The sequence below is a fragment of the Streptomyces sp. NPDC002104 genome (genome assembly GCF_053593795.1).
In genome coordinates this window covers 1-55,167 of record NZ_JBSFDF010000023.1, presented here as the reverse complement: position 1 = coordinate 55,167, position 55,167 = coordinate 1, and the positions used below count along the sequence as shown (strand labels likewise).

Below are 55,167 nucleotides of genomic sequence, written 5' to 3'. Positions count from 1 at the left end.
TCCTTCCACGTCGCGGGCTGGACCAGCTGCCACAGCGGGAAGTGCGGCAGCAGGAGCAGGGTGACCGCCGCGCAGCCCGCCAGGTAGCGGTACAGGCTGCGCCCGCGCGCGCCCCGGAGCCGCAGGGCATCGGCGAAGGCCACGAAGACGACCGGCATGAGCAGCAGCGAGTAGTGGTAGCGGGTGCCCCAGTGGTCCGGGTAGTCCGAGGCGAGGCGCCAGAGCACCGAGGGCACGGCGACCAGCACGAGCGGGGAGCGCAGGGCCAGGAACAGCGTGGGGGCCAGCACGAGGATGAGGGTGGTGACCTTCTCCTGCGGGGTGATGAGACCGAGCGTGTACTGGTGGAGCAGCTCCGCCGCGCCGCCTCCCGACCCCTTCCCCGCCCCGTCGGCCGCGCCTCCTCCGGGGTTGTGGGAGAGGAAGTAGCCGTCGAACCCGCCCGGGTGGAAGGAGCTCAGCACCAGCAGGGCGAGCGCGCTCCCGGTCACGCCGGCCAGGGCGGTGAAGAGCCCCGTCCTGCGGCCGCCCGGCCCGCCCCGCCGGGCGATGAGCAGGCCGATCGCGGCCACGGTGAGTCCGAGGTCCTCCTTCACCAGCAGCAGCGGAAGCGCCCAGTACGCGGCGGCGCGCAGCCGGCCACTGGCGAGGGCCGTCAGCGAGAGCGTGAGCAGCGGGAGGGCGAAGGCCCATTCGTGGAAGTCGGAGGAGACCCCGCTCGCGATGCCCCACGCGAGGCCGTAGCAGGTGCCGATGACCGCGGCGGCCGCGGAGCCCAGCGTCCGGCGGGCCCAGAAGGCCAGTGGCAGCACGCTCCCGGCGATCAGCGCGGCCTGCGCCACGAGCAGCACCTTCACCGACGGCCACAGCCAGTACAGGGGCGCGAGCAGGGCCAGCACGGGCGAGAAGTGGTCCCCGAGGACCGGGAAGTCCGGCCCCTTGACCTCGGAGACGGGCAGGTGCCCGGACGCGTAGGAACGCACGACCTGTACGAAGATCCCCAGATCGAAGCTGCGGGACTGCAGGCGCTCGTGGATCCGCAGGGACAGGAGCATGTAGGCGAAGAACAGGGCCCCCGCCATGGCCCAGATCCACCCGTCGGACGCGGGGCGGCCGTGCGCGGACGGTTTCGGCGCCGTCCGCTCCTCGGTGCCCGACTGCTCCTCGGTGCCCGACTGCTGGGGTGGGAGTACGGCGGCGTTGCCGGTGGGTGCTCGCATGAACCTTCAAGATGCCAGCAACATCGCGGGCCGGCCCCGGGGCCGTCTCCGGGGTGGGCAGGTTCCTTCGAATGGCAGACATTCCGGGCGGCGGTGGCCCTCCCTCGCCGCTATACATCGAGCGTATACACCGCGTGTATAGTCCTCGGCATGTCCATCAGTCACGCACTCCTCGGCCTCCTGGAGGCCGGCCCCCGGCACGGCTACGACCTCAAGCGGGCCTTCGACGAGAGATTCGGCCACGACCGCCCCCTCGCCTACGGGCAGGTCTACTCGACCATGTCCCGGCTGCTGAAGAACGGTCTCGTCGAGGTCGACGGGGTGGAGAGCGGGGGCGGACCCGAGCGCAAGCGGTACGCGATCACCGACGCCGGCGTCACCGACGTCGAGCACTGGCTCACGCAGCCCGAGAAGCCCGAGCCGTACCTGCAGAGCACCCTCTACACCAAGGTCGTGCTCGCCCTCCTGACCGGCCGCAGCGCCCAGGAGCTGCTGGACACCCAGCGCGCCGAGCACCTGCGCCTGATGCGCATCCTCACCCAGCGCAAGCGCAAGGGGGACCTCGCCGACCAGCTGGTCTGCGACCACGCCCTGTTCCACCTCGAAGCGGACCTGCGGTGGCTCGAACTCACCGCCGCCCGCCTCGACCAGCTCGCCCAGGAGATACGCCGATGACCCCCGCCGGCACGCTGCTCAGCGCCACGGACCTCCGTAAGACCTACGGCACCACGCACGCGCTCGACGGCGCCGAATTCTCCATCCACGCGGGCGAGGTCGTCGCCATCATGGGGCCCTCCGGCTCCGGCAAGTCGACCCTGCTGCACTGCCTCGCCGGGATCGTCACCCCCGACTCCGGCACCATCACCTACGCCGGCCGCGAGCTCTCCGCCATGAACGACGCCGAGCGCAGCGCCCTGCGCCGCGGCGAGTTCGGCTTCGTCTTCCAGTTCGGCCAGCTCGTCCCCGAGCTGACCTGCGTGGAGAACGTCGCCCTGCCGCTGCGCCTGACCGGCGTCAAGCGCAAGGCCGCCGAGCGCACCGCGCTGGAGTGGATGGAGCGGCTCCAGGTCGACGACCTGGGCGGCAAGCGCCCCGGCGAGGTCTCCGGCGGCCAGGGCCAGCGCGTCGCCGTCGCCCGCTCCCTCGTCACCAACCCGCGGCTGATCTTCGCCGACGAACCCACCGGCGCCCTCGACTCCCTCAACGGCGAGCTGGTGATGCAGCTCCTCACCGAGGCCGCCCGCTCCACGAACGCCGCCGTCGTCCTCGTCACGCACGAGACCCGCGTGGCCGCGTACTCCGACCGCGAGATCGTCGTACGGGACGGCAAGTCCCGCGACATGGAGCGCGCGGTATGAGTCACGGGAACCACAGCAAACACAACGGTCCCGGCGCGCAGGGCGGGCAGGGCGTGCTCGCCGTCTGGCTCCGCGATCTCCGCCTCGGTGTCCGCTTCGCCTTCGGCGGCGGCCTCCAGGGCTGGACCCGCACCCTCCTCACCGGCCTGGGCGTCGGCCTCGGCGTCGCCCTGCTGCTCGTCACCAGCGCGGTCCCCAGCGCCCTGGCCGCCCGCGACGCGCGCGCCGCCTCCCGCCAGACCTTCACCTCGCCGAGCGCCGAAAAGCCCGGCCGCGACACGCTGCTGATCACCGACGTGAACCAGACGTACCGCGCCTACGGGGTCGACGGACGGCTCGTGCAGCCCGAGGGGCCGGACGCCCCGCTGCCCCCGGGCGTGAAGAAGTACCCCGGCGCCGGCGAACTGGTCGTCTCCCCCGCCCTCGACAGGCTGATGAAGACGGACGAGGGCAAGCTGCTGCGCGAGCGCCTCGACGGGAAGATCGTCGGCACCATCGGTGAAGCGGGCCTGGTGGGCCCCGGCGACCTCTACTTCTACGCGGGCAGCGACCGGCTCCCCGCGCTCCAGAAGGAGGCGCCCAACTACATCCAGCGGATCACCGCCTTCGAGAACACGCACGAGAAGGAGGGCCTCGACCCCGTCCTGACCCTCCTCGTGGTGCTCACCTTCGTCGCCCTGCTGATGCCGGTCGCCGTGTTCATCGGCGCCGCCGTCCGCTTCGGCGGCGACCGCCGCGACCGCCGGCTCGCCGCCCTGCGCCTGGTCGGCGCCGACGCCCGGATGGTCCGCCGGATCGCCGCGGGCGAGGCCGCCGCCGGATCGCTGATCGGCCTGGTCCTGGGTACCGGCTTCTTCCTGGCCGCCCGGCAACTGGCCCCGGCCATGGACCTCTACCAGCGCAGCGTCTTCCCCTCCGACCTCAACCCGGCGCCCTGGCTGGCCGCGCTCATCGCGATCGCCGTGCCCGCCGCGGCCGTCGCCGTAACCCTGTTCGCCCTGCGCGGCGTGGTCATCGAGCCGCTCGGCGTGGTCCGCACCGCGACCCCGGGCAAGCGCCGGATCTGGTGGCGGCTGCTGCTGCCGCTGGCCGGGCTCGGCCTGCTGGCCCCGCTCATCGGCAAGGGCAACGACAGCGGGCAGTTCAACCAGTGGCAGGTCTCCGGCGGCGTGGTGCTGCTCCTCGTCGGCATCACCGTCCTGCTCCCCTGGGTGCTGGAACGGGTCGTCGGCCGGATCGGCGGCGCGGGCCCGGTCTCCTGGCAGCTGGCCGCCCGCCGGCTCCAGCTCACCAGCGGCAGTTCCGCCCGGCTGGTCAACGGCATCGCCGTGGCGGTCGCCGGAGCCATCGCCCTGCAGATGCTCTTCGCCTCCACCGAGAGCTCGTACACCCAGGACACCGGCCACGACCCCTCCCGGGCCTCGATCTCCGTCATGCAGCGCACCCGCGGCGGCGGCGAGGCCGTCGCCCAGGTCCTCACCGGCACCAAGGGTGTCACCCAGGCCGTCGCGCAGTCCTCGACCAATGCCGGGCGCAGCCCGGACATGAGCTACTCGGACACGACGGTCTCGGTGACGACCGGCACGTGTGCCGCTCTCAAGGAGCTCGCGGTGCTGCCCTCCTGCAAGGACGGCGACGCCTTCGTCATCGGCGGCCCCGCCAAGCACGAGGGCATGAGCGGCGACACCGCCAAGCCGGGCGAGAAGCTGTTCGCCGGGAACATCTTCAAGGAGAGCGACGACGCGGCGACCAAGCCGGTCGCCTGGACCGTGCCCGCCGGCGCCCGGACCGTGCAGCCCCGCAAGGGCCCCATGGGCGACATGCTGAGCGGACTGCTGGTCACCCCGGCCGCCGCCCCGAAGGGCATGGGCAACTACCAGTCCTCCCAGGTGTACGTGAAGCTGGACCCGAACGTGCCCGACGCGATGGAGCTGGCCCGCAACGCCGTCTACAAGGCCGACCCGCTGTCCGTCGCCATGACGGTCCAGTCCACCGAGGTCAACGACCGCTTCGCCTCCATCCGGACCGGCCTGTTCGTGGGCGCCGCCCTCGTGCTGATGCTGATCGGCGCCAGCCTGCTCGTCTCCCAGCTGGAGCAGTTGCGCGAACGCAAGCAGCTGCTGTCGGCGCTGGTCGCCTTCGGCACCAAGCGCTCCACGCTCAGCCTCTCGGTGCTCTGGCAGACCGCCATCCCGATCGCGCTGGGCCTGGCCCTGGCCACGGTGGTCGGGCTCGCGCTCGGCACGGTGCTGTTGCAGATGACGGCTTCCCCGATCACCGTCGACGCGACCGCGGTCCTGGGGATGGTCGGCATCGGCGCGGGCGTGGCCGTCCTGGTCACCCTGCTCAGTTTGCCGCCGCTGGTGCGCCTGATGCGTCCGGACGGGCTCCGCACGGAGTAGCCACCGCACCCGCGCAGCCCCCGTACGCCCGCTCCCTAGTCCGTCAGCCAGACGGGGAGCGGGCGTACGGCTTCGCGCAGCGCGTCGGCGACGGCGCGGAACTCCTCCTCGCGGGCCGTGCCCGTCCGCATGGCCAGCGCGATCCGCCGCGAGGGTGCCGGTTCGGCGAAGTACCCGGTGGCCAGGTGCTCGTTGCGGGCGGTCTCCAGGCGCAGCGCGGTGCGCGGCAGCAGCGTCACCCCGAGCCCTCCGGCGACCAGTTGCACGAGGGTGGACAGCCCGGCGGCGGTCGTGGTGACGTCGGCTCCGGCGACGCGTCCCGCGTCGTGGCAGATGTCGAGGGCCTGGTCGCGCAGGCAGTGTCCCTCGTCGAGGAGGAGCAGGCGCAGCCCGCGCAGTTCCTCGCGGGGGATGTCCTTGCGGCCGGCGAGCGGGTGATCGCGCGGTGCGAGCAGGACGAAGTCCTCGTCGAAGAGAGGCAGTTCGGTGACTCCGGGCACCCCGAGCGGTACGGCGAGCAGCAGCAGGTCGAGCCGCCCGCCGGCCAGCCCCTCCAGCAGCGAGGCGGTCTGCTCCTCGTGGACCTGGAGGTCGAGGCGGGGGTAGCGGCGGTGGAAGAGCCCGAGCACGGTCGGCAGCAGGTACGGGGCCACGGTGGGGATCACCCCGAACCGCAGGGCCCCGGTGAAGGGGGCCCGTACCGCCTCGGCCTCCTCCAGCAGTCCGCCCATGGCGTCGAGCACGGCCCGCGCACGGCCGGCGATCCGCTCCCCGGCGGGGGTGAGCAGCACCTTGCGGGTGGTCCGCTCCAGCAGCCGGACTCCGAGCGCCTCCTCCAGCGCGGCCACGGCCCCGGAGAGCGCGGGCTGGCTCATCCCGATCGCGGCGGCCGCGTCCCGGAAGTGCAGGTGCTCGGCGACGGCGGCGAAGGCCCTCAGCTGGGCCAGCGTCGCTTGTTTCGCCCCTCTGTGGCCCAGTCCCGGGCCGTTCCCGTTTCCCGGCATTGATAGGTACCTCCGATCACTCGGTACCAGGTTAGCTATTTCTGCAATCAATGCCTCTGTGTCAGCATGTGAGATACGTCCAACCCCCCGGAAAGCCCCCAAAAGGGTCACTTTCCTTTGCGCAAGGAGAGCACGTGCTCACTGTCGGCGACCAGTTCCCCACCTACGACCTGACCGCCTGCGTCTCGCTGGAGGCCGGAGCCGAGTTCGCGCAGATCGACCACAAGACCTACGAGGGCAAGTGGAAGATCATGTTCTCCTGGCCGCTCGACTTCACCTTCGTGTGCCCGACGGAGATCGCCGCCTTCGGCAAGCTGAACGAGGAGTTCGCCGACCGCGACGCCCAGATCCTCGGCTTCTCGCTCGACTCCGAGTACGTGCACCACGCCTGGCGCAAGGACCACGCCGACCTGCGCGACCTGCCCTTCCCGATGATGTCCGACATCAAGCGCGAGCTCTGCGCCGACCTCGGCATCCTCGGCACCGACGGTCTGCCGATGCGCGCCGTCTTCATCGTGGACCCGAACAACGAGATCCAGTTCTCCATGGTGACCGCCGGTTCCGTCGGCCGGAACCCCAAGGAGGTCCTGCGGGTCCTCGACGCCCTGCAGACCGACGAGCTGTGCCCCTGCAACTGGACCAAGGGCGACAGCACCATCGACGCCGGCGCCCTGCTGGCCGGTGAGTGACGGATGTCCCTCGACTCCCTCAAGTCCGCGATCCCGGACTTCGCCAAGGACCTGAAGCTGAACCTCGGTTCGGTCATCGGCAACCAGGACACCCTGACGCAGCAGCAGCTGTGGGGCACCGTGCTGTCCTGCGCCATCGCCGCCCGTTCCCCGCGCGTCCTGCGCGAGCTGGAGCCGGAGGCCAAGGCGGCCCTGTCGCCGGAGGCGTACACCGCCGCCAAGTCCGCGGCCGCGATCATGGCGATGAACAACGTCTTCTACCGCACCCGCCACCTGCTCTCCGACCCGGAGTACGGCACGCTGCGCGCGGGCCTGCGGATGAACGTCATCGGCAACCCCGGTGTGGAGAAGGTCGACTTCGAGCTGTGGTCGCTCGCCGTCTCCGCCGTCAACGGCTGCGGCCAGTGCCTGGACTCGCACGAGCAGGTCCTGCGCAAGGCCGGCATGGACCGCGAGACGGTCCAGGAGGCCTTCAAGATCGCCTCGGTGATCCAGGCCGTCGCGGTCACCCTCGACTCCGAGGCCGTGCTCGCGGGCGAGTGACCCGGGCGGCAGACACCGCGCCCTGCGCGTCCCAGGGGCCCCGCGACCGTGGTCGCGGGGCCCCTGGGCGCGTGCGGGACTACCGCTTGAGCTTCGCCATCAGCGCCCGCATGTCCTCGACCATCGCCGCCTCCATCGCGTCCTCGTCGACGTCGGCGATCTTGTTCCCGTCGTCGTTCACGCGCGTCCACTGCACGGTGAGGGTGAAGACCGCCCCGCCGTCGAGCACCATGAGCCGCGCTCCGTCGTGGTCGTAGTACCGGTCGAGGACGGCCCGGTCGCCGAGGCCCGCGCCCACCAGCCCGGAGCGCCCGGCGAGATCCAGCCGGGTCCCCGGGTCGGTCCCGGGGCCGCTGGCGAACTCCCCCGCCGGATCGTCCTTCTTGTGCAGCTCGACCAGCGCCTGGGCCCCGTAGAGGAAGGTCCCCTCCCGGTACGGGGTGGAGACCGTGCAGTACGACCAGTCCTGCGCGGGGGACTCCCCCGCGCCGCTCCGGCGTCCCTCGAACTCCCGGCCGGCGGCCTGGCCGACCGTCTTGAGCTCGAACTCCTTGCACACATCGGCCGAGTGCCGGTAGCCCAGGCGGGGCACGTCCGGGAGGAAGCGTTCCTGCACGGCCGGCGCGCCCGCCCACACCGCCGAGGCCGCCACCACGCCGCCCAGCGCCCACAGCCACGGCCTGCGCGTGCCCCGTACGCGCTCCGGCTCCCGCCCGCCCCCGCCCGCGAGTGCCTCCGCGGTCGCGTCGGGCCCGCTCGCCGTGCGCCAGTCCCCGTCGATCTCGGGCTCGCCGATCATCCCCGTGTCCCCCGTCCCCCGCGCTTCCGCGCCCCCGCGGCTACCTGTGCAGCGCCGTCATCAGGCCGTGCATGTCGTCGATCATCGCAGCCTGGATCGCGTCGGAGTCGGGCTTCGGCGGATCGTGCGGGGGCGCGGAGCCGACCGGATTCCCGTCGCTGTCGACCGCCTCCGGGCCCATCGTCCACACGGTCACGTCCAGGGTGAACACGGCGCCCCCGTCCAGGACGGCGAGCCGCCACGCCTGCTCGTACTCGATCTCCCAGATCAGCGCCCGCTCCCCGAGCCCCGGCACCGAACGCGGCTCCGCGCGGTTCATCCCGATCCAGCCCGCGGGGGCCGGATCGGCGCCGAACTCCGCGGCGGGGTCGTTGCGTTTGTGCAGGGACATCGAGGTCTGGATCTCGTACGCGAGCCGGAGCTCCTCCGAGGGGTTCCTCGAGGTGCTCAGCCGGCAGTAAGCCTGGTCCACTCCCGGGTGTTCGAACAGTTTCGGGGTGGGGTCCCACTGGGGCACCTCGGCCAGCCGGGCCAGCGTGGGCAGCTTCGCCGCGTCGCACAGACTCGCGGGCAGCGCGTACCGCAGCGGCGGGCGGTCGTCCTGCGGGGTCACGGACCACCAGGCGCCCGCCCACAGCAGGGAGGCCGTCAGGGCTCCGCCGAGCGCCCAGCGCCAGGGGCGGCGGCCGCCGGGCACCGGGGACCCCGCGTGGCGCTCCTGCCCCGGGCCCCGCCCCTCCCCCGGCCCCTCCTGCCCTCCGGGCCCGTGCGGCCCCGGTATGCCGGACGAGCCGCCGTCGAACTCAGGCTCCGTTATCACCCGTACGTGTCTCCTCCGCGTCGAATGCCGTCTGGCCCACGGCCGTGGCCCCGTGCGGCCCGGGGCCGACCGGGGAGATCCCGTGGTGGAGCTGTTCTCGCGAGTAGGCCCTGAGATAACCGACCACGGTGTTGGTGACGGCGACCAGCGGGACGGCGACCACCGCTCCGCCGATGCCGGCGATCAGCCCGCCGGCCGCCACCGAGAGCACCACCGCCAGCGGGTGGACCCGTACCGCCCGGCCCAGGATGAAGGGCTGGAGCACGTGGCCTTCGATCTGCTGCACGGCCAGCACCACCAGCAGCACCATCAGCGCGGTGAACGGCCCCTGGGTCACCAGGGCCACGACCACGGCGAGGGCGCCGCTTATCACCGCGCCGACGAGCGGGATGAAGGCGAAGAGGAAGATGAAGACGGCGAGCGGCACGGCCATCGTCACGTCGAGGAAGTAGAGGCCGAGGCCGATGAACACGGCGTCGATGAGGGCCACCAGGACCGTGCCGCGCACGTACGCGGTCAGGGTGCGCCAGGCGCGCGGACCGGCGCCGGCCACACCGGGGCGGGCGGCGGCCGGGAGCAGGCCCGTGGACCAGGTCCAGATGCGCTTGCCGTCGTAGAGCAGGAAGAGCGTGGAGAACATCGCGAGCAGCATGCCCGTCAGCACTTCGACGAGGACCGTGACGCCCTGCAGGCCGGCGGAGGTGATCTGCTCGGTGTTGGTGCCGATGGTCTCGCTGAGGTTCTTGGCGATCTCGTTGATCTGCTTCTCGGTCACGTGGAACGGACTGTCCAGCGCGGCGAGTTTGAGGTCGTTGATGCCCTCGCGCAGCCGGGCGGAGAGGTCGTCGAGGTTGTCCATGACCTGCCAGACCACGAACCAGCCGACCAGCCCGATCACCACGAACCCGAGGATCGCGGTGAGGGCCGTGGCCAGTCCCCGGGGCATCCCGAGCCGGCGCAGCCGGACCACGAAGGGCTGGAGCAGCGCGGTCACCAGGAGGGCGGCGGCGAAGGCGAGGACGACCAGGCGGACTTCGCTGATCACCCGCATCAGGACCCAGAGCATCCCGGCGAGCAGCAGCAGCCGCCAGCTCGCCTCGGCGGCGACGCGCACGCCCCACGGGATGACGGAGACGGGGTCGGGGCGCAGAGGGGCGGCGTAGCCCGCGTGTCCGGCGCCCGGGGAGGCGGGGGCCGGGACGGAGGGCGCCGGGGAGGCGGGGACCCGGGAGGCGGGGGCCGGGGTACTCGCCGGGGACGCGGCGGGGCCGTGCCCGGGGACCCGCAGGTCGCCGGAGGTCTCGGCCTCGACCTCGGCGCGCCGTTCCGCGAGCCGGGCCTCCACGTCGCTCAGGCTCTTGCCGAGCCGGCCGAGCCAGCCTGTCTTCGCCATGTCGTTCCCTTCCCCCGCCCTGGACCGCGCGTCCGCGCGCCGGGGTACGCCTCGAAAGACCGTACACGCGAGGAGCCCCGCACCGTAGGACGGTGCGGGGCTCTTCGGGGTTGAGGGGCGCGGACGCGCACCCGTACCGGCGTACGGCCGCGGGCTAGTACCAGCCGTTGGCCTGGTGGAAGCTCCAGGCTCCGCACGGGCCGCCGTACCGCTTGGTCATGTAGTTCAGGCCCCACTCGATCTGCGTCGCGGGGTTGGTGCGCCAGTCGGCGCCCGCGGAGGCCATCTTCGAGCCGGGCAGCGCCTGGACGAGGCCGTAGGCGCCCGAGGACGAGTTCACGGCCTGGTAGTTCCAGGTTGATTCCTGGTTGATGATCCTGGAGAAGCACTGGAACTGCCCCGCCGGGACCATCTGCTGCGCGATCGCCTTGACCTGGGCGACCGTGTAGTGGGACTGGGGGGCGAAGGAGGATCCGTCGCGGGAGGCGGACCGGCTGGCGGCCTGCTCCTTCTCCTCGCGCTCCTTCTTCGCCTTCTCGTCCGCGGCCTTCTGCGCTTCGGCCTTCTTCGACTTGGCGTCCTGGGCGGCCTGGATACGGGCCGCTTCCTCCGCCGAGCGCTTGGCGTCCGCGTCGGCGGCGTGGGCGATGGAGTCGGCCTGCTGCGTCAGGGACGCGTTCTGGACCTCCGCCTGCTGGCCGACCGGGATGTCAGTGAGGAGGGTCATCCCGGACGCGGTCGTCTCGAGATCGTTCGAGGCGGGGTCGCCAGTGGCAACACCCACGACAGCGCCGACGGTGGTGACGGCGGTGGCCGAAGCCACCGCGAATCCCCGAACCGAGATCCGGCTCACACGGTTTCCTTCCAGCAGCGTCCGCAGTGACTGCGCGGGCGCAATAGTGCCCTTGACGCTGGCCTCCATGGTGGTGCGGTCACTGGAGGCGCGGGCCCGTGGGCAACTCCCTTGCGGGAGTGCCGCGTGATGCTCCGGGCGGCATACGGCCATCGATTGTGGAGTTAGCGGTGATGCGCGTATCTCACGGGAGATACAGGTGTGCCGTATGCGGGGCCTGACGGAGAACAGACTCTGCCGGACCCCGACGCCGCAGGGCAATTCTCCGTTGCGTGGGAAAGGTCACACCTGGCATGTCGCCGCTTGTTCCGGCAAACCCCTGTGCGTGGCGGCGCCGCCCGGCTAGGCTCTCTGGCCTTTGCCGGGCGGCGCCAACTCACCTTCCCGCTATGGGTGTTTTAGCTGTTTTGCGGCCCGCGCGGGCCGCCCGGCCGGCCCTATAGGTTCTCCAGCATCTCGGTGACCAGCGCGGCGATCGGGGAGCGCTCGGACCGCGTCAGCGTGATGTGCGCGAAGAGCGGATGCCCCTTCAGCTTCTCGACCACGGCGACGACTCCGTCGTACCGGCCGACCCGCAGGTTGTCCCGCTGGGCCACGTCGTGCGTGAGCACCACCCGCGAGTTGGCCCCGATACGGGACAGAACGGTCAGCAGGACGTTGCGCTCCAGCGACTGTGCCTCGTCCACGATCACGAACGCGTCGTGCAGCGAGCGGCCGCGGATGTGCGTGAGCGGCAGGACCTCCAGCATCCCGCGGTTGAGCACCTCCTCGATGACCGCGCGCCCGGCGACCGCCGAGAGGGTGTCGAACACCGCCTGGGCCCAGGGGCTCATCTTCTCGTTGGCATCCCCGGGGAGGTAGCCGAGGTCCTGGCCGCCGACCGCGTACAACGGCCTGAAGACCATCACCTTCTGGTGCTGCCTCCGCTCCAGTACGGCCTCCAGCCCCGCGCACAGCGCCAGCGCCGACTTTCCGGTGCCGGCCCGCCCGCCCATCGAGATGATCCCGATCTCGGGGTCGAGCAGGAGGTCGAGGGCGATCCGCTGCTCGGCGCTGCGGCCGTGCAGCCCGAAGGCCTCGCGGTCGCCCCGTACGAGCTTCACGTTGCCGTCGGCCGTGACCCGGCCGAGCGCCTTGCCGCGCTCGGACTGGAGGACCAGACCGGTGTGCACGGGAAGTTCCGCGGCCTCCGGCACGTAGAGCCGCTCCTCGGAGAAGAGCAGGTCCACCTGCTCCCCGGAGAGCGCGAGCTCGGTCATGCCGGTCCAGCCGGCATCGGTGATCGCGAGCTCCGCGCGGTACTCCTCGGCCATCAGCCCCACGGAGGAGGCCTTGATGCGCAGCGGGAGATCCTTCGAGACGACCGTGACGTCGTAGCCCTCGGCCTGGAGATTGCGGGCGACCGCGAGGATCCGCGAATCGTTGTCCCCCAGCCGGAAGCCCGCGGGCAGGACGCTCTGATCGGAGTGGTTGAGCTCGACGCGCAGGGTGCCGCCCAGATCGCCCAGCGGGATGGGTGCGTCGAGGCGTCCGTGGAGAACCCGGAACTCGTCGAGCAGGCGCAGGGCCTGACGGGCGAAATAGCCGAGTTCGGGATGATGCCTCTTTGCCTCCAGCTCGGTGATCACCACGATCGGGAGCACGACCTCGTGCTCGTCGAACCGCGAGATCGCGTTGGGGTCTGCCAGCAGGACGCTGGTGTCGAGGACGTAGGTCCGCCTGTCGGGCAGGCGGCTCTTTGTGCTGGTCACCACGGAAGGACGTACCCCCTCGGAAGAGGTCGGGCCATGAAGACCGGACCGGTCATCGGCACCCCTGCGCGGGCCGACTCCCGGCCCTCCACTCCGTCCGTGCGAACCGCACGTGCGTCCTGGTGCAAAGGGCCTCCCGGGCGGACGACCCCATGCCGTCCGCTGAGACTCGACACCCGTGGATCGGGCGTCGACCTGCAAGGGATATTCCCCGAATGGGTCCAGCCATGCCATGGCATATGACGGACGCTCGGTGAATCCCTGGTGAAGGCCGCGCGCGGAGGGTCCCGGGGGGCGCCCAGGGCGTACGGGAACACGCGTGCGGCGCGCCACGAAGGAGTCGGGGCGCGCCGCACGGTGCGGAGGAGGTGTCGGACAACCGCAGGTCAGACGCCGTAAGGGGGCCTGCCGGGCGGAGTCAGCTGCCGTAGCGCCGGTGGCGGGCGGCGTAGTCGCGCAGGGCGCGCAGGAAGTCGACCTTGCGGAAGGCCGGCCAGAAGACCTCGCAGAAGTAGTACTCCGAGTGCGCGCTCTGCCACAGCATGAATCCGGACAGCCGCTGCTCCCCGCTGGTGCGGATCACCAGGTCCGGGTCGGGCTGGCCGCGCGTGTAGAGGTGCTCCGCGATGTGCTCGATGTCGAGGATCTCGGCGAGCTCCTCGAAGGAGGTGCCCTTCGAGGCGTGCTCCAGCAGGAGCGAGCGGACCGCGTCGGCGATCTCCTGGCGGCCTCCGTAGCCGACGGCGACGTTGACGAGTATCCCGTCGACGGTGCGGGTGGCCTCCTCGGCCTCCTTCAGGACGCTCTGGGTCCCCGCGGGCAGGATGTCGAGGTTGCCGACGTGGTGGACGCGCCAGCGGCCGTCGGCGGCCAGGCCCCGGACGGTGTTCTCGATGATGTTGAGCAGCGGGCGGAGCTCGACCTCGGGCCGGTCCAGGTTGTCCGTGGAGAGCATCCACAGGGTGACGACCTCGACGTCCGTCTCGGTGCACCAGCCCAGCATTTCGGAGATCTTGTCGGCGCCGGCCTGATGGCCCTGCACCGTGGTGCCTCCGGACGCCTTGGCCCAGCGCCGGTTCCCGTCCAGGATCACGCCGATGTGCTTGGGCGTCTCGTCATGGTCGATGCGGCCTTCCACCCGGCGTGCGTAGAGCCTGTACACAGGACGGCGTACCAGGTCGCGCAGCTTCACGATCTTCCAGCCCCTCCGAGCGATACCCCCGTGCGGAATGCGGTGGTCCCCCCCAAGTCCACAGACCGCCACATTACTGCGCGACGGGATCCGGCATCCAACTCGGTCCTGTCACAAGTCCGTGATAGGGAGGACAACGTGACTGAAAACAATCCCTATCGGGCAGAGCCCTCGCGCTACGACTCCATGGAGTACCGGCGCACCGGCCGCAGCGGCCTCAAGCTCCCCGCCATCTCCCTCGGCCTCTGGCACAACTTCGGCGACGACAAGTCCCTCGGATCCCAGCGGGCGATCCTGCGCCGGGCCTTCGACCTGGGCGTCACCCACTTCGACCTGGCCAACAACTACGGCCCGCCCCCCGGCTCGGCCGAGCTGAACTTCGGCAAGATCTTCGCGCAGGACTTCGCGTCCCACCGCGAGGAGCTGGTCCTCTCCACCAAGGCCGGCTACCTCATGCACGAGGGGCCGTACGGGGAGTGGGGCAGCCGCAAGTACCTCCTCGGGTCCCTGGACGCCTCGCTGAAGCGGATGGGCGTCGACTACGTCGACATCTTCTACTCGCACCGCTTCGATCCGGACACCCCGCTGGAGGAGACCATGGGCGCGCTGGCGTCCGCGGTCCAGCAGGGCAAGGCGCTCTACGTCGGCGTGTCCTCGTACACCGCCGAGCAGACGGCCGAGGCGGCCCGGCTGCTGCGGGAGATGGGCGTGCGCCCCCTCATCCACCAGCCCTCGTACTCCATGATCAACCGCTGGACGGAGGACGACGGCCTGCTGGACACCCTGGAGGAGGCCGGCATGGGCTGCATCTCCTTCGTGCCGCTCGCGCAGGGCCTGCTGACCGGCAAGTACCTCGGGGGCAACCTGCCGGAGGGCTCGCGCGCCACCCAGGGCAAGTCCCTCAACCCGGACCTGCTGTCGGACGAGGTCGTGCGCCGGCTCAACGGGCTGAACGACATCGCCGCGCGGCGCGGGCAGACGCTGGCCCAGCTCGCGCTGAACTGGGTGCTGCGGGACGAGCGGATGACGTCGGCGCTGATCGGCGCGTCGAGCGTGAAGCAGCTGGAGGAGAACGTGGCTTCCCTGGCCGGCGCACCGCTGTCGGAGCAGGAGTTGAAGGAGATCGACTCCTTCGCGGTGTCCACCCCCGGCGCCAACATCTGGGCCCAGCGGGGCTGACCTGCGCCTTTGTCCGGCGCTGTGGCGACAGCGCCCCGGCGCCGCGCTCAAACGAAAAACGGGCCGGTCCGTGGGGGGGATACGGACCGGCCCGAGGGGGGGGTTCCACCATAACCCTTCGTAAAGCCTGCTGCGCGCATCAGCGCGCCACGACTACGCTCCGCAGCCGCCCGGCAGCACTCCGCAGAGCCGCAGCGGCCCCCACAGCCCTTGCGGGGCCCCGGCGGGAGCCCGTACGGACCAACCCGCGGCCGTCCCTCCCCCGGGGGACCCCGCCCGGTGCGCCGGCTTGACGCGGAAGCCCCGATCCGGGGGCGGCACACCCCCTAGGGTGGCCCGCATGGGGAACAGGGAGCGGTGGCACGACGGCCCGGGGACGCTCTGCGTGGAGCGGGGGCGGGCGGGGCCGCCGGAGGGCCTGGAAGTGCCCCCGGAGGCACCCTTCGAAGCGGCCCTGGCGGTGCCCCTGGAGGTGCCCCTGGAAGTGCCCCTGGAGGTGGCCGCCTCCTACCGGGCCCGTACGCGCGGTCTGCTCGGGCGGGACGGGATCGACGGGGCGATGCTCCTCACCCCGGCCTCCAGCGTGCACACCTTCCGGATGCGCTTCGCCATCGACGTGGCCCACCTCGACCGCCGGCTCACCGTCATCGCACTGACCACCATGCCGCCCGGCCGGCTCGGCCTCCCCCGGCTGCGCGCCCGCCACGTCCTGGAGGCCGAGGCCGGGGCCATGGCCGCCTGGGGCCTGCGCGTGGGCTCCTCGCTGCGCGTCCGTCTCACCGTCAGCTAGGCGCCACCCCGCACCGGCGGTAGGTTGGGGCGGTTGAGCTGGGGTGGCAGGGGAGCGGCATGACCGAGAACGCGCGCATCAAAGCGCTGGAGCAGATCATGCCGGCGACCCACGGAGCCGACGAGGACATCGACTGGCAGGCGGCCGAGGCCGTCTGGGGCAGCCGGTTCCCCGCCGACTACGTGGCTTTCATGGGCCGCTTCGGCGCGGGCTCGATCAACGGCGAGGCCAGCGTGCTGCTTCCGCTGCCCAAGCCCGGACTCCAGTGGGACCCGGCGCAGATGACCGAGGAGACGGCCAACGCCCGCCAGGTCTGGGAGGCGGAGGGCGGCCGGGCCGCCTTCGACGTGGACCCGGAGTCGATCCTCGCCTGGGGCGTCACCGGCGGCTCCGACATCCTCTGCTGGCTGACGACCGACCCCGACCCCGACCGCTGGCCCGTTCTGGTGGTCGGCCGGCACACCGCCGATTCCTTCGCGGTGTACCCGTACGGCATGGCCGAGTTCCTCTACCTGCTGTGCAACGACGAGTTCGACGTGAGCCCGGTCAGCATCACCTTCTGGGACGGCGGGCACCTCAGCTTCGTGCACTGGCAGAAGGCCCAGCGCCGCTGGCAGGAGGGGCGCAACCCCGAAACGGGCGAGCCCGATCCGTACGCGGGCGACTTCGCGGACTGAGTCCCGCCCGCCCCCCCTTCCGACCGTTCCGCCCGTTCCGCCCGTTCCGCCGCGCTCCATGGCCGGAAACGGGCGTTTCGGCATGTCTACGCGCGTCCGAATTGTTGATCACATATCGGAAAACACCATTCTGAAATGCCGCAGTTGGAGCATTGAACACAAGTGCCGACCCAATGGAACCAACCGCCCTCCCTCAGGAGAGAATTCCGGCCAACGGGCCATGGAGGGACACCAAGCCCGGAGCAACTCATAAGTAATAACGCGACTCAAAAGAAAATCAGGGGAACCCACCCGTGCGACGAAGAATCTTCAGCGCGGCCGCCACCACGGTCGTGCTCGGTCTGCTGATACCGCTGGCCGGCTGCGGCAGCTCCGGCGGAAGCGCTGATGACGGCGGCACCCTCCGCCTCGTCGCCGCCGAATACGGTGACACCTCGGCCAACAGTTCCAAGGATTTCTGGGACAAGGTGACGAAGGACTTCACCGCCTCGAACCCCGGCATCACGGTCCAGGTGGAGATCCTGCCGTGGGCCGACATCGACCGTGAAGTCTCCCGCATGGTCAAGGACGGCAACGCCCCGGACATGGCCCTCATGGGCGGCTACTCGGACTTCGCGGCGCAGGGGAAGCTCTATTCCGCGCCCGAGCTCCTCTCGGTCACCGCCGAGGCGAACTTCCTCCAGCCCCTCTCCGACGCCGGCTCCGTCCGCAACACCCTCTACGGCCTGCCCTTCGTGGCGAGCAGCCGCCTCCTCTTCTACAACGAGAAGCTGTTCACCGAGGCCGGGATCATCCCGAAGGACTCCAAGAACGGCTGGCAGCCCAAGACCTGGCAGGACCTGAAGGCCGCGGCCGTGGCGCTCAAGGCCGAGGGGGTGAAGACCCCCTTCGCCATGCCCCTGGGCCCGGAGGAGGCGCACGCCGAGGCGATGATCTGGGAGCTCAGCAACGGCGGCGGCTACGCCGACAGCAGCGGCAACTACAGCCTGGCCTCCGAGCAGAACATCATGGCCTTCAAGTGGATCAAGCAGAACCTGGTCACCCCCGGTCTGCTCGGCCCCACTCCCCCGTCGCAGCTCAACCGCGCCGACGCCTTCGCCTCCTTCGTGAACGGCGAGGTCGGCATGCTCAACGGCTACCCCCAGCTCGCCCACGAGGCGCGCAACAAGGGGATCAAGGTCGGCGCCGTCGCCATGCCCGTCTCGGACACGCTGAACACCGGACAGGTCCCGCCGAACGTGGGCGTGGCCGACTGGATGATGGCCTTCAAGCAGAACGGCCACCGCGAGGAGATCGGCAAGTTCCTGGACTTCGTCTACCGGGACAAGAACCTGTCGGACTTCGCCAGCCGCTACCACCTGCTGCCGTCCACGGTCTCGGCCTCCCGCACCATGGCCGGCTCCTCGGGCATGGACGAGAACGACCAGCAGTTCCTGAACGCCCTGCGCGGTGCGCAGCTCTACCCGGTCAACGACCCGTCCTGGGTGGTCATCAGCGACACCATCAAGCGCAACATCGGCCGTGCCGTGGACCCCGCCGGCGACCCGAAGGCCGTCCTGGAGGAGATCGCCGCCAAGGCGAACGAGGCCAAGAAGGCGGCGCGCTGACCCGGCGCGCCACCGACGGGGCACGGCTGCGCGCCGACCCGTCCACCCGGAAGAACCACCGAAGGCCCCGGTCGAAAGGGACCTTCGCCCCCTGCCGCACCTCACCCCGGGCGGCAAGATGGCTGGTACGGCTTTGATCCAAGGCCGAGGCCCAGTCGCCCGCGAGCGCCCACAAGGCGCGCGGGGCGGCCGGCCCACTTCCCTCTTCCTGCGCCCGCCCCGGCCCGGTCGGCCCGGCCCGGTCGCCCCGGCCCGGCTAGCTCGCGCCCTGGTTGCGCGGAGTGAAGGCCGTGCGGTACTGCTCGCAGCTGGAGTCCCACGGCAGTGACCCCTTGAGGGTGCCGTAGCCGGTGCGGGTGACCGACCACTCCACCGTGTAGGTCCCGGTGTCGCACGCGATGCGCTTGCCGCCCGGCACCTTCGTACGGCCCGTCGCGGGCCGGTTCTTGAGCTCCTGGTGCACCTGGGCCACCTCGGCGCGGCGGGCATCGCGCAGCACCGCGTGCAGGACGAGCACCTGCTTGCCGTCCTTCGTCGTCAGGATCTTCTTCACGCCCTGCGAATCCGCCACCGACCACGCGAACTCGTACCCGGGCTCCCAGGCCAGGGTCGTGGGGTCGGGGACCTTGCGCTCGTACTCCTCGGCGCCCTTGGGGCCGCGGCGGGTCACCGTCTTGTACTGGATCGAGGGATGGAAGCGGAACTGCGCCTCCACCTTGTGCATGTCGTCCTTGGTCCACATCGATTTCATCGCCTTCTCCCCGCCGCTCGGGTCCTGGAGGTACGCCGTACCGTCCGCGGCGGTGGCCGCGCCCGAGAGGGCCGGTGCGAGGGCCGCGGCTACGGCGGCGAGGACGAGGGCGGCGGTGCGGGTGCGGTTCATGCCCGGCCCAACGGGACCCTCCGGCGGGCCGGAACGACACCGGGCGCCCTTTCACCCGTACGGGATCGGACGGCGCGTCAGGCGCTGGGGCCGGTGACCACCGGGAAGCCGGTGGGGCGGCCCTGGTCCTTCAGCCAGGCCAGGACCTGGTCGAGGGCCGCGACGCTCTGGGTGCGGTCTCCGCCGCCGTCGTGGAAGAGGACCGTCGGGCCGTTGCCGATCTCGGACTTGACCGTGCCCACGATCGCGGCCACGCCCGGCTTGCTGAAGTCCTTGGTGTCGATGTTCCAGCCGAGCGGGCGCATGCCGACGGCGGCGGCCAGGGCCCGGCTCTCGGGGGTGAACGCGCCGCCGGGGGCCCGGTAGTACTCCACCTTGGCCCCGCCCGCGGCGTCCTCGATCTGCTTCTTCGCGTCGAGGATCTGCTGACGCTGGTAGGGAAGGGGCTTCTTGTCCATCCCGGTGTTGTGGTCCATGGTGTGGTCGCAGAGCCGGTGCCCGCCGGCGACGACCTTCTTGACCACGTCGGGGTGGTCCTTGGCCTGCGGTCCGATCATGCAGAAGACCGCCTTCACCTCGTACTTCTTCAGCACTTCCAGCATCTTCGGGGTCCACACGGGGTCGGGTCCGTCGTCGATGGTGATGTTGACCGCGTTGCCGCCGCTCTCCGACGCGTGGGCTATGCCGTCCGGGACCTGCCCGCCGGGCTTCCCGGGGGCCTGGGGTTCGCCGTCGCCGCCCTTGGCGGGGTCGTCGGTGCGCCGGGAGACGTTCTGGTGGTTGGTGTCGAGACCCGGGTCGACGAGCGCCGTCACCCCCCACGCGGTCGCGGCCACCGCCGCCACCGCTCCGGCGACGGCGATCCGTGCCTTCGTCCCCTGCATCCGCGTGCGCGTCATGAACCCCATGTGCTCTCTCAACTCCCCGAATCGACGTCCCCGTGTGAGCTCGCACTGGTCAGGACGCCTGCCGCGGATGCGGGGTTCCAGCCGAATGGCCCATAAATTACGGGTTGCAGGACTTTGGTCCTCCATCGTCCCGAATTCCGTCCCGCCTGAAACCGAGGGCGAGCGCACCGGCCTCATACCGGACATCCCGGTCCCAAGACCCGGGCCCGAGCCGGAGGTTCACCTACCCATGCGCAAGGCAGTGACAATCCACCCGTACGCACTTCCGCCCCTGCTCACCGCGCTGCTCGCGCTGTCGGTGACCGCGTGCGGGGCCGGCGGGGGCGCGGATGCCGCGCAGTCCGCGCGGCCCGCGGCCGAGTTGAGCCTCGTACCGGCCGACGGGGCGAAAGGCGTCGAGCCGGACGCCCCGCTCACGGCGCGGGTGAACCACGGCACGCTGACGGCGCTGACCGTGACCGGCCCCGACGGGAAGCAGGCCGAGGGCACGCTCGCTGACGGGGTGTTCACCCCGAAGGACGCACTGGCGGTGGACGCCGACTACCGGGTGCGGGCGACGGCCGCCGCACAGGACGGCGGCGGGGAGACCGTGTCCGAGTCCACCTTCCACACCCTCGCACCGTCCAAGGAGCAGACGGAGACGGTGACCGTGCTGCCCGCGGGCGGCACGACGGTCGGCGTCGGCCAGCCCCTCTCCCTGACTTTCGACCACAAGGTGAAGGACAGGGCCGCGGTCGAGCGGCGGCTGAAGGTGACCACGAACAACGACACCGAGGGCTCGTGGGGCTGGCTGACGGAAACCCTCACGGGCAGGGACCGCGTGGACTGGCGCCCGAAGGAGTACTGGAAGCCGGGCACCCGGGTGACCCTGGAGGCCCCGCTGTCGGGCGTGGCCACGGAGAGCGGCCGCTACCTGACGAAGTCGTACACGACCTCCGTCACCATCGGCCACAGCCAGCTGGCCAAGGTCGACATCACGGCCCACAGGCTGACGCTGGAGCGCGACGGACAGGTGGTGAAGTCGATCCCGGTCACGGCGGGCGATCCGGCGAAGACGCCGACGTGGAGCGGGAAGATGCCCTTGATGGCCAAGGAGGGCCGGATCAACATGAGGGCCGACTCGGTCGGCCTGACCGGATACGACCAGTGGGTCGACAAATCGATGCGGCTGACGGTCTCGGGCACGTTCGCGCACCAGGCGGAATGGGCGGAGAGCTACATCGGCTCGGCCAACAGGAGCCACGGCTGCATCGGCATGAAGACGGCGGACGCCGCGTGGTTCTACGCCCAGGCCCAGATCGGCGACGTCTTCGACGTCACGGGCGGCAAGGAAACGGTGGCCCCCGGCAACGGCTTCGGCGAGTGGAACCTGTCCTGGCCGGACTGGCAGAAGAAGTCGTCCCTGAGCTAGCCCGCCCCGCCTGACCGTCACCCGAGCCACCCCCTAGGGCACTTGGGGCGCGAGGACCCGGGGGTGCGGGGGCCGGGGGCCCGCCCCCCGCAGGGGGTCCGGGGCGGAGCCCCGCAGGGGGCTCGGGGGCGGAGCCCCGCACGGGGCCCGGGGCGGAGCCCCGCACGGGGCCCGGGGCGAAGCCCCGGTTTCGGGAAGGGGCGGGGTGGGGGAGGCCCCGCGCAGCGGCCCGGATTCCGGCTGCGGCCGGCCGGCCCGCAGGGCGACGCCCCGCCCGGGGAACGCAAAGGGGCCCCCACCGGAGCGAGAGCAACTCAGTGCACGACAACCGCCTCCGGCGCAGCCGCGGACTTCTCCGCGCCACCGCCGGCCGCACCGGCCGGCCCCGCGCCCCGCAGCGGGACCTCCTTGACGAACCAGGCGGCCGCGAAGCCCAGTACGGCGATCCCCGCACCCAGCAGGAACGCCGAGTGCGTACCGGCGGCCACCGCGTGCTGGTAGGCGTCCCGGACGGCCTCCGGAAGCTTCGCCAGGCTCGCCGCGTCCAGCTGGGCGGAGCCCGCCTTGACCGCGGCCTCGGGGCCGAGCCGGTCGGTCATGGTGCTGGTGACCTGGCTGGTGAACAGGGAGCCCATCAGCGCCACGCCGAAGGAGCCGCCGAGCGTACGGAACAGGGTCGCCGAGGAGGACGCGACGCCCATGTCCTTCATGTCGACGCTGTTCTGCGCGACCAGCATCGTGATCTGCATCAGGAAGCCGAGGCCGGCGCCGAGCACCGCCATGTACACACCGGACATCAGGCGGCTCGTCCCGGTGTCCATGGTGGCGAGCAGGAAGAGCCCGACGACCATGAGCCCGCCGCCGACGATCGGGAAGATCTTGTACTTGCCGCTGCTGGTGGTGATCCGGCCCGCGATCAGCGAGACGACCATCATCGAGAGCAGCATCGGCAGGAGCAGCAGGCCGGAGTTGGTGGCCGAGGCACCCTGGACGGACTGCTGGAAGAGCGGCAGGTACAGCACGCCGCCGAACATCGCGAAGCCGACCAGGAAGCCGATCACGGACATCAGGGTGAAGTTGCGGCTGCGGAAGATGTGCAGCGGCATGACCGGGTCGGCGGCCTTGGTCTCAGCGTAGAGGAAGCCGGCGATGGAGGCGATGCCGACGGCGATCAGGCCGATGATCTCGGTGGAGCCCCAGGCGTACTCGGTGCCGCCCCAGGTGGTGACCAGGACCGTGGAGGTGATGGCGACGGTCAGCAGGGCCGCGCCGAGGTAGTCGATCTTGGGCCGCTCCGCCCCGCTCTTCTTCGGGAGGTGCAGCACCGCGGTGACCATGGCCAGGGCCACGGCGCCGAGCGGCAGGTTGATGTAGAAGGACCAGCGCCAGCCCATGTGGTCGGTGATGGTGCCGCCGACCAGCGGTCCGCCGATCATGGCGAGGGCCATCACGCCGGCCATCATGCCCTGGTACTTGCCGCGCTCGCGGGGCGGGATCAGGTCGCCGATGATCGCCATGACGCCGACCATCAGACCGCCGGCGCCGAGGCCCTGGATCGCGCGGAAGCCGATGAGCTGGCCCATGTCCTGGGCCATGCCGCTGAGCGCGGAGCCGATCAGGAAGATGACGATCGAGGTGAGGAAGGAGCCCTTCCGCCCGTACATGTCGCCGATCTTGCCCCAGATGGGAGTGGAGGCGGCGGTGGCCAGCGTGTAGGCGGTGACGACCCAGGAGAGGTGCTCCAGGCCGCCGAGCTCGCCGACGATGGTGGGCATGGCGGTGCCGATGATCATGTTGTCGAGCATCGCCAGCAGCATCGCGATCATGAGTGCCATCAGGACGACACGCACGCTGCGCGGCTTCACCTCCTCCGAGGTGTCCGCGTTCTTCTTGTTCTCCACCATGTTCCACTCCCCTGGTGCATACGCACCGGCCCTGGGACTTACTTGCCGACCGGCTAGTTGACTACACTGTGGAAGGTAGACCCGTAACTAGCCGGGCGTCAAGTAAGTAGTCAGGGGAGAGTCATGTCCAGCAGCAGTCCGCAGCAGCGCCGTGGCGATACGCGGCAGCGCATCCAGGACGTCGCACTGGAACTCTTCGCCGGGCAGGGGTACGAGAAGACGTCGCTGCGGGAGATCGCGGAGGCGCTGGGGGTCACGAAGGCGGCGCTGTACTACCACTTCAAGACCAAGGAAGACATCATCATCAGCCTGTTCGAGGACCTGACCAGGCCCATCGACGAGCTGATCGAGTGGGCCGAGGAGCAGCCGCGCACGCTGGAGACGAAGCGGGAGGTCCTGCGCCGCTACAGCGAGGCGATGGCGGGCGGCGCGTCGCTGTACCGCTTCATGCAGGAGAACCAGGCCTCACTGCGGGAGCTGACCATCGGCGACCGGGTCAAGAAGCGGCTCTTCGCCCTGGTGGAGCTGCTCCGGACCGGCCAGGAGGACGCCCCGCTGGCCGACCAGGTCCGGTGCGTGAGCGCCCTGTTCACCCTGCACGCGGGAATGATGTTCCTCCAGCACGTGGACGGGGACCCGGAGGAGACCCGCCAGGCCGCCCTGGAAGTCGCGACGGACCTGATCACCCAGGCCCACGGCCAGGCATAGCCGCACCCCTCCCTGCTCCGTTCACTCGATCGAACGAACAAAACCCCGGATAATTACTCTGCGTAGTCATCTCGGCTACTTTTGGTGAGGTGCGTCGCGGAGAGGCCGCGGCGCCGTCCGATCCGAAGGCACCGCCGTCATGATGCGTCTCGCCCTGACCACCACCGCCGCCGCAGCGGCTCTCCTCACCACCGTTCTGGCGCCGCAGGCGCCGGCCGGCCCCCTCTCCTACGTCGCCCTCGGGGACTCCTACAGCGCCGCCTCCTTCGTGCGCCCGTGGAACACCGACGGATGCGGCCGCTCCGAGCAGGACTATCCCCACCAGGCCGCGCGGCGGCTGAAGTTGAGGCTCACCGATGTCACCTGCTCCGCCGCGGAGGTGCGGGCGGGGTTGCTGGGTCCGCAGTCCGAGCTGAAGGGGCCACCGTCCGTGCCCCCACCGGGCGGATGGACCGCAAAACCGGCGCAGATCAGGGCCGTTACGGCCGCAGCCGATCTCGTCACGGTCGGCGCCGGCGGGAACTCCGTGGGCTTCTCCGAGATCGTCGAGACCTGCGTGAAGCGCGGACTGGCCTCTTTCGGTACGGGGACACCGTGCACCGATCACTACGTGCGGGGTGGTGGCGCCGCCGGGCTCGACGCCCGGTTCACCGCGCTGGAGAGCGACTTCGCGGCCCTGCTGAAGGAGATCCGCACGCGCGCCCCGCGCGCCGCGGTGGCGGTCGTCGGCTATCCGGCCGTCGTGGACCAGCCCGCGGGCTGCGGCTGGGGGTCCTGGCACCAGCTCGGAACCGTCGCCAAGGGCGACATGCCCTGGCTCGACAGCCTGGAGCGCCGGGTCAACACCCTCCTGCGCGAACAGGCCCGCCGCGGCGGCGCGACGTACGTGGACACCTACGCCTCCAGTACCGGGCACGGGGTGTGCGCGAGCCCCGAGCTGCGCTGGATGTACGGGATCAAGGACAGCCTGACCGGCCCGGGCGAGCAGAGCGACCCGCCCTCCGAGCTCTGCCGCTCCATCCCGGCCCGGGGCGAGGCCTGCACCGTCCTCCACCCGAACCTCCGCGGCGCCACCCACCAGGCGGACCGCGTCACCGAGGCCCTGGCAGGACTGGGGGCGGGCAGACGCTGACCCTCAGACGGCCGGCCCGCCCGGACCCGGGACCGGACCCGGGGTGCGCTTCAGGCGCGCGCGGACGCCCGGTGGGTGGCGAGCTCCGCCTCGTGCAGCCAGTCCAGGTACCAGCGGGCGAAGGTGACCGGCTGCCCGGCCTGGTCGAGGAGCGGGGCGAGGTCGGCGTCGTCCGCCCGGCAGTCGGACCAGACGGTGCCGCGGTGGGTGCCGCTGACGATCAGCCACTCCCGCTGGGCACAGCCGAGGTGGGAGATGACGAGGGCCCCGGCGGTGCGTTCGGGGGCGAACAGGAGGGCTCCCCACCGCTCGTCCCATGCCTCGATGGCGTCGTCGAAGTCCTCGATCTCCTCGAAGTCCTCTTCTTCGGGGCGCACGGCGAGGAGGGCGCCGAGGGCTTCGGGATCGGGGCCGTGGTCGGGGAACGGCCGGGCGAGCATGGACAGATCGGCCAGGTCGGCGCCGTCCCCTTCCCAGCGCCAGCGGCCGTGCACGCGACGCACGGGGAAGAGCCCGTACGCGGGACCCGCGCCGCCGGCGCCCACCGAGGTGAGGAAGCTCCGGTAGTCCTCCGGCAACCGCACACCCGCCTGCGCCTCGAGCTCGGCGAGCCCGGCCGCGGACAGGGGATCCTCCAGGGCCCACCCGTGTCCGTGCGAGCCGAAGACCTTGCCGCTCCCGGGCCGGGCCCCCAGCGCGACCACGCGCCCGCGTACACCGTTCCACTGCTGATCAGCCATGCGCAGACGGTACGGGGAGCCAGTGACAGCACAGCGCCTAGCGGGACTCCCGGGACTCCCGGGACTCACGGCCCTCGCGCCAGCGGGTGAGTTCGGCTTCCACGTCGAACTCCTTGACGTTCAGCGGGGGGCCGGGCGGGGGCCTGCGCAGGGCCGTGCGGATCTTGTCGTTGATCTCCGCGAGGAGGGCGCGGACCTGGCGTTCGGTGCGGGCGGCCTCGACCGCCTCCCGGGCGTCCTCGACCTCCTTGCGCAGCGCGAGCGCGGGCGGGAGGACCGCGAAGCCCTCGCGGTGCAGTTTGCCCTTGATCCACCACAGCTCGTCGTACGGGGCGTCGAGCGAGGCCAGCGGCTTGCCGAAGCCGGGCAGTTCCGCGAAGTCCCCGCGTTCCCCGGCCTGTCTGATCTGGCGGTCCACAAAGGATTCGAAGCTGACACCAGGCGGTTTGCGCTCGGTCACGTTGCCTCCCCAGGGGTTGCCGCCAGCATAACTCCGGCCTGGATCCGGCCTCAGAGGCGTCGGTCCGACTCCTCGATCGGGATGTCGTTGATGCTCGCTTCCCGGCGGCGCATCAGGCCCGCGGCGTCGAACTCCCACTGCTCGTTGCCGTGGCTGCGCCACCACTGGCCGCTCGCGTCGTGCCACTCGTACTCGAAGCGCACCGAGATGCGGTTGTCGGTGTACGCCCACAGCTCCTTGCGCAGCCGGTACTCCAGCTCGCGCTCCCACTTGTCCGCGAGGAAGCCGCGGATCTCGGCGCGGCCGGTCAGGAAGCGGTCGCGGTTCCGCCAGGCGGAGTCCTCGGTGTAGGCGAGGGCGACGCGTTCGGGGTCGCGGCTGTTCCAGGCGTCCTCGGCGGCCTGCACCTTGGCGCGCGCGGACTCCTCGGTGAAGGGCGGCAGGGGCGGTCGTACGGAAGCAGTGGCGCTGGTACCGGTGCTGCTGGAGCTGGCAGTCATGACGGGACGCCTCTCGGCTCTGCGGGGCAGGAGGGAGAACGGTCGTTCTCGCCGCTGCCCCAAGAGTAGAGAACGAGCGTTCTCCCTGCAAGCGTTTCTGGTCTACGCTGCTTTCATGCCCACCGCCCCCGCCCCCATGACCGACGAAGAGGCCCGCACGCGGCTGCTGGACGCCGCGGAGGCGCTGTTCTACGCCGAGGGCATCCAGGCCGTGGGCATGGACCGCATCCGCGCGGAGTCGGGCATCCCGCTCAAGCGGCTCTACCGCCTCTACCCGGCCAAGGAATCCCTGGTCACCGCCTATCTGGAGCGCCGAGACCGCCGCTGGATGACGAGCCTGAGCGCAGCCGTCGCGGGGCAGGGCGACCCCGTCGGGGCCGTCTTCGAGTGGCTCGCGGGGTGGTTCTCGGAGCCGGGCTTCCGCGGCTGCGCGTTCCTGAACGCCTACGGGGAACTGGGCGCGGGCCCCGCCGGGGTGCTGGACGTCGTACGCCGGCACAAGGCCGAGCTACGGACGCTGCTGGCCGGCATCGCCGGTCCCGGCCGGGAGGGCCTGGCGGAGCAGTTGCTGCTGCTGGTCGAGGGGGCGACGGTGGTCGCGGCCCTGGAACCGGGGCCGGGGGCGGCGGTACGGGCGCGCGAGGTGGCGTACGTCCTGCTCCGCGACGGAGGAGGCAGAGGGATTCACGCGGCTGCCGAGTGATCGGTTACGCGTCGTACACAACCGGGTCGCATTGTCAGCTTTTAACTGGTGTTGGCACTTTTGTCCACCGGAAGACCGCATTCGGCGGTCGCCCTCCGGTTCCGTCGCCTTTTCCTCGCGGAGGAAACACCCTTGTCTGCTTCCCGCTGCACGTCGGCCGCCCTGGTCGTCGCGGCCGTCACCGCGACCTGCCTGCTGCCGGCCGTGCCGGCTTTCGCCGCCGGCTCGCCGCACATCCGGTTCTCCCAGCCGTACGTCCCCTCGATCGCCGCCGGCAAGACCGGCCGCGTGGTGATCGTGGCGGAGACCAGCGGCGATCCGGCGCACAGCAGCAGATTCCGGATCACCGCGCCGGAGCGGACGACCTTCCCCGAGGCCCGCTTCTACTGGAACGGCGACCGTGCGGGCGCGCCCTGCACCCTCTCGGGCAACGCCCGCCAGCTCACCTGCGACGCGGGCACCCGCGCGGGCTTCGCCTTCCCGGCGCAGAGCGACACCCGGCTGGGCGTACTCGTACGGGTGGACGCGGACGCTCCCGAGGGAACGACGCTCGACGGCGGCGAGTGGGCGGCGGCCGGCGCCTCGCCCGCCCTGTACGCGGTGTCCACCCCGGTGACGGGGCCCAAGGGCGACGACGGACACGACGGGCACGACGGCAAGCCGGGCCACGACGGCAAGCCCGGCAACCACGGCCGCCCCGGCCCCAAGGGCGACAAGGGCGACCAGGGCGAGCGCGGCGAGAAGGGCGATCGGGGCGAGAAGGGCGATCGGGGGGACCGCGGCGATCGCGGCGAGAAGGGTGACCGCGGCCAGAAGGGCGACCACGGGCCGAAGGGGCCCCAGGGCCCCAAGGGCGACCAGGGTCCCAAGGGCGACACCGGACCGACGGGTCCGACCGGCCCGACCGGCCCGACGGGTCCGACGGGTCCGACGGGCGACCAGGGACCGTCCGGCGGCCCCCAGGGCCCGAAGGGCGACAAGGGCGACAAGGGTGACAAGGGCGACCGCGGGAACACCGGCCCGGCCGGCCCGACGGGAGCGCGCGGACCGGGCGGACCGAAGGGCGAACAGGGTCCGAGGGGCCCGAAGGGCGAGCAGGGCAAGCAGGGTCCGAAGGGCGAGCGCGGACCGGGCGGGCCCAAGGGGCCGAAGGGCGACCAGGGTCCGCAGGGCCCGAAGGGTCCCAAGGGCGACCAGGGCAAGCCCGGCAACTGCAAGTGCGGCCAGGACCACGGTGGCAAGGACCACGGTGGGAAGGACCACGGCGGCAAGGGTGACAAGGGCGGCAAGGCCCGCATCGTCAGCGACAAGCTGCACGTGCGCACCGGCCCCGGCACCCAGTACAAGAAGACCGGCGTGATCAAGTACGGCACCGAGGTCCAGGTGCAGTGCAAGACCAACGGCGCGGAGGTCGACGGCAACGCCATTTGGTACAAGCTCGCCGACGGCCGCGGCTGGATCGCCGCCCGCTACGCCGCGAACCTGAACCGCATCCCCACCTGCTGACCAACCGGTTGACCGACCGGTTGACCGACCCGTCCTGATCACCTTCGGTGCGTGCCGAGGCCCCGAGCCCCGGCACGCACCGAAGGCGTTTGCGCGTCCGGACTGTCAAGCCCCGAACTCCAGGGGCATGACGCCGTGGAACGGCCCGGGGCTAATGGAGGAAGGGGTTCACGCAGAGCAGGTGGCCCCTCGTTCTCCGTCTCTGCTCGCCCCGGAGGTGACTTCTCATGACCCCCCTGCCCCGCACCCGGCGTCGTCTCGGCGTCCTCACGGCCTCGGCCGCCCTGGCCGCAGCAGGCGCACTGCTGTCCTCCGGCGCGTCCGCCGCGCCGGCCCACTCCCCTGCCGGCGCCGTCACCGCGGTGGCACCCGGGCACGGCGTCCGCCCCGGCGACGACGACGGTGACGGCTACGGCCGCCACGATCACGACCGCCACCACGACGACCACGGCCTCGTCTCCTGCCATTGGCACGGACTGGCCCAGAACGAACGCCACCATCACGCGTGGAGCTGGGGCTGGTGGCACTGTCACAGCAAGGGCGACGGCCACGGCCACGGCCACGGGAAGGACCGCGACGCCGACGGCTGGCTGAAGAGCGACCGCGTCTACCGCACCTGAGCGAAAAAACTTCGGCGGCGATGTCGAGAACCCGTGCCCGGCTCCGTCTCCTCAGTGGAAGCGGCCACAATGGGCCGCACCGCACGGAGGAGACCATCATGGCCAAGTACCTGCTTCTCAAGCACTACCGCGGCGCCCCTGCCTGCGCGAACGACGTCCCCATGAGCGAGTGGACGCCGGAGGAGATCACGGCCCACATCCAGTACATGCACGACTTCGCGGCCAAGCTGGAGGGCACCGGCGAGTTCGTCGACGGTCAGGCGGTCGCCCCCGAGGGGACCTGGGTCCGCTACGACGGCGAGGGGCGCCCGCCGGTCACCGACGGCCCCTTCGCCGAGACCAAGGACCTGATCGCCGGCTGGATGGTGATCGACGTGGACGGCTACGAGCGCGCCGTCGAGCTGGCCGGGGAGCTGTCGGCCGCCCCCGGCGCCGGTGGCAAGCCGATCCACGAGTGGCTGGAGCTGCGCCCGTTCCTGGCCGTGCCGCCCAACGTCCCCGAGTGCCACTGACGTGGACGAGGCCCTGCTCCGGAGCCTCACTCCGCACGTCCTCGGGATCCTCGTCCGCCGCGGAGCCGACTTCGCGGCGGCCGAGGACGCCGTGCAGGAGGCGCTCCTCGAAGCGGTGCGCGTCTGGCCCGGGGATCCTCCGCGCGATCCGAAGGCCTGGCTGGTCACCGTGGCCTGGCGGCGGTTCCTCGACGCGACGCGGGCGGACACCGCCCGCCGCCGGCGCGAGGACCGGGTGGAGGAGGAGCCGGCGCCGGGCCCCGCGTCCGGGGTGGACGACACGCTCCAGCTGTACTTCCTGTGCGCCCATCCGTCCCTGACCCCGTCGTCGGCCGTCGCGCTCACGCTGCGCGCGGTCGGCGGGCTCACGACGCGCCAGATCGCGGCGGCGTACCTGGTTCCCGAGGCGACCATGGCGCAGCGCATCAGCCGCGCCAAGCGGACCGTCTCCGACGTCCGCTTCGACCGCCCCGGCGACGTCGGTACGGTCCTGCGCGTGCTCTACCTGGTCTTCAACGAGGGGTACTCCGGCGACGTGGACCTCGCCGCCGAGGCGATCCGGCTCACCCGCGGCCTGGCGGCCTCGATCGACCACCCGGAGGTGTCGGGGCTCCTCGCCCTGATGCTGATCCACCACGCCCGGCGGGCCACCCGCACCGCCCCCGACGGGAGCCTGATCCCGCTCGCCGCGCAGGACCGTACCCGGTGGGACACGGCGCTGATCGCCGAGGGCATCGGCATCCTGCACGGCGCGCTCGCCCGGGACCGGCTGGGCGAGTTCCAGGCCCAGGCCGCCATCGCCGCCCTGCACGCGGACGCGCGGACCACCGCGGAGACCGACTGGGTGCAGATCGTGGAGTGGTACGACGAGCTGGTGCGCCTGACCGGCAGTCCGATCGCCCGCCTCAACCGGGCGGTGGCGGTCGGCGAGGCCGACGGCCCCCGGGCGGGCCTGGCGGCCCTCGCGGAGCTGGACGCCGCGCTCCCCCGGCACACCGCGGTGGCCGCGTACCTGCACGAACGCGACGGCGACCTGACGACGGCGGCCCGCCTGTACGCCGAGGCGGCCCACCGGGCCCCGAACCTCGCGGAACGCGACCATCTGACCCGTCAGGCGGCCCGCCTGAACTCCGCCCGCCGCGCCTGATCCCCCGCGCGGACCGGGCCCGCGCTGCCCGTCAGTCGGCGGCGCCGCCGCCCGGCCCTTGGCCGTCGTAGCCGCCGCGATGGGTGAGGACCTCCTCCATGTGACCCTCCGCCCAGGCCTTGATCCCCTTCATGAGCCCCTGGAGGGAGCGGCCGAGGTCGGTCAGCTCGTAGCTGACGGTGACGGGCACCGTGGGGGTCACGGTCCTGGTCACCATTCCGTCGCGCTCCAGTGCGCGCAGTGTCTGCGTCAGCATCTTCTGGCTCACGCCCGAGATCCGGCGTTGCAGTTCGGAGAAGCGCATGGGCCTCGGCTCGTCGCCGGGTGCCGTCCCCGGGCCGTCCCCGTCCAGGGCGGCGAGCACGAGGGCCACCCACTTGTCGGAGATGCGCTCCAGGAGCTGGCGGCTGGGACATTGCGCGAAGAACGCGTCGTACTCCGCCTTGGCTGCGGCCCGCCGCTGGGATGCGGTCGTGGTCGGCATGACTCGCGTCTCCGATCGGTCACTTAGGCACTCCGAGGTGCCTCCTTCCCACCGGTGAGCAGGTGCCTCCATGGTGGTGACAGGCCCAGGCGATGGCAAGGCCGTCCCGCACGGGGCCCCACGAAGGAGAAGTCGATGGCGCAGCACATGACGTCCCGGCGGGCCGTGGTCCGCGTTCCGTCCGGACCCCGGTCCATCCGTACGGTCACCGTCCCGCTGGCGGAGCCGGGGCCGGAGCAGATCCGGGTCGAGGTGGCCGCCGCGGCGGTCAACCCGGTGGACCTGGGGGTGGCCGGGGGTGTCTTCCACCGGCTCGGCCTGGTCGACCAGCCTCAGCACACCGGGCTCGGCTGGGACTTCGCCGGCACGGTCGATGCCGCCGGACCGGGCGCCGGGCTCCCCATCGGCACGCGGGTCGCCGGCTTCCTCGACGGATTCGACCGCGACCACGGATCCCATGCCGAGCACCTCCTGGTGTCCGCCGCCAAGGTCGCCGTCGTACCGGACGCCCTGGGCCTGACCGAGGCGGCCGTGGTGCCGCTCAACGCCACCGCCGCGGCCCAGCTCGTCGGCCTCCTCGGTGAGGCGCCCGCGGGGGCCCGGCGCCTGCTGGTGACGGGCGCGGCCGGCGCGGTGGGCGCGTACGCCGCCGTACTCGCGCAGGACCGCGGCTGGCAGGTGACCGGGACGGCCCGGGCGGCCGACGAGCCGTTCGTACGGGGCCTCGGCGCCGGCTTCGCCACCGGGCTCGGGAAGGGCTGGGACGCCGTCGCCGACGCCGGAGCCCTCCAGGAGGACGCCCTGCGGGCGGTGCGCGACGGCGGCCGCTTCGTGGGCGTGCAGCCCGCGGCCCGGCTCCCCGGGGAACGCGGCATCACCGTCGAGGTCCTCTTCGCCCGTCCCGACGGCCCGCTCCTCGCCCGCCTGCTCGAACGGGCGGCGACGGGGGAACTCCCGGCCCGCGTCCACGCCGTCGTACCGCTCGCCGAGGCGGCCGACGCCTACGAGGCCATGGCCAAGGGCGGCGTCCGCGGCCGGATCGTCCTCGTCCCCTGACACCACCTGCACCCTCCCACCGCCTCCCCCTCGTACGCGTTACTCCGACGAACAGGACAGCCGATGCTCACCACCCTTGCCACCGTTGCCACCGTTCTCGCCGGCCTCCTCGGCGCGGCCCTCATCGTCATGGGCGCGCTGACCTTCGCGAAGCCGCGGAACGCCACCGGCTTCGGCATTCCCGGCACACCGGTCGACGATCCCGCCTTCCGGTCCTGGCTGCACGTGAAGGGGGCGCGCGAGATCGTGTGCGGGATCTTCATGTTCGTCCTGATGCTCACCGCGCCGGCTTCGGTCCTGGGGTGGTACCTGCTGACCTTCGCGGTGATGCCGATCGCGGACACGTTGATCGTGCTGCGCAGCGGCGGACCGAAGGCCACCGCCTACGGCGTCCACGCCGCGACGGCGGCGGTCATGGTGGCGACCGCCCTCGGCCTCCTGCTCTGACCGCCGGACGCCACGGGCCGGGATCCGGCGCCGCCGCTGGTGCCCGTGAGCGCGCCCGCTCACTCCGCGCTCGCCCGCGCCCCCAGTCATTTCCCTTTATTCCGTTGCCAACGAGGAAGAGCCCCGGCTACGTTCACCCGAGCCGTCCGCCGCCTTGTTCCGGACCGGCACGGTCGACGAGGAGGTGTGGAGCACATGCGCACGAGTGCCCGGCAGGTGTGCCCGCGTACTGACCTTTGCCACCTCCTCACGACGGAGACACCTTGTCGTACCGCATCACTCCACTGACCGACCCCGCACACGGCGCGAACAGCCGCCGCCTCGCGTGGCTGGCATCCGACGCGGATTCCATCACCGTCGGCACGGCCTTCCTCCGCCTGTTCGACGGCGGACAGGCGCACCTGGCCGAACTGACCCTCCACGTGCATCCCGCGGAGCGCCGCAAGGGCGTCGGCTCCGGGCTCCTCGACGCCGCCGTGGCCGCCGCCCGCGCCGACGCCCGGCGCTGCGTCAGCGCGCAGGCCGAGGCCGGATCGCCCGGCGACCGCTTCCTGCCGGCCCACGGCTTCCGCAAGGTGCTCACCCTGCGGTTCGCCCGGCTGCCACTGGCGGACGTGAACCCGACCGCCCTCACCGAGATCATCGAGCGCCCGCACCCCGGCTACCGGCTGGTGTCCTGGCAGGGAACCGTCCCCGACGACCTGGCCACCACCTTCGCCGCCTCGCGCCGCGCGATGGACGACACGCCCATGGAGGACACCGACTACGGCACCGTGACCTGGGACGTGGACCGGGTCCGGGCCGCGGCGAAGGCCGTTCACGACCGGGGGGACCACTTGCACACGGTCGCCGCCATCGACACGGCCGACGGTTCGATCGCCGGGTTCACCGAACTCGTCGTCCCCGGCAACGGCACGGGCGACGGCCAGCACTACGGCACCGGCGTCCTGCCCGAGCACCGCGGACACGGCCTCGGCCGCTGGATGAAGGCCGAGTCGATCCGCCAGGCCCACGCCCGCCATCCCGGCCTCGGCGGCCTCCTGACCGACACCGCCGACAGCAACGCACCCATGCGACGCATCAGCGACGGCCTCGGCTACCTGCCCACGCACACGACGGTCCAGTACCAACTCGACCTGTAGCGGCGCGCGGACGGCGGCCCGGACCTGGATCCACCCGGTCCGGGCCGCCTGCGCGGTCCTGACGGACCGGGGTTCAAGGACGCCGTGCGGGCGCGGCAGCTTCGGCTCGCCCGCCGGCTGGGCCACGCCGGTCGCGCCAGCTCCAGACGGTGTGCCCCACAAGGACGACGGCAACGACGCACGCCGCGACGCGCGTTGCGTTCCAGGTTGCGCCGAAGACCGGCCCCCGCGAGTCCGCCTCCACGCTCAGCCGCTGGGTCGCCTCGAAGAAGGCGATCAGGGGCACAAGCAGCCGGAACGGAAGGCCGCCCACTCCCGGCGTTCGCGCGACGTTTCCCATGAACCCCAAGGGCGCACCGAACACGAGGGCCGCCATGCCCCACACGAGGGCTTGACCCCCGCTGGAGGTACCGGATTCCGCCTCCATCCCATCCGGAACGGAGGTGGCGCGTTCCATTCCGGCCGGAATGACGGGATTCATGTCCTTGAAGAGGTAGTACGCGACCACGCCGATGGCCAATCCCAAGGACGCCAGCAATGCCGACTCCCTCTTGGACCGGCGGAAGTAGCCCACGAGCAGGGCGTAGCAGGCCCACGGCCACCCACTGGAGAAAACGGTACCCACGGCGACACAGAAGGGATTGCTGAGTCTTCCGACAACGGGACCCAACAGACCAAGCACCAAGCCCGCTCCGAGAGACACGGCGACCGGCACAACGCGACCGCGCACACAGCGCACGATTACCCTTCCCTCGTCGGTGGGTACTTCCGATGTGGAGTCTTCGCACCTCTGGGCTGCGCAGGAAACCGGACAGCCACCGCGAGGCCGCCCGTCAACCTACCTCACCTCGCGTTCGCATTCAGGTAGTTCGGGCGAGGCCTCAAACCCTCAGTGGTGCTGCTGGCGCTCGGTTCCGGTGTCGAAGAAGGCGTCGAGGTACGCGTTCGGCTCCAGTGCGCTCGTGCGGAACAGCGAGAACGCCTCGGCACCCGAGCCCGGTGCGCCGTCCATCCGGTAGGACTGGGCGAAACCCAGGTAGCCGAAGCCGTTGTCGGCCGCGTACACCTCGGCCTCCGCCTCGGCGAGGGCAATCGCCTCGTCAGCCGATACGGCCTGCCAGAGCGTGATCCGCTCCTCGTAGCTCCTCCCGTCCTGGGTCACCCACTCGAACACGCACCGGACCCCGTACCAATCCACGTCCTGCTCCCTCTCCCCTCGTGCCGAATCGACCCCGCCCCCCGTACACCTATTGCGGCCGGGCTTCCAAGTAATTCACATAGAGGATGACCGAAGGGACTCTGACGTTCAGACTGCCTGCTGTTGTGGTCAGTTCTTCCTCGTAGGCCAGCAACTTGCCGTTGTGAGTATCGAAGATGAGGGTGCGCTTCACGGGGAGCCCGCCGTAGTCCGAATCCACGGAGAACGATACGCCGGGACGCCCCGCCCGGTCCGCCACTTCCCCACGGTAGACAACACCCTCCGTGCCGGCCAAGACGCGGAGCAAGGCGGCACGTTGCTGCGGGGAGAACAGGTTGCTGAGGTTCCGCTCCGAGAGGGAGTCGAAGAGCTGGCCGGGTCCAAAGGACTCGTAGCCCAGGGATAGCCATCGGGCCATGCCTGCCGTATCGCTTGGTGCCGGCTTGTTCCTGAGGTCCGACGCGTCGGCGGGGCCGGATGCGCCGGACCAGGACGTGGGAGTCTTCCCCGCTGATCCTGAACCTTCCCAGATTCTGCGCTGCGCACCGTTTTCGAATACCGGCGGCTTCGTTTTCGCTTTCCATTTCGCCGACCCGTCGGGCTTCCGCCAGACCTGACGCACTTCGGGAATGATCGCAGAAGTGACTTGGATCCCGTCGATCCGCGTGGACAGCGCCCAGATTTCGTGCTTGAAATACAGAGCTTGCCCGTCTACCGATTCACGGCTCCCGGCCTCCGCGGTCCGAGCGAGTTCATCCAGTGCACTTTGGGCGGACTTCCCTGAGTTGGTGTAGTGCAATGCCGCGGGTGTGAGGGCAAGGACGGGTTGCGCGTTGGGCCCCAGGACGTTGACGGCTGCGAATGCGCAGACCGTCATGGCCGCTACCGCAGAAAGACCGAAGGCCCAACGCCGACGAGGGGCAGCCACCGACGCCTTGCCGGGTGAGCTGCTGTCGCGAGGCGACATCAGCGTCGTCACCAAGGTGAATTCCCGCTCCGCATCCGCGGCTTGCCATCCGGCCGTTTTTGATGGATCCATGGAGCGGAAGATCTCATCGATATCACTCACTGATCCCGATCCCCTCAACCCTCGCCGGGACGCACCCTGCACCATCTGATGAAACCCGTGGCCGTTGGTGGGATGCCGTTCCCTTTTTGAGCCGCTTGCGCGCCCGGTGCAACCTGACGTGATAGGCCGGCGTACTGCATCCCATGATTTTGGCGGCATCTCGGGCGGGGAGATCTTCCCAGAGGGAAAGTCGCAGGACTTCTTGATCGTCCAGGGATAGGCCGTCGAAGGCTGCGGCCATCAGCAGCCGGTTCTGCACGGATTCGGCATGGTCCGACATGCTCTCCGCGCGCTGCCCCGCCAGCTCTGCCAGGAGGCGCGTTTGGCGCTCCTGCGCACGGTAGGAGTTCGCCAGGACGTTCCTGGCGACGCCGTACAACCAGGGCAAGGTCGACGTCGGGGGAATATCACCCAGTCTCCGCCAAGCCGCCATGAAGACCTCGGCCACCAGGTCGGAGACCTGGGCCGGTTCACACCGACGCCGGACGTAGCTCTCGATGTTCGAGTAGTGGCGCTGGTAGATCGCGGTGAAGCGTTCTTCGTCAGTCGTCGTGGTCACATCCCCTCCGACCTGTCTATGTCCGACCGCTCGGATCTCTTACAGCTCAGGCCGAAGATTCTCTGCCCGGGTCTCTCACGTCATCCCGAAAACGGTGTGTTCAGGGGAGTTCTGGACCGCCAGGGTCCTCCCCGCGCCCCTCACGGGGCGGGCAACGGACCGGCTGGCGCGGGCAACACGAACGGACAGCCGTGTGCCCGGTCCGGCGGATCCGGCGGACCCGCCTGCACGCCGTAGCGACCCACCAGGCGGCCACCCGCGCGGAGCCCGATACCCGACCCGGGCGGGCTCCTGAACTCGGCCCGCCGGCACGCCTGATGACAGTCAGGGGGCCAGGTACCCGGCGGCCCCGGCGACCGGCAGGCTCGCCCAGGTCCGCGTCCCGCCACCGGGTTCCCGGGACTCCCCGAACCCCCAGGCCCCGCCGCAGTCCCGCACGACGGCGGCCATCACCCGTAGGGCGGCGCGGCGGCGGGCCTCGCAGTGGGCGGCGAGGCGGGGGTGGGTGTGGGGGGCGTGCCCGTCGTAGACGGTGAGGCGGAGAGCCCCTTCGCGGTGGCGCAGGGCGAGGTACAGGCTCCGACCGGGGTCCAAGTACCAGGCAGCGGCAATGAGTTCCCCTACGACCTGCACGGCGGCCGGCGCGACCCGGTCGAGGTGGTGGGCGTGCAGGACGGACCGTACGGTGCTGCGCGCGATCTGGGCGCTGTACGGCTCCCCGGGCACGGTCAGGCTGCACGACAGCCCATCGGGCGACGGCGGCTCGCCCGACGACGGGCGGGCATCGGAGCAGCCGGGGCTGGGGGGCATGAAGGGGCTGAGCATGACGGACTCCCTGTCGTGACGCGAATGAGGACGCAACCTCGGTGAGCTCGACGCGCACGGGTTGCTCTCGCGTGGGTGGGAGTAGTGGCTCGTCGCCGAGGCCGAGGCATGCTGCGGCGATGCACTTCCAACTCCCTTGCGTGAGCGGTGCACTACCCAGGGTAGCGAAGTCGGTGGTGAATTCGCCACCAGAGTCCGGAAGTTTGCCCACGGTGGATCCATGGGGCGTCCACACGGCAAACTGCAGCCATGCCCCCAAGGACCTCGCCGACCGAACGACAGAAGCGACTGGGCGCCGAGCTACGCAGGTTGAGGCTGGCCGCAGACGTTTCCGCCGAGTCCGCCGCAGGGCTCCTCGGTGTCGACCGCTCCAAGATCTCCGCCATCGAGCAGGGAATCCGCACCATCAGTGAGGAGCGCCTCCGGTCACTGGCCTGCCACTGCGGCTGCGCCGACGAGCGGTACATCGACGCGCTCGTCGACATGGCGCAGCCCCAGAAGCGCGGCTGGTGGGAGCACTACCGAGGCCGACTGTCCTCGGGGATACTCGACATCGCGGAGCTGGAATCTCATGCCAGCCGGATCCGGTGCGCGCATTCGGTGCACATTCCCGGACTCCTGCAAACCAGTGATCACGCACTCGCCATTTTCCGGTTCGCGGTACCGGCCCTCCCGGAGTCAGAAACCGCCCTGCGGCTGGCCCATAGACTGGAACGACAGCAGGTACTGGAAGGCGACTCGGCACCCGAGTACGTCGCCATCCTGCACGAAGCGGCGTTGCGGATGCAGTTCGGTGGCCGCCTCGTCGCGAGGGCTCAGCTGGAGCACCTCCTCCAGATTTCCGAGCGGGACAACGTCGTGATCCGTGTCCTCCCCTTCGAGGCCGGAGGGTTCCCGGGGGCCGGCCAGACGGTCAACTACCTGGAGGGACCGGTCCCACAGCTCGACACCGTGCAGAGCGACAACACGCACGGACCCGACTTCCTGCACACCGAGGCCCAACTAGATAAATATCGCGCCCAGTTGGACTGGATGGCACGACTCAGCCTGGCACCCGACGAGTCCCGTGAGTTCATCCACGACGTGGCGCGCCAACTGTGAGGGGAACGATGGCCGACATCACCTGGGAAGACCCCTACTGCGCTGAGGCCAGCGCTTGCTACCGGATCGGGGTGGACGGGGAGGGCAACAGCTACATAGCCCTCGCAGGCCACGAGGACACCTACCTCACCGACACCCGCGAGGCACTGCAACAACTGATCCGGGACATCAAGGCCGGCAAGGCCGACCACCTGCTGTAGGCGCTGGCGCCGGTCCGCTCGCCGGGGCCCGTGGGCGGACACTCCCCTCCCCCGAGCCCCGCGCACGGACTCGTCCTAGGGAGTTAGCAGCGCACGTGGGCGACGTCGTCGCGGATCCATACGAGGGCGCGGCGGAAGACTGCCCTCCGCGTTCCGTCCTGTGCCTCAAGTTCCAGGCCAAGTGCTGAAAGCGGGTCCAGGAATGCCATCTCCTGGAGGCCCTCGGGGTCTGGCTCACGCCGGTCCTGCCACTGGGCGAAACCTGCGTAGAGATCTCGGGCGACTGGCCAGGCAGGACCGGGGACGAACCTGCAAATGAACCAGGGCATGTCGACCGAGTACTGATGCAGTTCGCCGACAAGGGTGGGGCCGTGCATCAAACGCCACCTTGGTTCCAAAGGGGACTCCAGCCACTCGTGTGGGCGATGCGCGCCGGGCAGTTCCACGCGGTGGAGCCGACGGCGCAACTCGGAATGGGCAGGCCTGACCCCGGGGAGGCTTCCCGGGACTTCATCTGCCTTCGCGCACCGAGAGTGAGAGGGAACGCCGTGAGCGACGTGACCTGGGAAACGCCCTTCTGCGGCGAAGGGAGCTCCTGCTACCGGATCGGCGTGGACGAGGACGGCAACAGCTACATCGCCCTCGCTGGCCAGGAAGACACCTACCTCACCGACACCCGCGAGGCACTGCAACAGCTCATCCGCGAGATCAAGGCCGGTAAGGCCGACCACCTGCTGACGGACTGACCCCGCCCCCGCCGGAGCGGGTGGCGGGGTCGCGGCCTACTTGATACTGCGCGGGAAGGTGACCTCGACTCGGCGGTTCTTCTTGCGGCCTTCCTCGGTGCCGTTGTCGGCGATCGGGTAGTCCTCGCTGTAGCCGCGTACGTCGAAGGTGACGCTGGGATTGGTCACCGTCTTCGCCAGCTCGGCCTGGACTGCGTCGGCGCGCTTCTTGGAGAGTTCCTTGCCGTGCTCGTAGCTGCCCTGGTCGTCGGTGAAACCGAAGATCCGGACAGTGGTGGCCTTCTGGGTGTTGATCTCCTGCCCGATGGCCTGGATACGGGCAGCGGCCTGAGCGTTGAAGATGGCACTGTCCTCGGGGAACATCACCTCGGACTGCAGCGCCATCATGACGGTCTGGTTCGTCTCCTGGCGCCGTTCCTCGCCGCCGATGTCCTCGACTACCTCCACCATGTCCAGCACCTTGGGGGCGGCGAGGATGCCGCCCTGCGGGAGCTTCAGCCCTGGCGAGTCGGACCTGATGGGCGTGGGCGCCGAAGCCGACGGTTCCGTGCCTGGGGGGACAGAGGGCGTGACATCGTCCGCGTAGGCGCTGGTCGCGCCGATGAAATGCGCCCCGGCGATGACGAGGCCGGCGACGGCTGTGGCAGCTGTGATGCGATGGCGATTGGTCATGGGGTCACCCGGATATTTTGATCGTGGCCGCGGCAAAGGTCGGCAGACCGAACACGACCTCGGTGGTGGTGGCGGGTGGCGCGGGGAACTGTGCGAAGAAGGGAGCACTGTCCCCACCCTTGATGAAGGCGATTCCAGTGGTGCATGCACACCTGCCCTCCGTATCACGCAGCACGAGGTAACGCTTCTTCCCCACAGAATCAACCAATGTTGCGCCGGCGACGGATGCCGGACTGGCTGTCCTCTCCTCACCGCGCAAAGGCGCAATGTTCACGAATGAAGCCGAACCTGTGTTCTTGATCTGGCCACTGACGGTGACGTATCCGTCTTGGTTACGCACAGCCGAGTTGATCTCCAGCACAACGCCGGATGGCCCCTGCGCCGTAGCGATCACTTCGGGAGGACCAGCGTCCTTGCTCGCAGTGGGTCCCGGCTGCTGGGGCGCGCTTCCTTGATTCTGGGGGGTCTCGGACTTCGTTGGCTGCTGTGCTTTCTCACCGTCTCCGCCGCACCCGGCCAACGCGAGGGCCAAGACCGCCGCAACCGCAACGGCCGCTCCGCCACGGACCTTCACCTTCTGCCGCATGCTCATGTACGCCGTTCCTCATCTCTCGTTCGATGTCAGTCAGCCAGTCGCACAACGAAGAGTTTCCTCGCTAGCTCGTACAAAGAACCGGGATGCGACGGATCCACGGTGATATCCGATCCATCCCGGCACTGAATGTCGACAGGCCCGCCACCCTCGGACGGTGGCGGGTTGGGCGCGGGTTGCAGGGAACACCGTGGTTCGATCAATGCCGTTGCCTTGGCGTGGCCACGCATGTTCTCGGTCCCGGGGACGGCCGAATCCCCGACCGTCCCATTGGTAGTCACCTTGACGGTGAACTCCGGGACGTCGATGTCGCATTCCGAGACAGTGGCGTCGTTCGTGCCAGCGAACGCACTCGCCGCGTCACAGACCCCCTCGGTATCGAGGCGACGGCCCCTGACAATCTCCGTCCAATCCTCCGGCGTGAGGACGAGGAGATTCCAGCCCGTGAGGGCGTTGTCCCTGACCTCCTGTGCAGCCGCGAGCGCGGCTGCATCCGCGGCACCTTGCGCTTTGCTACGCGTGGCCCCCGCCATCCCAACGGCGACGAAGACCAACGCGGCGAAGAGGAGGCAGGCCATCATCGCAACGTAGAAGGGAAGAACCTGCCCCTCGTCGCGCTGGCCTGCCGCGGCCATCAGGTAGTGATGTTCGTCAAGACGGTTCCGATAGCAGCTGCGATGTTGGCCGCGAGCCCAGACCCGATGATCGCCGCGATGATCGCCGCGATGATCACGATGATCCCGAGGTACTCGAAGACCGTCTGCCCCTCGTCCGCACCCCGCCGCAGCCGGTTCTTCCGTTCGACGATCGCCTTGAGCAGCTTGAGGTTCTGCATGGGAGTCCTCTCCAGACCTGGCGCCGATGTCGATTCGCGGACGGTACGTCGATGCACCAGCAGTTGCAAAGGGTCCCGGGACCCAATTACGGACCCACTGCGCACTCCGTCTACCCATGGCCAGCCACCCCCGGACGGGCGGTTCCCAGCCAACGGGCTATCGCCTCGCTGCGCGTGGCGGTTTGGAGCTTCGCGAAGATCCGGTTGATGTGGTTCTTGACCGTCTTCTCGCTGATAAAGCAACTGGCCGCGATCTGTTGGTTACTCATGCCGGAAGCGATGAGACCCATGATCTCCTCCTCACGCGAACTCAGCCCGTACACAGCATGGTTGGGAAGGCGCTCCGAAGACTGTCCCACAGTTCGTTGCGGATGCGAAGAGGCCCGTAGTTCCGTGAGGACCGCGCTCGCTGCGGTCGGGCTGAAATGCGCCCGCCCCACGCGGACGTCTCGGACGGCTTCAACCAGGTGATCCGGCGTGAATTCGCCGTGCACCAAGTAGCCACCCGCACCCAGCAGCAGCGCTTCCCGGACGATCTCCGACTCCCGGCTGTACGTCAGCATCAGCACGGGTGCGAGCTGCACCAGGTGGGGCAGCGCCGAGATGCCATCCACCCCCGGCATCCGGACGTCCAACAGGATCACGTCGGGGGTGTGGAGCCTCGTCAGGTGCAGTGCCTCGCGGCCGTCCGCCGCTTCCGCCGCCACCTCGATGTCTTCAACCGTCGCCAGCAGGGCCGCCAGGCCCGCCCGTACGACCGGGTTGTCGTCGGCAATGAGCACGCGCAGCGGCAACCCCATCAGACACCTCTCCCCGCCGGTAGGGCAGACAGCGGAAGGGCCAGCCGGACCCGTGTGCCCGGCCGCCCACCGCTGCGGGTCCCTATGTCGAGCCGGGCACCGATCGCCGCCGCCCTCTCCGCCATGCCGAGCAGGCCGAAGCGGCCCGCGCTGGCCAGCTCCGCGACGTCGACGCCACTCGGCAGGCCCCGGCCGTCGTCCTCGATCACCAGCATCAGATCGGCGTCGGCAACGGCGGCCTCCACCGTGATCCGGGCCGCCCCCGCATGCCGTCGGGCGTTCTCCACCGCCTCCCCCGCCACCGCCAGTAGGTGCCGGGCCACCGGGGAAGGCACCACCGGGAGGGTGCCGGTCACGCGCAGCTCAGCCGTGTCGGGGGCGATCCGGGCGCGGAGTTCCGAGGCCAGGGACACCCCCGGGGCGTCCAAGTCCCGGCGCAAGTCAGCCAGTACGTCCCGGGACTCCACCACCGCGCGGCGGGCCGCCCCGGCCACCAGGGCGGCCTGGTTGCGGAGGGCCGCCGGGTCCGTCGTGCGGGTCAGGGAGTCGGCGGCCAGGGCCAGGCCGTGCAGGGTCTTCGAGACGGAGTCGTGGAGCTCCCGGGCCAGGTGGTCTCGCTCCGCCTGGACCGCCTCCGCCACCGCCAGGCGGGCCCGGGTCTCCAGCAGGGCTTGGCCGGCCGTTCCGAAGCGGAGGAGCAGGTCGCGGAGGCTGGCTCCGATCGCCCCGGCCAGGACGCAGAGCATCGACAGCATCAGGGCCTCGGTCACCACGGCCACCACGGCCGCCTGGATGCCCGCGTAGACCGCCGAGCTGCGCCAGCCGTAGACGATCCCGGCCAGGAGCGGGGTGCACACCGAGGCCAGGAGGAGCGGGGAGCCGGGGGTGGCCGTGATGAGGAGGAGGCCGCTGAAGAGCCAGTCGACCGCCAGTGGCCAGCGGTGGCGCAGGAGGAGCGGTCCGAAGCGTTCCCAGTCTCGGAACAGGAGGTAGGACAGCATGAAGGTGAGCAGGACCGCGCCACCCGCCAGGTGGGTCGGTGCCCCCGGCGGCGTGCGGCTCAGGACCACCGGCGTTCCGAGGGCGATCATCACGAGGCGGAAGGCGAAGACCTGGCGGCACAGCGCCTGCAGGGCGTTGACCTGGAAGGCGATCGGCAGTTTTACCGTGGGGCGCTCCACCTGCGGCTGATCCCGCGCGGCGGTGAAAGCCGTGACGTCCAGCGAGACAGTCATGGCTCAGCCGCCCCCGAACAGGGCGCCGAAGTCGACGTCCGATCCGTAGAAGAACCCGCCGATGAGCAGGATCATCGTCCCGGGCAGCATGAAGGTGGTGACGGCGAAGGTCGCCCTCGGGACGGCCCTGGCGGCGCGGCGGCGGGCGTTCTGGGCGTCGGTGCGGCGCATGTCCTCGGCGATGGCGATGAGGGTGTCGACGATCGGGGAACCCAGTTCTTCGCCCTGCTGCAGGGCGGTGACGAACTGCGCGACCTGCTCGGAGTCGTTGCGCCGGCGCAGCTCGTCGAAGGCCTGGCGGCGGCTGACGCCCATGGTCATCTGTTGCAGGGTGATCCGGATCTCGTCGGACCACGGGCCCTCGTACTTGTCCGCCACGCGCTCCAGTGCGGGCCGGAAGCCGATCCCGGCGCTGACGACCACCGCCAGGACGTCCAGGAAGTCGGGCAGGGTCCGTTCGATGTGGTCGCGGCGGATCCGGATCGCCGACCAGAGACCGGCCTCGATCCAGAACACTCCGAAGGCCACCATGACCAGCGCTAAGACCAGCTGGCCGTTGATCAGCATGGCGAAGGCGCCGACGCCCCCCAGGAAGGCGTAAACCGCTCGGCGTGCGGCGTAGCGGTCGATGGTGAGGCCGGACGGGTTGCCTGCCCGGTCGATCTGGCGGCGTTTGCGGGCCACCCGGTCCGGGCCCATCAGGCGCAGTATCAGCGGGGCGTAGCGGATTCCGGCGCGGTCGATGAGGGAGCCGACGGCCGTCGTGCGGGTGGCTCCGACCTCCAGGGCCAGCATCAGGTCGCTCGGGAGTTTGGTGTCCGCGCGGTAGAGCCGGATGCCGTGGAACACGCCGAAGACCGACAGGGCCACGGCCAGGGCGAGGAGCAGCGCGATCATTCCGGCCTCCTCAGACGGCGATCTTGGTCAGGCGGCGGATGAAGACGAAGCCGAGCGCGAAGAGCCCCAGGGCGACCAGGACGGCACTCTGTCCGAAGACGGATCCCGTCATGCGGTCCAGCGCGCCGGGCATCATCGCGTCCACGAGGAGCAGGGAACCGACGCCCATGATCGGTACCAGGTACGCCGTGACCGTCACCTGGGACAGCTGCGTACGGACCTCGCGGCGGGTTTCCTTGCGCTGTTCCAGGGTGACCGTCAGGTTGCGCAGGCTGCCCACGATGGCACCGCCCGCGCGGGCGGACAGGACGAGGGTGGAGACCAGGACGACCAGTTCTCGCGAGGGCAGCCGCTCTTCGATCTCCCCCAGGGCCTCCTCCATGGAGTGGCCCACTGCCAACCGGTCCGCCACCCGGGCCAGCTCCTCGCCCGCCGGAGCCTCCAGCTCCTCGGCGGCCATCCCGATGGCCGTGCGCAGAGCCAGGCCGGCCTGGGTGGCGTTGGCAAGGATCCGGGCCACGTCCGGGAGTTGGTTGATGAACCGCTCCGTGCGCCGGGCCCGCTGCCAGTTGAGGAAGGCATTGGCCCCCCACAAGGCGATCAGGCCGGCCACCGGGCCGAAGAACGGGGCCAGCAGCGAGGCCGCGACCAGCCAGATCCCGGCGACCGAGGCCAGCATGTAGACGAAGAACTCCCCGGGGGTGAGGTCCAGGCCGGTCACCGCGAGCTTGCGCTCGATGGCGCGGCCCAGCTTGGTCGTGCGCAGGCGCCGGTTTACCGCGGGGAAGCGGCGCCTGCGACCGAGGGGTTCGGGCAGGCCGCTCGCCGAGAGGCGCTCGATGAGTGCGGCGCGCTGGGCGCGGCCGGTGGCGTAGGCGTGGATGCCGAGGACCGCCAGCACGCAGGTCAGCAGCGTGGCGCCGAGGGTGAGGGAGATCAGTGGGTTCACAGGGCGGTCCGGGTGATGCGGCCGGCGCGGGGGTCGGGGAGGGGGAGGGGGCCGGTGAGCGGGTCGGTGAAGGGGGCGTCCGCCGGTGCCACGCCGAAGGCCTGCGGGATCGGCTGGTTGTTCATGTAGAGGCGGTCCGCGAGCCAGCGCGGCAGGGGGTAGTACTCGAAGCGGCCGTGGACGCGGCCGTCCGGGCCCATGGGCTGGGCGGCGAAGCGGCAGACCGTGGTGATGCGGAAAGGTTCGCGGCCGTGCGAGTCGAGGAGGGAGATCTCGGTGATGCGGCGGGCGCCGTCGCCGAAGCGGGTGAGCTGGACGATGATGTTCACGGCGCTGTTGATCTGGTCCTGGAGCGCCTCGAAGGGGACCTCCACCTCCGACATGGAGGCGAGGGTCTGCAGGCGCATCAGGGCGTCGATCGCGCTGTTCGCGTGGACCGTGGCGAGCGAACCGTCGTGACCGGTGGACATCGCCTGGAGCATGTCGAGCGTCTCGCCGCCGCGGACCTCGCCGACGATGATGCGGTCGGGGCGCATGCGCAGGGAGTTGCGGACCAGGTCGCGGATGGTGATCTGGCCCTTGCCCTCGACGTTCGGCGGGCGGGATTCGAGCCGGATGACGTGCGCCTGCTGGAGCTGGAGCTCGGCGGAGTCCTCGATGGTGATGATGCGTTCGCCCTCCGGGATCAGACCGGAGAGGGCGTTGAGGAGGGTGGTCTTGCCGGTTCCGGTGGCGCCCGAGACGATCACGTTCAGTTTCGCCGTCACCAGGCCGGAGAGCAGGAGCAGCATCTGCTCGTCCAGCGAGCCGAGGCCGATCATCTCGTGCAGGGTGAAGGCCCGGGGGAAGCGGCGGATCGTGAGGGTGGCGCCGGTCAGGGAGAGCGGCGGGATGATCACGTTGACGCGCTCGCCGCTGGGCAGGCGCGCGTCGACCATCGGATTGGCCTCGTCCACACGGCGGTTGACCGTGGAGACGATGCGCTCGATGGTCTGCATCAGCTGCTCGTGCGAGGCGAAGCGGAGCGGGAGCTGCTCCACGCGGCCGGAGCGCTCCACGAAGATCTGGTCGGGACCGTTGACCATGATCTCGGAGATGGTGGGGTCTTCGAGGAGCGGTTCGAGCACGCCGAGGCCGAGGGCCTCGTCGACGACGCGGCGGATGAGCTGGGCACGCTCGACGGTGGAGAGGACCGGCCCCTCGCGGCTGATGATGTGGCCGAGTACGCGCTCCAGGCGCGCGCGGCGCTCCGCGGGCGCGAGCGCGGACATCTCGGCGAGGTCGATCTCCTCGAGCAGCTTGGCACGGTACGAGGAGACCAGGCGGCCGTCCTCGCGCGGATTGTGCCGCTCGTCGGGGGTGTTGACCCTGGAACGCAGGCTCATGGTCCGGTCACCTTCGGGTCGTCGTTGGGCATGACGGCGCTCCGGGTGACCGTCCGGTCGGCCACTCCGGGGACGACCGATTCGATCGTGAGAGTCACCCTCACCCTGACCGAGTCACGGGTCTTCACCGGCGGGTCGATCGTCGCTCCCCGCGCGAGGTTCGCCGAGATCGCCGCACGTCCGGCGGCCACGCCCGCACCCGGGTCCCGGGCCTCCACGCGCGCCGCCGTACGGGCGGCGGTCTGGGCCTGCTGGACCACGTACGCGGACCAGCCCAGCTGCATGCCGCCGAGTCCGACCAGCAGCAGGATGGGGAGGAACCCGAGGTACTCCAGGGAGATCGCACCCCTGTCGCGCCGGGCCTCGCCGCGCCGGCCTCGGCGAATACCGCCGAGCCGGATCCGGATCCGGTTCATGTCAGTCCTCCTCGTCCGGTGAGCCGCCCGAACCCTCGATGGGGACGCCGATGTTGAATCCCGGGAACAGGATCGGGAGGTTGAGCCGGACCGTGGCCGTGTAGAGGTTCCCCGACTTCCCGCAGGTCGCGGTCATGGCCCAGGCGCCACCGATGTGCTCGCCCGCCGCCTCCTGGCACGCACCGCCTCCGTGCACCGCCCCCGCCCGTGCCGCCTCGTCCGCCGCGTTCCCGGCCAGGGAGAAGGCGTAGCCGATCAGCACCATCTCCCAGACCGCCACCACGGCCAGCAGGATGTACGGCAGCATGCCGACGAACTCGATCACGAGCTGCCCGTCGTCCCCGCGCTCCCGCCACCGGAACCGTCTCCGGCCGTCCACCCCTCAGCCCTCCCGCCCGCGCCGCGACCACGGGCCGAGTGCCCCCCGGTCGCCCCTGCCGCGCAGCCGGGCCACCGCCCCGGCGCCGCGTACGGCCAGGGCCGCGCCGGGTTCGGGCGTCGCCGGCGCGTCCGGGGAATCCGGGGCGGTCAGGAGGCCCAGCTCTCCCGCCACCGTCCACAGGGCCTGCTTGACCGTCGAGCGGTTGTCGAGGTCCTGGACGCGGCCCGCGTCGACGACGGCCTGGAGTTCCTTGAAGGCGGCCGGCACGGGGGTGCGTACGGAACGGGTCTTGGTGATCTTCTCTATCAGGGCGGGCTGGATCTCGGTCTGCTTGGACCAGCGGTTGACGACCATCGTGGTCTCCTCGGCCTTTCTGACCTGCAGGCGTTCCCACATGCGGACCATCCGTTTGGCGGCCCGTACCGCGACCACGTCCGGGGTGGTGACCAGGACGGCGACGTCCGCCAGCTCCACCGCGGCCGCGTTGGCGCCGGTGACCTGGGTGCCGCAGTCGATGACGACGAGCTCGTAGCGGGCGCGCAGGGCGGCGATCACGTGCCGGGCGGCCCGGTCGTCGACCTCCTCGCCGCGTTCCCCGTCGGCCGGGGCCAGGAGCAGCGCGAGGCCGGTGCGGTCGTCGTAGACGGCGTCCGACAGGACGCGCGGGGAGATGTCCTGGATGCCGGCGAGGTCGGCGATGGAGCGGCGGAACTGCACGTCGAGGTACGAGCCGACGTCGCCGGCCTGGAGGTCCAGGTCGACCAGGGCCGTACGCCGCCCGGCCGCGACCGCCGCCAGTGCGAACTGCACGGCCGCGAAGGTGGCGCCGACCCCGCCCTTGGCCCCGGTGACGGTGACGACCCTGCCGCCCGGGCCGCTGGGCAGTTCCGGGCCCCGGCCCAGGTGGCGGCGTACGCCCACGGACCACTGGGCGGCGGCCTGGACGCGGGCGGCGAGTTCCTCGTAGGCGAGGGGCAGGCCGATCAGGCCGCGGGCGCCGGAGTCCATGGCGGCGGCGAAGAGGGCGGGGCTCGCGTCGGAGGTGACGAGGACGACGCCGACGGCGGGGAAGCGCAGGGCGACCTCGCGGATGAGGTCCAGGACGGGGAGCGGACCGATCCGCTCGTGTACGAGGACCACCTCGGGCAGCTCGTCGATCGACTCGGCGGCCAGCCGGGCGAGGGTGTCGAGGAGGAAGGTGGAGTCGGGGACGGGGGCGGCCGGCTCGGCGGCCGGGAGCTGGCTGAGCAGGGTGGCGATGACGCGGGCGGACTCCGGGTCGCCGACCGCGGGGAGGATGCGAGTGGTCATCGGCGCCTCACTTGTCCCCTTCGAGGGTGTAGAAGTGGTCGCCCGGGTTGGGCGCCGAGTCGGTGCCGGGGGCCACCAGGGCCAGGCGTACGTGGACTGCGAAGGACTCGGCGTAGGCCACGCGCTGGGTGTCCTTGGTGGACAGGGCGAAGGTGATCGGGACACCGTCGGTGGGGCTCTTCTTGTCCGCGTCCTTGGCGTCCAGGGGCGTGAGCTTGCCGACGTTGATGACGCGGGCGTTGGCCACCATGAGCACCGACTGGTCGGGGCCGTCCGCCTTCTTGCTCTTGAACGTTCCGATGATGTTGACCTTGGCACCGGGGGTGATCTTGCCCGCGACGCCCGTGGAGGCGTCGATCATGATGGCGATCTCCTGCTCCCCGGCCTGGAGCTTCGGCTTGTCGACGAACATGTCGCTCTGGAGGAGCGAGCCCTTCTTCAGGGTGGTGAGGGCCAGCTTGTCCCTGAGGACGGCCAGGTCGGTGACGGCGGTCCCGGACAGCCACCGCTCGGGGACCGTGACCTGCTCGAACTGGCCGGCCGCCAGTGGGGTGTACGGGGCTATGTCGCCCTTCACCCGGTAGGCGGTGACCTCGTTGCCGACCTTGGAGTTGACGTCGCCCATCACGACGAGGACTCCGCCGAAGGCGGCGAGGGCGCACAGGACCGACAGGATCAGCAGGATGACGCCGCGGCGCTGGCGTGAGTTCATGGCCGTCTTACCTCGCCGTTCTTCATTCGTTCGGGCCGGTCAGTGTCTGGGTCTGGATCTGGGACGGAGCCGGTCCGCGAAGCCGGAGCCGGAGCCGGAACCCGGGCCGGAGGAGCCGGATCCCGAGCCGGGGCCCGAGCCCGAGCCCGGGCCCGGGCCGGATGCGGGTGCCGATGCCGGTGCCGCCGCCGAGCCCGCCGCCGCCGGGGCCGCCGGCGGCAGCAGTGGGGCGGCGCAGAAGCCGCAGCGGTCGCCGATGAGTTCGAAGCCGCACCAGCGGCATTCCTCGCGGCGGACCGAGGCGACGAGCTGGTAGAGCACCGAGGGGTCCGGGATGGCGGCCGCGAACTCCACCAGCTTCGGTGTGGCCCACCAGGCGGCCGAGTCGGCGGGCAGCGGGTTCTCCATGACGCCCTGGACCCGCCAGGCGGGGGCCAGGTCGGAGGCCACCCAGTCGGAGGCGAGCTGGCCGCGGGCGAAGGTGAGGTGGGTGGCGAAGTCGGGGCCCGGGGGCAGGGTGGCGCCGCCGCCGTGGGTTCCGCCGGAGCCCGAGCCCAGTTTGACCAGGTGCGGGGCCGGGTGGGCCAGTACGGCGAACTGGGCGCTCGGGGACCAGGACTTGGCGTGCGCCTTGAGCCCGACCGGCACCCGGTCCAGCTTGGCGACCGAGCCGAGCAGGGCGCCCGCGTAGATGTAGTGCGCGAGCAGGCGGGCGGCGGAGGCGAGGACGCCGGGGCTGAAGTCGCAGATGCTGAGCTGGCGCAGCTGACGTACCAGCAGGGCGAAGCCCAGCGGAGGGAGATCGACGTCGACGAGGGCGATCCGGTCGGTCTCCAGGATGGCCCGGACGGTGTGCAGGCGGCGGACGGCGGAGGCGCGGAGCCAGGTCGGCACGAGGACCACCAGGTGGCCGTGGCGCTCCAGCAGGCCGGCCGTCTGGGCGAGCGCGCCCTCCAGGTCGAGCTCCTCGGGCGGCGGCAGGACGGCTGCGGCCGGGGTGTGCCGGTCCGGGGCCGGCAGCACCAGATCGGCGCTGGTGACAGCAATGGCGATCGGCACGCGCATCCCCCCGTTCACCCCGTCATCCACGGGCGTTCCCCTGACCGCGGCGGGTGCGCGCATGCTGCGCGACCGCAAACGATCAACACCCTTCCCCCTTGCCCCAGCACCATATCCACGTCCTTCCTGACAGGGCAGGGCCTTGCACATTCCCGTGCCACGGGCACGTGTCAGTGAGGGCGGGAAAATCCGGACAACAAGGATGGCAGGACGGCAGGCAGATCGATCAGTTCAAGCCATATTGCAAACACTCTTGACATGGACATTGGACTAGACCAACTTGGCTGCGGGGCACCCCACATGCCCCGCACCGATGTCTGACGCGTTCTCACATCCCCACTCCCCCCACCGGAGCCCACGTGAACCGCATACGCTCCCTCGCCGTCCCGCTCGCCGTGACCCTCGCCGCCGGCGGGCTCACCGCCCTGGCCGCCGGCACCGCCCAGGCCGCCGACGTCAACGTCGTCCGCAACGGCGGCTTCGAGTCCGGCCTCACCAACTGGACCTGCACCTCGGGCAGCGGCGCCGTCGTCGCCTCCCCCGTCTTCGCGGGGGCCGGCGCCCTCAAGGCCACCCCGTCGGGCCAGGACAACGCCCGGTGCAGCCAGGTCGTCACCGTCAAGCCGAGCTCGACCTACACGCTCAGCGAGCAGGTCAACGGCTCGTACGTGTACCTCGGCGCGACCGGGACCGGCACGCAGGACGTGTCCACCTGGACCCCCGGCACCGGCGGCGGCTTCCAGAAGCTGTCCACCACCTTCACCACCGGCCCGAGCACCACCCAGGTCACCGTCTACACCCACGGCTGGTACGGCCAGCCCGGCTTCGTGGTCGACGAGTTCAGCGTCTTCGGCCCCGACGGCGGAGGCGGCACCGACCCCTCGCCGACCATCCCCGGCGCACCGTCCGGCAGCGCCGTTTCCGGCCAGAGCTCCAGCGGGCTCACCCTTTCGTGGAACACGGTCAGCGGGGCCGCCGGGTATTACGTGTATCAGGACGGCGTCCGCGTCCAGACCGTGACCTCGGGCACCTCCGCGCAGATCACCGGGCTCGCCGCGTCGACCACGTACTCCTTCCAGGTCAGCGCGTACAACGCCGCCGGCGAAGGCGTGAAGGGCCCGGCCGTCCAGGGCACCACCACGAGCGGCGGGGGCGGCAACCCGAACCCGTCGGTGCCCAAGCACGCGGTGACCGGCTACTGGCAGAACTTCAACAACGGCGCGACCGTCCAGAAGATCTCCGACGTCTCCGCGCAGTACGACATCATCGCCGTCTCCTTCGCCGACGCCACGAGCACGCCCGGCGCCATCGCCTTCACCCTGGACTCGGCCGGCCTCGGCGGCTACACGGTCCCCCAGTTCAAGGCGGACATCGCCGCGAAGAAGGCGGCCGGCAAGTCCGTCATCCTCTCCATCGGCGGCGAGAAGGGCACCATCTCGGTGAGCGACTCGGCCTCGGCGACCAACCTCGCGAACTCCGCGTACGCGCTGATGCAGGAGTACGGCTTCACCGGGATCGACATCGACCTGGAGAACGGCCTGAACCCGACCTACATGACCCAGGCGCTGCGCGCGCTGGCGGCCAAGGCCGGCCCCTCCCTCGTCCTCACCATGGCCCCCCAGACCATCGACATGCAGTCGACCCAGGGCGGCTACTTCAAGACGGCTCTGGCGGTGAAGGACATCCTCACCGTCGTCAACATGCAGTACTACAACTCCGGCGCGATGCTCGGCTGCGACGGCAAGGTCTACTCCCAGGGCTCGGTGGACTTCCTCACCGCGCTGGCCTGCATCCAGCTGGAGGGCGGGCTCGACCCCTCGCAGGTGGGCATCGGGGTCCCGGCCTCCCCCAGCGGCGCGGGCAGCGGTTACGTCTCCCCGGCCATCGTGAACAACGCGCTGGACTGCCTGGCCAGGGGCACGGGCTGCGGGACCTTCAAGCCCTCGAAGACCTATCCCGGCCTGCGCGGCGCGATGACCTGGTCGACCAACTGGGACGCCAAAGCGGGTGGCGCTTGGTCCAACGCGGTGGGTCCGAAGGTCCACGGCCTGCCGTAGCAGGTAGGTGTGTGGGGTTGGCTGATTGGCCGATTTCGGGTTCTTGACCCGGACATGCCATAAGAGCACGCTGTGCGCGTCCGCACGGCTACCCCCACACTCCCACCCAGGAGAACGCATGCGGCTCCACCACCGCCGAAGGGCCGCCGTCACGGCGGCCCTTCTCGCGCTCGCGCTCGGCGCACCCGCCTACGGCCTGAGCGCGACGGCAGCCCCTCCGCCCACCCCGTCGACCGCCACCCAGGACGAGGCGATCGCCCAGTACGAGATCCAGGGCCCCGCCACCGCGGTCGAGCGCACCGCCCTGCTCCGTACCGGCGCCTCCATCGACGAGGTCGACGCCCGCTCGGTCGTCGTCAGCGCCGACACGATGCAGGCCACGAAGCTGCGCGCCCTCGGCTACAAGCTGACCGCGCTGCCCGGACCGCCGGACCGCAGGGATGCGCGCGACATCGCCGCCGGGATCAACGACTTCCCGTCGAAGGACGCGCTCTACCACAACTACGCCGAGGCGAACGCGGAGATCGACCAGCGCATCGCCCAGTACCCCGCGCTCATGAGCAAGCGGGTCATCGGAAAGTCCTACCAGGGCCGGGACCTGATCGCGATCAAGATCAGTGACAACGTCGCGACCGACGAGGCCGAGCCCGAGGTGCTCTTCACCGCGCACCAGCACGCCCGCGAGCACCTGACCGTCGAGATGGCCCTGTACCTGCTCAAGGAGTTCGGCTCCAAGTACGGGACCGACTCGCGCATCACCAACATGGTCAACGGCCGCGAGATCTGGATCGTGCCGGACCTCAACCCGGACGGCGGCGAGTACGACATCGCCTCCGGCTCGTACCGGTCCTGGCGCAAGAACCGGCAGCCCAACGCCGGCTCCTCCTACGTCGGCACCGACGAGAACCGCAACTGGAACTACAAGTGGGGCTGCTGCGGCGGCTCCAGCAGCAGCAAGAGCTCCGAGACCTACCGGGGCGCGGCCGCCGAGTCTGCGCCCGAGGTGAAGGTGGTCTCCGACTTCGTGCGCAGCCGCGTGGTCGGCGGCAAGCAGCAGATCACCGCCGCCATCGACTTCCACACGTACAGCGAGCTCGTGCTGTGGCCGTTCGGGTGGACGTACAACGACACCGCGCCCGGACTGAGCGCCGACGACCTGGCCGTGTACAAGAAGATCGGCACCAGCATGGCGGCCAGCAACGGCTACACGCCGGAGCAGTCGAGCGACCTGTACATCACCGACGGGACGATCGACGACTGGCTGTGGGGCACCCAGAAGATCTTCGCCTACACCTTCGAGATGTACCCGACGGACTCGGGCAGCAGCGGCTTCTACCCGCCGGACGAGGTCATCGACCGCGAGACGGCGCGCAACAAGGAGGCGGTGCTGCAGCTCCTGGAGAACGCGGACTGCATGTACCGGTCGATCGGCAAGCAGGCGCAGTACTGCCCGTAGCGCCGGCCGACGCGTGAGCCGGGGCGCCCCACCGCCAGGGGGGCGCCCCTTCGCGCACCCGCCGGGCCGGGCCTTCGCCTAGGTCGTCTCTTTCGGATCTTGTCGGCCGAGCCCGCGGCGTCTGGTGCCGTGCCTGGGCGTGCTGCCGGGGCGTTCGCGTACTGGGCGTAC

The 55,167-nt window shown here is 70.7% G+C and carries 59 protein-coding genes (1 of these 59 only partly in view); 25 read left to right on the top strand and 34 right to left on the bottom strand.

Features of this window, described 5'->3' with window-relative positions:
* Positions 1-1,220 carry the 5' portion of a DUF2079 domain-containing protein gene (locus ACWCP2_RS20580; protein WP_450910030.1) on the bottom strand. 298 nt of this gene lie to the left of the window's left edge, so 1,220 of the gene's 1,518 nt are visible here — the first part of the coding sequence; it begins with the start codon at positions 1,218-1,220; its stop codon lies beyond the left edge, outside the window.
* A gap of 150 nt (positions 1,221-1,370) precedes the next feature.
* Here ACWCP2_RS20580 and ACWCP2_RS20575 point away from each other — a divergent pair, with 150 nt between their 5' ends.
* The 3 genes from ACWCP2_RS20575 to ACWCP2_RS20565 are packed head-to-tail and all read left to right on the top strand — an operon-like array spanning position 1,371 to position 4,980.
* Entirely contained in the window at positions 1,371-1,895 is a 525-nt protein-coding gene (locus tag ACWCP2_RS20575; protein ID WP_450910029.1) for a PadR family transcriptional regulator, read from the top strand.
* Positions 1,892-2,578: an ABC transporter ATP-binding protein gene (locus ACWCP2_RS20570; RefSeq protein WP_450910028.1), complete on the top strand. Its 687-nt coding sequence runs from the start codon at positions 1,892-1,894 to the stop codon at positions 2,576-2,578. Before ACWCP2_RS20575 ends, ACWCP2_RS20570 begins: the two co-directional genes overlap by 4 nt.
* Complete coding sequence (locus ACWCP2_RS20565) at positions 2,575-4,980, top strand: ABC transporter permease (protein WP_450910027.1); 2,406 nt, start codon at positions 2,575-2,577, stop codon at positions 4,978-4,980. The genes ACWCP2_RS20570 and ACWCP2_RS20565 overlap by 4 nt, the downstream gene beginning before the upstream one ends.
* Positions 4,981-5,015: 35 nt before the next feature.
* Here the strand turns inward: ACWCP2_RS20565 and ACWCP2_RS20560 are convergent, their stop codons facing one another.
* On the bottom strand, positions 5,016-5,984 hold the full coding sequence (locus tag ACWCP2_RS20560) for a hydrogen peroxide-inducible genes activator (protein WP_450910026.1): 969 nt from the start codon (positions 5,982-5,984) through the stop codon (positions 5,016-5,018).
* A gap of 134 nt (positions 5,985-6,118) precedes the next feature.
* Here ACWCP2_RS20560 and ACWCP2_RS20555 point away from each other — a divergent pair, with 134 nt between their 5' ends.
* The gene (locus ACWCP2_RS20555) at positions 6,119-6,673 is read left to right on the top strand and encodes a peroxiredoxin (RefSeq protein ID WP_450910025.1); all 555 of its coding nucleotides are present in this window, start codon (positions 6,119-6,121) and stop codon (positions 6,671-6,673) included.
* Positions 6,674-6,676: 3 nt separating this feature from the next.
* Positions 6,677-7,216: an alkyl hydroperoxide reductase gene (locus ACWCP2_RS20550; RefSeq protein WP_450910024.1), complete on the top strand. Its 540-nt coding sequence runs from the start codon at positions 6,677-6,679 to the stop codon at positions 7,214-7,216.
* Between the two features lie 79 nt (positions 7,217-7,295).
* On the opposite strand, the gene ACWCP2_RS20545 is transcribed toward ACWCP2_RS20550, so the two are convergent.
* From ACWCP2_RS20545 to ACWCP2_RS20520, 6 genes are all read right to left on the bottom strand, one after another.
* The gene (locus ACWCP2_RS20545; RefSeq protein WP_450910023.1) at positions 7,296-8,015 is read right to left on the bottom strand and encodes a hypothetical protein; all 720 of its coding nucleotides are present in this window, start codon (positions 8,013-8,015) and stop codon (positions 7,296-7,298) included.
* A 40-nt stretch (positions 8,016-8,055) separates the two neighbouring features.
* Positions 8,056-8,835 carry a hypothetical protein gene (locus ACWCP2_RS20540; protein ID WP_450910022.1) on the bottom strand — a complete coding sequence of 260 codons (780 nt, stop codon included), beginning with the start codon at positions 8,833-8,835 and terminating at the stop codon, positions 8,056-8,058.
* Positions 8,819-10,228, bottom strand: coding sequence for an AI-2E family transporter (locus ACWCP2_RS20535; RefSeq protein WP_450910021.1), 1,410 nt, complete (start codon positions 10,226-10,228; stop codon positions 8,819-8,821). Before ACWCP2_RS20535 ends, ACWCP2_RS20540 begins: the two co-directional genes overlap by 17 nt.
* A gap of 154 nt (positions 10,229-10,382) precedes the next feature.
* Positions 10,383-11,081, bottom strand: a complete 699-nt coding sequence (locus tag ACWCP2_RS20530) for an aggregation-promoting factor C-terminal-like domain-containing protein (RefSeq protein ID WP_450910020.1) — start codon at positions 11,079-11,081, stop codon at positions 10,383-10,385.
* 437 nt (positions 11,082-11,518) lie between these two features.
* Complete coding sequence (locus ACWCP2_RS20525) at positions 11,519-12,835, bottom strand: PhoH family protein (RefSeq protein ID WP_266880864.1); 1,317 nt, start codon at positions 12,833-12,835, stop codon at positions 11,519-11,521.
* A 415-nt stretch (positions 12,836-13,250) separates the two neighbouring features.
* Positions 13,251-14,024: an isoprenyl transferase gene (locus ACWCP2_RS20520; RefSeq protein WP_399376611.1), complete on the bottom strand. Its 774-nt coding sequence runs from the start codon at positions 14,022-14,024 to the stop codon at positions 13,251-13,253.
* 138 nt (positions 14,025-14,162) lie between these two features.
* Between ACWCP2_RS20520 and mgrA the strand changes: the two genes are divergently transcribed.
* From mgrA to ACWCP2_RS20500, 4 genes are all read left to right on the top strand, one after another.
* The gene (mgrA, locus tag ACWCP2_RS20515) at positions 14,163-15,203 is read left to right on the top strand and encodes an L-glyceraldehyde 3-phosphate reductase (protein ID WP_450910019.1); all 1,041 of its coding nucleotides are present in this window, start codon (positions 14,163-14,165) and stop codon (positions 15,201-15,203) included.
* A 340-nt stretch (positions 15,204-15,543) separates the two neighbouring features.
* Positions 15,544-15,993, top strand: a complete 450-nt coding sequence (locus tag ACWCP2_RS20510) for a DUF192 domain-containing protein (protein WP_450910018.1) — start codon at positions 15,544-15,546, stop codon at positions 15,991-15,993.
* Positions 15,994-16,052: 59 nt separating this feature from the next.
* Positions 16,053-16,670 (top strand): SMI1/KNR4 family protein, encoded by a 618-nt coding sequence (locus ACWCP2_RS20505; protein WP_450910017.1) that lies wholly within the window; start codon positions 16,053-16,055, stop codon positions 16,668-16,670.
* A 293-nt stretch (positions 16,671-16,963) separates the two neighbouring features.
* A complete protein-coding gene (locus tag ACWCP2_RS20500) occupies positions 16,964-18,277 on the top strand; it encodes an ABC transporter substrate-binding protein (RefSeq protein ID WP_450910016.1) in 1,314 nt (437 codons plus the stop codon).
* Between the two features lie 256 nt (positions 18,278-18,533).
* Here ACWCP2_RS20500 and ACWCP2_RS20495 read toward each other — a convergent pair whose 3' ends face one another.
* Positions 18,534-19,160 (bottom strand): hypothetical protein, encoded by a 627-nt coding sequence (locus tag ACWCP2_RS20495; protein ID WP_450910015.1) that lies wholly within the window; start codon positions 19,158-19,160, stop codon positions 18,534-18,536.
* A 77-nt stretch (positions 19,161-19,237) separates the two neighbouring features.
* Positions 19,238-20,059: a polysaccharide deacetylase family protein gene (locus ACWCP2_RS20490; protein ID WP_450910014.1), complete on the bottom strand. Its 822-nt coding sequence runs from the start codon at positions 20,057-20,059 to the stop codon at positions 19,238-19,240.
* 238 nt (positions 20,060-20,297) lie between these two features.
* Between ACWCP2_RS20490 and ACWCP2_RS20485 the strand changes: the two genes are divergently transcribed.
* Positions 20,298-21,479, top strand: coding sequence for an Ig-like domain-containing protein (locus ACWCP2_RS20485; protein WP_450910013.1), 1,182 nt, complete (start codon positions 20,298-20,300; stop codon positions 21,477-21,479).
* A 314-nt stretch (positions 21,480-21,793) separates the two neighbouring features.
* Here ACWCP2_RS20485 and ACWCP2_RS20480 read toward each other — a convergent pair whose 3' ends face one another.
* Entirely contained in the window at positions 21,794-23,383 is a 1,590-nt protein-coding gene (locus ACWCP2_RS20480) for an MDR family MFS transporter (protein ID WP_450910012.1), read from the bottom strand.
* 123 nt (positions 23,384-23,506) lie between these two features.
* Here ACWCP2_RS20480 and ACWCP2_RS20475 point away from each other — a divergent pair, with 123 nt between their 5' ends.
* Both ACWCP2_RS20475 and ACWCP2_RS20470 read left to right on the top strand, forming a co-directional pair.
* Positions 23,507-24,091 carry a TetR/AcrR family transcriptional regulator gene (locus ACWCP2_RS20475; protein WP_450910011.1) on the top strand — a complete coding sequence of 195 codons (585 nt, stop codon included), beginning with the start codon at positions 23,507-23,509 and terminating at the stop codon, positions 24,089-24,091.
* Positions 24,092-24,230: 139 nt separating this feature from the next.
* The gene (locus ACWCP2_RS20470; protein ID WP_450910010.1) at positions 24,231-25,223 is read left to right on the top strand and encodes an SGNH/GDSL hydrolase family protein; all 993 of its coding nucleotides are present in this window, start codon (positions 24,231-24,233) and stop codon (positions 25,221-25,223) included.
* Between the two features lie 50 nt (positions 25,224-25,273).
* On the opposite strand, the gene ACWCP2_RS20465 is transcribed toward ACWCP2_RS20470, so the two are convergent.
* The 3 genes from ACWCP2_RS20465 to ACWCP2_RS20455 are packed head-to-tail and all read right to left on the bottom strand — an operon-like array spanning position 25,274 to position 26,923.
* On the bottom strand, positions 25,274-25,963 hold the full coding sequence (locus tag ACWCP2_RS20465) for an SMI1/KNR4 family protein (RefSeq protein ID WP_450910009.1): 690 nt from the start codon (positions 25,961-25,963) through the stop codon (positions 25,274-25,276).
* A 37-nt stretch (positions 25,964-26,000) separates the two neighbouring features.
* Positions 26,001-26,423: a DnaJ family domain-containing protein gene (locus ACWCP2_RS20460; RefSeq protein ID WP_450910008.1), complete on the bottom strand. Its 423-nt coding sequence runs from the start codon at positions 26,421-26,423 to the stop codon at positions 26,001-26,003.
* A 50-nt stretch (positions 26,424-26,473) separates the two neighbouring features.
* The gene (locus ACWCP2_RS20455) at positions 26,474-26,923 is read right to left on the bottom strand and encodes a nuclear transport factor 2 family protein (RefSeq protein ID WP_450910007.1); all 450 of its coding nucleotides are present in this window, start codon (positions 26,921-26,923) and stop codon (positions 26,474-26,476) included.
* Between the two features lie 136 nt (positions 26,924-27,059).
* Here ACWCP2_RS20455 and ACWCP2_RS20450 point away from each other — a divergent pair, with 136 nt between their 5' ends.
* The 5 genes from ACWCP2_RS20450 (at position 27,060) to ACWCP2_RS20430 (ending at position 31,411) form a co-directional block, all read left to right on the top strand.
* The gene (locus ACWCP2_RS20450; RefSeq protein WP_450910075.1) at positions 27,060-27,626 is read left to right on the top strand and encodes a TetR/AcrR family transcriptional regulator; all 567 of its coding nucleotides are present in this window, start codon (positions 27,060-27,062) and stop codon (positions 27,624-27,626) included.
* Positions 27,627-27,758: 132 nt separating this feature from the next.
* The gene (locus ACWCP2_RS20445) at positions 27,759-29,132 is read left to right on the top strand and encodes an SH3 domain-containing protein (RefSeq protein ID WP_450910006.1); all 1,374 of its coding nucleotides are present in this window, start codon (positions 27,759-27,761) and stop codon (positions 29,130-29,132) included.
* A 227-nt stretch (positions 29,133-29,359) separates the two neighbouring features.
* Positions 29,360-29,752 (top strand): hypothetical protein, encoded by a 393-nt coding sequence (locus tag ACWCP2_RS20440; RefSeq protein ID WP_450910005.1) that lies wholly within the window; start codon positions 29,360-29,362, stop codon positions 29,750-29,752.
* Positions 29,753-29,850: 98 nt separating this feature from the next.
* Entirely contained in the window at positions 29,851-30,264 is a 414-nt protein-coding gene (locus ACWCP2_RS20435; protein ID WP_450910004.1) for a YciI family protein, read from the top strand.
* Position 30,265: 1 nt separating this feature from the next.
* Complete coding sequence (locus ACWCP2_RS20430; protein ID WP_450910003.1) at positions 30,266-31,411, top strand: RNA polymerase sigma factor; 1,146 nt, start codon at positions 30,266-30,268, stop codon at positions 31,409-31,411.
* A gap of 31 nt (positions 31,412-31,442) precedes the next feature.
* On the opposite strand, the gene ACWCP2_RS20425 is transcribed toward ACWCP2_RS20430, so the two are convergent.
* Positions 31,443-31,895, bottom strand: a complete 453-nt coding sequence (locus ACWCP2_RS20425) for a winged helix-turn-helix transcriptional regulator (protein ID WP_450910002.1) — start codon at positions 31,893-31,895, stop codon at positions 31,443-31,445.
* 135 nt (positions 31,896-32,030) lie between these two features.
* Between ACWCP2_RS20425 and ACWCP2_RS20420 the strand changes: the two genes are divergently transcribed.
* The 3 genes from ACWCP2_RS20420 to ACWCP2_RS20410 all read left to right on the top strand — a co-directional run bounded on the left by ACWCP2_RS20420 (position 32,031) and on the right by ACWCP2_RS20410 (position 34,540).
* Complete coding sequence (locus tag ACWCP2_RS20420; protein WP_450910001.1) at positions 32,031-32,951, top strand: zinc-binding dehydrogenase; 921 nt, start codon at positions 32,031-32,033, stop codon at positions 32,949-32,951.
* Between the two features lie 63 nt (positions 32,952-33,014).
* Complete coding sequence (locus tag ACWCP2_RS20415) at positions 33,015-33,398, top strand: DUF4267 domain-containing protein (RefSeq protein WP_450910000.1); 384 nt, start codon at positions 33,015-33,017, stop codon at positions 33,396-33,398.
* A gap of 263 nt (positions 33,399-33,661) precedes the next feature.
* Positions 33,662-34,540, top strand: a complete 879-nt coding sequence (locus ACWCP2_RS20410) for a GNAT family N-acetyltransferase (protein ID WP_450909999.1) — start codon at positions 33,662-33,664, stop codon at positions 34,538-34,540.
* 73 nt (positions 34,541-34,613) lie between these two features.
* On the opposite strand, the gene ACWCP2_RS20405 is transcribed toward ACWCP2_RS20410, so the two are convergent.
* The 5 genes from ACWCP2_RS20405 to ACWCP2_RS20385 form a co-directional block, all read right to left on the bottom strand.
* Positions 34,614-35,114: a hypothetical protein gene (locus ACWCP2_RS20405; RefSeq protein WP_450909998.1), complete on the bottom strand. Its 501-nt coding sequence runs from the start codon at positions 35,112-35,114 to the stop codon at positions 34,614-34,616.
* A 315-nt stretch (positions 35,115-35,429) separates the two neighbouring features.
* Entirely contained in the window at positions 35,430-35,738 is a 309-nt protein-coding gene (locus ACWCP2_RS20400; RefSeq protein WP_450909997.1) for a hypothetical protein, read from the bottom strand.
* A gap of 49 nt (positions 35,739-35,787) precedes the next feature.
* Entirely contained in the window at positions 35,788-36,807 is a 1,020-nt protein-coding gene (locus ACWCP2_RS20395; RefSeq protein WP_450909996.1) for a CU044_5270 family protein, read from the bottom strand.
* On the bottom strand, positions 36,800-37,366 hold the full coding sequence (locus ACWCP2_RS20390) for an RNA polymerase sigma factor (protein WP_450909995.1): 567 nt from the start codon (positions 37,364-37,366) through the stop codon (positions 36,800-36,802). Before ACWCP2_RS20390 ends, ACWCP2_RS20395 begins: the two co-directional genes overlap by 8 nt.
* Before the next feature lie 324 nt (positions 37,367-37,690).
* On the bottom strand, positions 37,691-38,191 hold the full coding sequence (locus tag ACWCP2_RS20385; protein WP_450909994.1) for an ATP-binding protein: 501 nt from the start codon (positions 38,189-38,191) through the stop codon (positions 37,691-37,693).
* A gap of 249 nt (positions 38,192-38,440) precedes the next feature.
* On the opposite strand from ACWCP2_RS20385, the gene ACWCP2_RS20380 reads away from it, so the two are divergent.
* The 3 genes from ACWCP2_RS20380 to ACWCP2_RS20370 all read left to right on the top strand — a co-directional run bounded on the left by ACWCP2_RS20380 (position 38,441) and on the right by ACWCP2_RS20370 (position 40,238).
* Positions 38,441-39,292, top strand: coding sequence for a helix-turn-helix domain-containing protein (locus ACWCP2_RS20380; RefSeq protein ID WP_450909993.1), 852 nt, complete (start codon positions 38,441-38,443; stop codon positions 39,290-39,292).
* An 8-nt stretch (positions 39,293-39,300) separates the two neighbouring features.
* Positions 39,301-39,492, top strand: a complete 192-nt coding sequence (locus ACWCP2_RS20375) for a hypothetical protein (RefSeq protein WP_450909992.1) — start codon at positions 39,301-39,303, stop codon at positions 39,490-39,492.
* A 548-nt stretch (positions 39,493-40,040) separates the two neighbouring features.
* Positions 40,041-40,238, top strand: a complete 198-nt coding sequence (locus ACWCP2_RS20370; protein ID WP_450909991.1) for a hypothetical protein — start codon at positions 40,041-40,043, stop codon at positions 40,236-40,238.
* A gap of 36 nt (positions 40,239-40,274) precedes the next feature.
* Here the strand turns inward: ACWCP2_RS20370 and ACWCP2_RS20365 are convergent, their stop codons facing one another.
* From ACWCP2_RS20365 to ACWCP2_RS20300, 14 genes are all read right to left on the bottom strand, one after another.
* Positions 40,275-40,910: an OmpA family protein gene (locus ACWCP2_RS20365; RefSeq protein ID WP_450909990.1), complete on the bottom strand. Its 636-nt coding sequence runs from the start codon at positions 40,908-40,910 to the stop codon at positions 40,275-40,277.
* A gap of 4 nt (positions 40,911-40,914) precedes the next feature.
* A complete protein-coding gene (locus tag ACWCP2_RS20360) occupies positions 40,915-41,502 on the bottom strand; it encodes a hypothetical protein (RefSeq protein ID WP_450909989.1) in 588 nt (195 codons plus the stop codon).
* Between the two features lie 29 nt (positions 41,503-41,531).
* Positions 41,532-42,137: a pilus assembly protein TadG-related protein gene (locus tag ACWCP2_RS20355; RefSeq protein WP_450909988.1), complete on the bottom strand. Its 606-nt coding sequence runs from the start codon at positions 42,135-42,137 to the stop codon at positions 41,532-41,534.
* The gene (locus ACWCP2_RS20350; protein WP_450909987.1) at positions 42,137-42,337 is read right to left on the bottom strand and encodes a hypothetical protein; all 201 of its coding nucleotides are present in this window, start codon (positions 42,335-42,337) and stop codon (positions 42,137-42,139) included. Before ACWCP2_RS20350 ends, ACWCP2_RS20355 begins: the two co-directional genes overlap by 1 nt.
* 110 nt (positions 42,338-42,447) lie before the next feature.
* Complete coding sequence (locus tag ACWCP2_RS20345) at positions 42,448-43,137, bottom strand: response regulator (protein ID WP_450909986.1); 690 nt, start codon at positions 43,135-43,137, stop codon at positions 42,448-42,450.
* Positions 43,137-44,372, bottom strand: coding sequence for a sensor histidine kinase (locus ACWCP2_RS20340; protein WP_450909985.1), 1,236 nt, complete (start codon positions 44,370-44,372; stop codon positions 43,137-43,139). The genes ACWCP2_RS20345 and ACWCP2_RS20340 overlap by 1 nt, the downstream gene beginning before the upstream one ends.
* Positions 44,373-44,375: 3 nt before the next feature.
* Positions 44,376-45,266, bottom strand: a complete 891-nt coding sequence (locus ACWCP2_RS20335) for a DUF5936 domain-containing protein (protein ID WP_450910074.1) — start codon at positions 45,264-45,266, stop codon at positions 44,376-44,378.
* Between the two features lie 13 nt (positions 45,267-45,279).
* Positions 45,280-46,218 (bottom strand): type II secretion system F family protein, encoded by a 939-nt coding sequence (locus tag ACWCP2_RS20330; protein ID WP_450909984.1) that lies wholly within the window; start codon positions 46,216-46,218, stop codon positions 45,280-45,282.
* Positions 46,215-47,603, bottom strand: a complete 1,389-nt coding sequence (locus ACWCP2_RS20325; RefSeq protein WP_450909983.1) for a CpaF family protein — start codon at positions 47,601-47,603, stop codon at positions 46,215-46,217. The genes ACWCP2_RS20330 and ACWCP2_RS20325 overlap by 4 nt, the downstream gene beginning before the upstream one ends.
* A complete protein-coding gene (locus ACWCP2_RS20320; protein WP_450909982.1) occupies positions 47,600-48,019 on the bottom strand; it encodes a TadE/TadG family type IV pilus assembly protein in 420 nt (139 codons plus the stop codon). The genes ACWCP2_RS20325 and ACWCP2_RS20320 overlap by 4 nt, the downstream gene beginning before the upstream one ends.
* A 1-nt stretch (position 48,020) precedes the next feature.
* Positions 48,021-48,398: a TadE/TadG family type IV pilus assembly protein gene (locus ACWCP2_RS20315; protein ID WP_450909981.1), complete on the bottom strand. Its 378-nt coding sequence runs from the start codon at positions 48,396-48,398 to the stop codon at positions 48,021-48,023.
* A gap of 3 nt (positions 48,399-48,401) precedes the next feature.
* On the bottom strand, positions 48,402-49,712 hold the full coding sequence (locus ACWCP2_RS20310) for an AAA family ATPase (RefSeq protein WP_450909980.1): 1,311 nt from the start codon (positions 49,710-49,712) through the stop codon (positions 48,402-48,404).
* Between the two features lie 7 nt (positions 49,713-49,719).
* Positions 49,720-50,424: a Flp pilus assembly protein CpaB gene (cpaB, locus tag ACWCP2_RS20305; protein WP_450909979.1), complete on the bottom strand. Its 705-nt coding sequence runs from the start codon at positions 50,422-50,424 to the stop codon at positions 49,720-49,722.
* 39 nt (positions 50,425-50,463) lie between these two features.
* Positions 50,464-51,483 (bottom strand): hypothetical protein, encoded by a 1,020-nt coding sequence (locus ACWCP2_RS20300; protein ID WP_450909978.1) that lies wholly within the window; start codon positions 51,481-51,483, stop codon positions 50,464-50,466.
* Positions 51,484-51,842: 359 nt separating this feature from the next.
* Between ACWCP2_RS20300 and ACWCP2_RS20295 the strand changes: the two genes are divergently transcribed.
* On the top strand, positions 51,843-53,540 hold the full coding sequence (locus tag ACWCP2_RS20295; protein WP_450909977.1) for a chitinase: 1,698 nt from the start codon (positions 51,843-51,845) through the stop codon (positions 53,538-53,540).
* 118 nt (positions 53,541-53,658) lie between these two features.
* Positions 53,659-54,996 carry a M14 family metallopeptidase gene (locus ACWCP2_RS20290; protein ID WP_450909976.1) on the top strand — a complete coding sequence of 446 codons (1,338 nt, stop codon included), beginning with the start codon at positions 53,659-53,661 and terminating at the stop codon, positions 54,994-54,996.
* Positions 54,997-55,167 lie beyond the last annotated feature (171 nt).

Coding starts and splice junctions, on each gene's coding strand:
- ACWCP2_RS20575 (WP_450910029.1), top strand. CDS start 1,371: ATGTCCATCAGTCACGCACTCCTCGGCCTCCTGGAGGCCGGCCCCCGG.
- ACWCP2_RS20570 (WP_450910028.1), top strand. CDS start 1,892: ATGACCCCCGCCGGCACGCTGCTCAGCGCCACGGACCTCCGTAAGACC.
- ACWCP2_RS20565 (WP_450910027.1), top strand. CDS start 2,575: ATGAGTCACGGGAACCACAGCAAACACAACGGTCCCGGCGCGCAGGGC.
- ACWCP2_RS20560 (WP_450910026.1), bottom strand. CDS start 5,984: ATGCCGGGAAACGGGAACGGCCCGGGACTGGGCCACAGAGGGGCGAAA.
- ACWCP2_RS20550 (WP_450910024.1), top strand. CDS start 6,677: ATGTCCCTCGACTCCCTCAAGTCCGCGATCCCGGACTTCGCCAAGGAC.
- ACWCP2_RS20545 (WP_450910023.1), bottom strand. CDS start 8,015: ATGATCGGCGAGCCCGAGATCGACGGGGACTGGCGCACGGCGAGCGGG.
- ACWCP2_RS20535 (WP_450910021.1), bottom strand. CDS start 10,228: ATGGCGAAGACAGGCTGGCTCGGCCGGCTCGGCAAGAGCCTGAGCGAC.
- ACWCP2_RS20510 (WP_450910018.1), top strand. CDS start 15,544: ATGGGGAACAGGGAGCGGTGGCACGACGGCCCGGGGACGCTCTGCGTG.
- ACWCP2_RS20505 (WP_450910017.1), top strand. CDS start 16,053: ATGACCGAGAACGCGCGCATCAAAGCGCTGGAGCAGATCATGCCGGCG.
- ACWCP2_RS20495 (WP_450910015.1), bottom strand. CDS start 19,160: ATGAACCGCACCCGCACCGCCGCCCTCGTCCTCGCCGCCGTAGCCGCG.
- ACWCP2_RS20490 (WP_450910014.1), bottom strand. CDS start 20,059: ATGACGCGCACGCGGATGCAGGGGACGAAGGCACGGATCGCCGTCGCC.
- ACWCP2_RS20485 (WP_450910013.1), top strand. CDS start 20,298: ATGCGCAAGGCAGTGACAATCCACCCGTACGCACTTCCGCCCCTGCTC.
- ACWCP2_RS20480 (WP_450910012.1), bottom strand. CDS start 23,383: ATGGTGGAGAACAAGAAGAACGCGGACACCTCGGAGGAGGTGAAGCCG.
- ACWCP2_RS20475 (WP_450910011.1), top strand. CDS start 23,507: ATGTCCAGCAGCAGTCCGCAGCAGCGCCGTGGCGATACGCGGCAGCGC.
- ACWCP2_RS20470 (WP_450910010.1), top strand. CDS start 24,231: ATGATGCGTCTCGCCCTGACCACCACCGCCGCCGCAGCGGCTCTCCTC.
- ACWCP2_RS20465 (WP_450910009.1), bottom strand. CDS start 25,963: ATGGCTGATCAGCAGTGGAACGGTGTACGCGGGCGCGTGGTCGCGCTG.
- ACWCP2_RS20455 (WP_450910007.1), bottom strand. CDS start 26,923: ATGACTGCCAGCTCCAGCAGCACCGGTACCAGCGCCACTGCTTCCGTA.
- ACWCP2_RS20450 (WP_450910075.1), top strand. CDS start 27,060: ATGACCGACGAAGAGGCCCGCACGCGGCTGCTGGACGCCGCGGAGGCG.
- ACWCP2_RS20440 (WP_450910005.1), top strand. CDS start 29,360: ATGACCCCCCTGCCCCGCACCCGGCGTCGTCTCGGCGTCCTCACGGCC.
- ACWCP2_RS20435 (WP_450910004.1), top strand. CDS start 29,851: ATGGCCAAGTACCTGCTTCTCAAGCACTACCGCGGCGCCCCTGCCTGC.
- ACWCP2_RS20425 (WP_450910002.1), bottom strand. CDS start 31,895: ATGCCGACCACGACCGCATCCCAGCGGCGGGCCGCAGCCAAGGCGGAG.
- ACWCP2_RS20420 (WP_450910001.1), top strand. CDS start 32,031: ATGGCGCAGCACATGACGTCCCGGCGGGCCGTGGTCCGCGTTCCGTCC.
- ACWCP2_RS20415 (WP_450910000.1), top strand. CDS start 33,015: ATGCTCACCACCCTTGCCACCGTTGCCACCGTTCTCGCCGGCCTCCTC.
- ACWCP2_RS20385 (WP_450909994.1), bottom strand. CDS start 38,191: ATGCTCAGCCCCTTCATGCCCCCCAGCCCCGGCTGCTCCGATGCCCGC.
- ACWCP2_RS20380 (WP_450909993.1), top strand. CDS start 38,441: ATGCCCCCAAGGACCTCGCCGACCGAACGACAGAAGCGACTGGGCGCC.
- ACWCP2_RS20375 (WP_450909992.1), top strand. CDS start 39,301: ATGGCCGACATCACCTGGGAAGACCCCTACTGCGCTGAGGCCAGCGCT.
- ACWCP2_RS20365 (WP_450909990.1), bottom strand. CDS start 40,910: ATGACCAATCGCCATCGCATCACAGCTGCCACAGCCGTCGCCGGCCTC.
- ACWCP2_RS20360 (WP_450909989.1), bottom strand. CDS start 41,502: ATGAGCATGCGGCAGAAGGTGAAGGTCCGTGGCGGAGCGGCCGTTGCG.
- ACWCP2_RS20355 (WP_450909988.1), bottom strand. CDS start 42,137: ATGGCCGCGGCAGGCCAGCGCGACGAGGGGCAGGTTCTTCCCTTCTAC.
- ACWCP2_RS20350 (WP_450909987.1), bottom strand. CDS start 42,337: ATGCAGAACCTCAAGCTGCTCAAGGCGATCGTCGAACGGAAGAACCGG.
- ACWCP2_RS20345 (WP_450909986.1), bottom strand. CDS start 43,137: ATGGGGTTGCCGCTGCGCGTGCTCATTGCCGACGACAACCCGGTCGTA.
- ACWCP2_RS20340 (WP_450909985.1), bottom strand. CDS start 44,372: ATGACTGTCTCGCTGGACGTCACGGCTTTCACCGCCGCGCGGGATCAG.
- ACWCP2_RS20325 (WP_450909983.1), bottom strand. CDS start 47,603: ATGAGCCTGCGTTCCAGGGTCAACACCCCCGACGAGCGGCACAATCCG.
- ACWCP2_RS20320 (WP_450909982.1), bottom strand. CDS start 48,019: ATGAACCGGATCCGGATCCGGCTCGGCGGTATTCGCCGAGGCCGGCGC.
- ACWCP2_RS20310 (WP_450909980.1), bottom strand. CDS start 49,712: ATGACCACTCGCATCCTCCCCGCGGTCGGCGACCCGGAGTCCGCCCGC.
- cpaB (WP_450909979.1), bottom strand. CDS start 50,424: ATGAACTCACGCCAGCGCCGCGGCGTCATCCTGCTGATCCTGTCGGTC.
- ACWCP2_RS20290 (WP_450909976.1), top strand. CDS start 53,659: ATGCGGCTCCACCACCGCCGAAGGGCCGCCGTCACGGCGGCCCTTCTC.